The sequence below is a fragment of the Marinobacter shengliensis genome, from assembly GCF_030297115.1.
Lineage (GTDB): Bacteria > Pseudomonadota > Gammaproteobacteria > Pseudomonadales > Oleiphilaceae > Marinobacter > Marinobacter shengliensis.
The window spans coordinates 1,153,429-1,211,099 of sequence record NZ_AP028062.1 but is presented as its reverse complement, the minus strand read 5'-3'; the positions used below and the strand labels follow the sequence as shown (position 1 = coordinate 1,211,099).

49 protein-coding genes (2 of these 49 only partly in view) are annotated in these 57,671 nt (G+C 58.2%); 13 read left to right on the top strand and 36 right to left on the bottom strand.

Annotated features, from left to right (window positions below; translation table 11 throughout):
* The 3 genes from QUE75_RS05570 to QUE75_RS05560 all read right to left on the bottom strand — a co-directional run.
* Positions 1–285, bottom strand: partial view of a DUF1439 domain-containing protein gene (locus QUE75_RS05570; RefSeq protein ID WP_286254207.1) — the 5' portion only. It extends 288 nt beyond the left edge of the window; the window shows 285 of its 573 coding nt (coding positions 1–285); it begins with the start codon at positions 283–285; the stop codon falls past the left edge of the window.
* A gap of 85 nt (positions 286–370) precedes the next feature.
* Positions 371–562, bottom strand: coding sequence for a CPXCG motif-containing cysteine-rich protein (locus QUE75_RS05565; RefSeq protein WP_058090649.1), 192 nt, complete (start codon positions 560–562; stop codon positions 371–373).
* A 6-nt stretch (positions 563–568) separates the two neighbouring features.
* Positions 569–1,795 (bottom strand): pyridoxal phosphate-dependent aminotransferase, encoded by a 1,227-nt coding sequence (locus QUE75_RS05560; protein ID WP_058090650.1) that lies wholly within the window; start codon positions 1,793–1,795, stop codon positions 569–571.
* Positions 1,796–1,999: 204 nt separating this feature from the next.
* Here QUE75_RS05560 and QUE75_RS05555 point away from each other — a divergent pair, with 204 nt between their 5' ends.
* Positions 2,000–2,977 carry a D-2-hydroxyacid dehydrogenase gene (locus tag QUE75_RS05555; protein WP_286254204.1) on the top strand — a complete coding sequence of 326 codons (978 nt, stop codon included), beginning with the start codon at positions 2,000–2,002 and terminating at the stop codon, positions 2,975–2,977.
* A gap of 351 nt (positions 2,978–3,328) precedes the next feature.
* Here QUE75_RS05555 and QUE75_RS05550 read toward each other — a convergent pair whose 3' ends face one another.
* From QUE75_RS05550 to QUE75_RS05530, 5 genes are all read right to left on the bottom strand, one after another.
* Positions 3,329–4,417 (bottom strand): fatty acid desaturase family protein, encoded by a 1,089-nt coding sequence (locus QUE75_RS05550; RefSeq protein ID WP_286254203.1) that lies wholly within the window; start codon positions 4,415–4,417, stop codon positions 3,329–3,331.
* 356 nt (positions 4,418–4,773) lie between these two features.
* Positions 4,774–5,439 carry a LuxR C-terminal-related transcriptional regulator gene (locus tag QUE75_RS05545; RefSeq protein WP_058090659.1) on the bottom strand — a complete coding sequence of 222 codons (666 nt, stop codon included), beginning with the start codon at positions 5,437–5,439 and terminating at the stop codon, positions 4,774–4,776.
* A gap of 41 nt (positions 5,440–5,480) precedes the next feature.
* A complete protein-coding gene (gene acs, locus QUE75_RS05540) occupies positions 5,481–7,430 on the bottom strand; it encodes an acetate--CoA ligase (RefSeq protein WP_286254202.1) in 1,950 nt (649 codons plus the stop codon).
* A 301-nt stretch (positions 7,431–7,731) separates the two neighbouring features.
* On the bottom strand, positions 7,732–9,270 hold the full coding sequence (locus tag QUE75_RS05535; protein WP_286254201.1) for a fatty acyl-CoA reductase: 1,539 nt from the start codon (positions 9,268–9,270) through the stop codon (positions 7,732–7,734).
* A gap of 254 nt (positions 9,271–9,524) precedes the next feature.
* Positions 9,525–10,841 (bottom strand): MinD/ParA family ATP-binding protein, encoded by a 1,317-nt coding sequence (locus tag QUE75_RS05530; RefSeq protein ID WP_061332256.1) that lies wholly within the window; start codon positions 10,839–10,841, stop codon positions 9,525–9,527.
* Positions 10,842–11,068: 227 nt separating this feature from the next.
* On the opposite strand from QUE75_RS05530, the gene QUE75_RS05525 reads away from it, so the two are divergent.
* The 4 genes from QUE75_RS05525 to QUE75_RS05510 all read left to right on the top strand — a co-directional run bounded on the left by QUE75_RS05525 (position 11,069) and on the right by QUE75_RS05510 (position 17,185).
* Positions 11,069–13,045: an HDOD domain-containing protein gene (locus QUE75_RS05525; protein WP_286254198.1), complete on the top strand. Its 1,977-nt coding sequence runs from the start codon at positions 11,069–11,071 to the stop codon at positions 13,043–13,045.
* A gap of 21 nt (positions 13,046–13,066) precedes the next feature.
* Positions 13,067–15,244 carry an EAL domain-containing protein gene (locus tag QUE75_RS05520; protein ID WP_286254196.1) on the top strand — a complete coding sequence of 726 codons (2,178 nt, stop codon included), beginning with the start codon at positions 13,067–13,069 and terminating at the stop codon, positions 15,242–15,244.
* Between the two features lie 234 nt (positions 15,245–15,478).
* Entirely contained in the window at positions 15,479–16,132 is a 654-nt protein-coding gene (locus QUE75_RS05515) for a class I SAM-dependent methyltransferase (RefSeq protein WP_061332259.1), read from the top strand.
* A gap of 45 nt (positions 16,133–16,177) precedes the next feature.
* Entirely contained in the window at positions 16,178–17,185 is a 1,008-nt protein-coding gene (locus tag QUE75_RS05510; RefSeq protein ID WP_061332260.1) for a DUF2156 domain-containing protein, read from the top strand.
* On the opposite strand, the gene murI is transcribed toward QUE75_RS05510, so the two are convergent.
* Together murI and nudC are read right to left on the bottom strand one after the other, a co-directional pair.
* On the bottom strand, positions 17,163–18,008 hold the full coding sequence (gene murI, locus QUE75_RS05505) for a glutamate racemase (RefSeq protein ID WP_374787270.1): 846 nt from the start codon (positions 18,006–18,008) through the stop codon (positions 17,163–17,165). The two genes, QUE75_RS05510 and murI, sit on opposite strands and share 23 nt — an antisense overlap.
* A complete protein-coding gene (nudC, locus tag QUE75_RS05500) occupies positions 18,008–18,838 on the bottom strand; it encodes an NAD(+) diphosphatase (RefSeq protein WP_061332262.1) in 831 nt (276 codons plus the stop codon). The genes murI and nudC overlap by 1 nt, the downstream gene beginning before the upstream one ends.
* Before the next feature lie 140 nt (positions 18,839–18,978).
* Between nudC and plsB the strand changes: the two genes are divergently transcribed.
* Positions 18,979–21,450, top strand: a complete 2,472-nt coding sequence (plsB, locus tag QUE75_RS05495; RefSeq protein ID WP_286254191.1) for a glycerol-3-phosphate 1-O-acyltransferase PlsB — start codon at positions 18,979–18,981, stop codon at positions 21,448–21,450.
* A 29-nt stretch (positions 21,451–21,479) separates the two neighbouring features.
* Here the strand turns inward: plsB and QUE75_RS05490 are convergent, their stop codons facing one another.
* The 6 genes from QUE75_RS05490 to ppc form a co-directional block, all read right to left on the bottom strand.
* Positions 21,480–22,304 carry a class I SAM-dependent methyltransferase gene (locus QUE75_RS05490; protein WP_106693536.1) on the bottom strand — a complete coding sequence of 275 codons (825 nt, stop codon included), beginning with the start codon at positions 22,302–22,304 and terminating at the stop codon, positions 21,480–21,482.
* A complete protein-coding gene (locus tag QUE75_RS05485) occupies positions 22,304–22,678 on the bottom strand; it encodes a hypothetical protein (RefSeq protein ID WP_061332265.1) in 375 nt (124 codons plus the stop codon). Before QUE75_RS05485 ends, QUE75_RS05490 begins: the two co-directional genes overlap by 1 nt.
* Before the next feature lie 103 nt (positions 22,679–22,781).
* Entirely contained in the window at positions 22,782–23,486 is a 705-nt protein-coding gene (gene tsaB, locus QUE75_RS05480) for a tRNA (adenosine(37)-N6)-threonylcarbamoyltransferase complex dimerization subunit type 1 TsaB (protein WP_286254189.1), read from the bottom strand.
* A gap of 33 nt (positions 23,487–23,519) precedes the next feature.
* Positions 23,520–24,173: an adenylate kinase gene (gene adk / locus QUE75_RS05475; RefSeq protein ID WP_061332267.1), complete on the bottom strand. Its 654-nt coding sequence runs from the start codon at positions 24,171–24,173 to the stop codon at positions 23,520–23,522.
* A 228-nt stretch (positions 24,174–24,401) separates the two neighbouring features.
* A complete protein-coding gene (locus QUE75_RS05470) occupies positions 24,402–25,772 on the bottom strand; it encodes an HDOD domain-containing protein (protein WP_058091708.1) in 1,371 nt (456 codons plus the stop codon).
* 57 nt (positions 25,773–25,829) lie between these two features.
* Entirely contained in the window at positions 25,830–28,475 is a 2,646-nt protein-coding gene (gene ppc / locus QUE75_RS05465) for a phosphoenolpyruvate carboxylase (protein WP_286254186.1), read from the bottom strand.
* A 104-nt stretch (positions 28,476–28,579) separates the two neighbouring features.
* On the opposite strand from ppc, the gene QUE75_RS05460 reads away from it, so the two are divergent.
* Positions 28,580–28,813, top strand: a complete 234-nt coding sequence (locus tag QUE75_RS05460; protein WP_138437761.1) for a hypothetical protein — start codon at positions 28,580–28,582, stop codon at positions 28,811–28,813.
* Between the two features lie 80 nt (positions 28,814–28,893).
* Here QUE75_RS05460 and QUE75_RS05455 read toward each other — a convergent pair whose 3' ends face one another.
* The 5 genes from QUE75_RS05455 to cysM all read right to left on the bottom strand — a co-directional run bounded on the left by QUE75_RS05455 (position 28,894) and on the right by cysM (position 34,824).
* Positions 28,894–29,238, bottom strand: a complete 345-nt coding sequence (locus QUE75_RS05455) for a hypothetical protein (protein ID WP_061332269.1) — start codon at positions 29,236–29,238, stop codon at positions 28,894–28,896.
* Between the two features lie 148 nt (positions 29,239–29,386).
* Entirely contained in the window at positions 29,387–30,226 is an 840-nt protein-coding gene (gene mazG, locus QUE75_RS05450; protein WP_286254182.1) for a nucleoside triphosphate pyrophosphohydrolase, read from the bottom strand.
* Positions 30,223–32,460 (bottom strand): GTP diphosphokinase, encoded by a 2,238-nt coding sequence (gene relA, locus QUE75_RS05445; protein ID WP_286255609.1) that lies wholly within the window; start codon positions 32,458–32,460, stop codon positions 30,223–30,225. The genes mazG and relA overlap by 4 nt, the downstream gene beginning before the upstream one ends.
* 85 nt (positions 32,461–32,545) lie before the next feature.
* Entirely contained in the window at positions 32,546–33,889 is a 1,344-nt protein-coding gene (gene rlmD / locus QUE75_RS05440) for a 23S rRNA (uracil(1939)-C(5))-methyltransferase RlmD (RefSeq protein ID WP_106693528.1), read from the bottom strand.
* 41 nt (positions 33,890–33,930) lie between these two features.
* A complete protein-coding gene (gene cysM / locus QUE75_RS05435) occupies positions 33,931–34,824 on the bottom strand; it encodes a cysteine synthase CysM (protein WP_058091714.1) in 894 nt (297 codons plus the stop codon).
* A gap of 226 nt (positions 34,825–35,050) precedes the next feature.
* Here cysM and QUE75_RS05430 point away from each other — a divergent pair, with 226 nt between their 5' ends.
* Entirely contained in the window at positions 35,051–37,921 is a 2,871-nt protein-coding gene (locus QUE75_RS05430) for an ATP-binding protein (RefSeq protein WP_286254177.1), read from the top strand.
* A 7-nt stretch (positions 37,922–37,928) separates the two neighbouring features.
* On the opposite strand, the gene pdxJ is transcribed toward QUE75_RS05430, so the two are convergent.
* From pdxJ to rpoE, 13 genes are all read right to left on the bottom strand, one after another.
* The gene (gene pdxJ, locus QUE75_RS05425) at positions 37,929–38,663 is read right to left on the bottom strand and encodes a pyridoxine 5'-phosphate synthase (RefSeq protein WP_061332273.1); all 735 of its coding nucleotides are present in this window, start codon (positions 38,661–38,663) and stop codon (positions 37,929–37,931) included.
* Positions 38,660–39,400 carry a DNA repair protein RecO gene (recO, locus tag QUE75_RS05420; protein WP_286254175.1) on the bottom strand — a complete coding sequence of 247 codons (741 nt, stop codon included), beginning with the start codon at positions 39,398–39,400 and terminating at the stop codon, positions 38,660–38,662. The genes pdxJ and recO overlap by 4 nt, the downstream gene beginning before the upstream one ends.
* Before the next feature lie 7 nt (positions 39,401–39,407).
* A complete protein-coding gene (gene era / locus QUE75_RS05415) occupies positions 39,408–40,325 on the bottom strand; it encodes a GTPase Era (protein WP_106693523.1) in 918 nt (305 codons plus the stop codon).
* The gene (rnc, locus tag QUE75_RS05410) at positions 40,325–41,014 is read right to left on the bottom strand and encodes a ribonuclease III (protein ID WP_061332276.1); all 690 of its coding nucleotides are present in this window, start codon (positions 41,012–41,014) and stop codon (positions 40,325–40,327) included. Before rnc ends, era begins: the two co-directional genes overlap by 1 nt.
* Positions 41,011–41,397 carry a DUF4845 domain-containing protein gene (locus QUE75_RS05405; RefSeq protein ID WP_106693647.1) on the bottom strand — a complete coding sequence of 129 codons (387 nt, stop codon included), beginning with the start codon at positions 41,395–41,397 and terminating at the stop codon, positions 41,011–41,013. Before QUE75_RS05405 ends, rnc begins: the two co-directional genes overlap by 4 nt.
* 25 nt (positions 41,398–41,422) lie before the next feature.
* Positions 41,423–42,211, bottom strand: a complete 789-nt coding sequence (gene lepB / locus QUE75_RS05400; protein WP_061332277.1) for a signal peptidase I — start codon at positions 42,209–42,211, stop codon at positions 41,423–41,425.
* Between the two features lie 15 nt (positions 42,212–42,226).
* Positions 42,227–44,029, bottom strand: a complete 1,803-nt coding sequence (gene lepA / locus QUE75_RS05395; RefSeq protein WP_061332334.1) for a translation elongation factor 4 — start codon at positions 44,027–44,029, stop codon at positions 42,227–42,229.
* A gap of 103 nt (positions 44,030–44,132) precedes the next feature.
* Complete coding sequence (locus QUE75_RS05390) at positions 44,133–46,859, bottom strand: bifunctional diguanylate cyclase/phosphodiesterase (RefSeq protein ID WP_230713714.1); 2,727 nt, start codon at positions 46,857–46,859, stop codon at positions 44,133–44,135.
* A gap of 116 nt (positions 46,860–46,975) precedes the next feature.
* Positions 46,976–48,454: a DegQ family serine endoprotease gene (locus QUE75_RS05385; protein ID WP_396631691.1), complete on the bottom strand. Its 1,479-nt coding sequence runs from the start codon at positions 48,452–48,454 to the stop codon at positions 46,976–46,978.
* An 81-nt stretch (positions 48,455–48,535) separates the two neighbouring features.
* The gene (locus QUE75_RS05380; protein ID WP_286254170.1) at positions 48,536–48,985 is read right to left on the bottom strand and encodes a SoxR reducing system RseC family protein; all 450 of its coding nucleotides are present in this window, start codon (positions 48,983–48,985) and stop codon (positions 48,536–48,538) included.
* A complete protein-coding gene (locus QUE75_RS05375; protein ID WP_230713718.1) occupies positions 48,982–50,034 on the bottom strand; it encodes a MucB/RseB C-terminal domain-containing protein in 1,053 nt (350 codons plus the stop codon). The genes QUE75_RS05380 and QUE75_RS05375 overlap by 4 nt, the downstream gene beginning before the upstream one ends.
* Positions 50,035–50,050: 16 nt before the next feature.
* Positions 50,051–50,614, bottom strand: a complete 564-nt coding sequence (locus tag QUE75_RS05370; protein WP_061332281.1) for a sigma-E factor negative regulatory protein — start codon at positions 50,612–50,614, stop codon at positions 50,051–50,053.
* 15 nt (positions 50,615–50,629) lie between these two features.
* Positions 50,630–51,319, bottom strand: a complete 690-nt coding sequence (gene rpoE / locus QUE75_RS05365; protein ID WP_061332282.1) for an RNA polymerase sigma factor RpoE — start codon at positions 51,317–51,319, stop codon at positions 50,630–50,632.
* A gap of 139 nt (positions 51,320–51,458) precedes the next feature.
* On the opposite strand from rpoE, the gene nadB reads away from it, so the two are divergent.
* The 5 genes from nadB to QUE75_RS05340 all read left to right on the top strand — a co-directional run bounded on the left by nadB (position 51,459) and on the right by QUE75_RS05340 (position 55,775).
* On the top strand, positions 51,459–53,066 hold the full coding sequence (gene nadB / locus QUE75_RS05360; RefSeq protein ID WP_178338774.1) for an L-aspartate oxidase: 1,608 nt from the start codon (positions 51,459–51,461) through the stop codon (positions 53,064–53,066).
* Positions 53,067–53,109: 43 nt separating this feature from the next.
* Positions 53,110–53,382 carry an FAD assembly factor SdhE gene (locus QUE75_RS05355; RefSeq protein WP_061332284.1) on the top strand — a complete coding sequence of 91 codons (273 nt, stop codon included), beginning with the start codon at positions 53,110–53,112 and terminating at the stop codon, positions 53,380–53,382.
* Positions 53,366–53,827: a hypothetical protein gene (locus tag QUE75_RS05350; protein WP_106693515.1), complete on the top strand. Its 462-nt coding sequence runs from the start codon at positions 53,366–53,368 to the stop codon at positions 53,825–53,827. Before QUE75_RS05355 ends, QUE75_RS05350 begins: the two co-directional genes overlap by 17 nt.
* Before the next feature lie 28 nt (positions 53,828–53,855).
* Positions 53,856–54,839 (top strand): CAF17-like 4Fe-4S cluster assembly/insertion protein YgfZ, encoded by a 984-nt coding sequence (gene ygfZ / locus QUE75_RS05345; RefSeq protein ID WP_286254160.1) that lies wholly within the window; start codon positions 53,856–53,858, stop codon positions 54,837–54,839.
* A 102-nt stretch (positions 54,840–54,941) separates the two neighbouring features.
* The gene (locus QUE75_RS05340; protein WP_058091731.1) at positions 54,942–55,775 is read left to right on the top strand and encodes an HDOD domain-containing protein; all 834 of its coding nucleotides are present in this window, start codon (positions 54,942–54,944) and stop codon (positions 55,773–55,775) included.
* A 168-nt stretch (positions 55,776–55,943) separates the two neighbouring features.
* Here the strand turns inward: QUE75_RS05340 and ung are convergent, their stop codons facing one another.
* Together ung and lysS are read right to left on the bottom strand one after the other, a co-directional pair.
* Positions 55,944–56,678, bottom strand: a complete 735-nt coding sequence (gene ung, locus QUE75_RS05335; RefSeq protein ID WP_286254157.1) for a uracil-DNA glycosylase — start codon at positions 56,676–56,678, stop codon at positions 55,944–55,946.
* 4 nt (positions 56,679–56,682) lie between these two features.
* Positions 56,683–57,671, bottom strand: partial view of a lysine--tRNA ligase gene (gene lysS, locus QUE75_RS05330; RefSeq protein WP_286254154.1) — the 3' portion only. It continues 547 nt past the right edge of the window; only the last 989 of its 1,536 coding nucleotides appear in the window; the start codon falls outside the window, past its right edge; it ends in the stop codon at positions 56,683–56,685.

The window sequence follows — 57,671 nt, the reverse complement described above, 5'->3', positions numbered from 1 at the left end:
CGGCAGCTTGGCCATCAGTGCGTTCAAAGCCACCTGCCCCCGAAGATCAATCACCGCCACATCGCGACCATCCGGCCCCAGGGTAATATCTGCATCACTAAGACTCAGGCTGAGCGGCGATCCACTCTGCAAATGCTGCCGATCATAGTCGGCCACGGCCCGCTTGAGATGCCGCTCAATCTCGCCCTCGGAGATGGCATAAGGTGAAATGCTCGCACAACCACTGGCCAGTACCGCCAGCACCAGAACCGGGAACCAGGCCCGAACCTGCATGAATGTTTTCATTTTTCTTCCTCTGAAACCGAGCCCCCTATCCTGCGGCAGGCATGCCTTCCACGCAAGCCGTGTTGATTAACGATTGGTGAGGGAGTCAGTCGTTCTCAGCACGGGCCTGCACGGTTGGGGTCAGCCGTTCATCAAACGTTACGGTCAGCACGATGGGCTGACAGCACACCTGGCAATCCTCGACATACTCCTGTTCAGCCACCGAAGGGTCGACGCTGATTTCCAGCGTCTCCCAGCAGTAAGGGCATTGAACGAGAACTGAATCAAGCGCAGACATGCGAGCTCAGAACTGCTGCTTGGCCATCCAGGGGATGATCCGGTCGAACGCCTCTTCCATCCGCTCACAGGTCGTCGAGAAACTGAAGCGCAGGGCATTGGTGCAGTGCTCACCGAAGGCGTCACCCGGCACCACACATACCCCGGTTTCCTTCAACATCCGGAGCGCCAGATCAGAACCATCCACATGGGGCGGCAAATCCGGAAAAGCGAAGAACGCGCCGCCGGGCTTGTAGCCGGTCAGATAGGGAGTCTGGTCGATCAGCTCCACAATCTTGTCCCGACGCTCGCGATAAATATCCACCATGTCGCGCACGCACTGCTGGTCTGCCGTCAGGGCAGCCACACCGGCAAACTGCGACGGTGTATTGGCCACCGAGGTGGTAAACATATGGTAGCGCCTTAGCGACTTGATTGCCGCCTGGCTGGAGATGACCCAACCAACCCGCAAACCCGCCATGCTGTAGGTCTTGGAGAAGCTGCTGATGCACATGATGTTATCCAGATCCATAGAACAGTTCAGGACGCTGGCAAAATCATCATCATCAAAGATCAGGTGGTCATAGACCTCATCTGCGTAAACCTGAATCCCGCGATAGGCGCACTCCTCGAGAATCGTCTCGACCGTACTGCGGGGATACACCGCTCCGGTCGGATTGTTGGGGTTATTCAGGATAAGGGCGAATGTCCGTGCCCCCATGGCCCGGATCACATCATCCGGGTCCAGCTGGTGGTTGTTCTCAGCCCGGGTGGGCACAAACTTCACCTCACCGCCGGTCATCCGGATAAGGGGTGCATAGAGCAGGAACGACGGGTCCGTCACGATAAACTGCCGACCGGGCGCCGAAGTCGCCGAAATGGCCAGGTACATGGCCTCGGTGGCACCGCTTGTCACCAGAATATTGTCGCGGGTGAGCTTGCGATTGTAGCGCTTGCCATAGTAATCCCGCAGGGCCACCAGCAGTTCCGGCAGGCCGGCATCCATGGTGTAGCCGGTTTGGCCGGCGTTCAGCGCGTCAATGTAGGCATCAATAATATGCTTTGGTGTTGGCAGGTCTGGCTGCCCTATCGACAGGTGAATCACATCCTTCATGGTGGATGCCATATTCACCAGCCGGCGAATCCCCGAAACAGGAATGGCCTGCATGGCCGGGTTCCAGCTGGCCTTGGTCTTGCGGTACTTCACTTTCCGCGGCTTGGTCTCGCCGGTATCCTTGTTCGCGGATTCCGCCATACGCACCTCCCGATAACAGGGTAAATAAAGACCTACCCCTGCAGGTTAGTCAGTAAAAATCGGCGGTACAAGGCCCGTGGGACTAAAGACTGAACAAACCCGCCGAGGCAATGGATCCGTCAAGCCAGGTTGACCCACACCCACTCGCCTACCAGACTACAACGATGGACTAAAACTAATCGTTGCGATTCCTGCGGAGGTGAAATGACAGCGTCCAACAAACCGGTTGTCACTGTTCTGACAGCGCCTGGCGAGGCACCGCCTCCCGGCATCGAAGCCGTTCAGGCCAGGGCGGAAGTTCGCTTCGCCTGCGATGAACAGACACTCCGGGACACCCTGCCCGGTACCGATGTCATGATGGTGACCGATTTCCGGACTGAAGCTCTGGAAGCCGCCTGGCCAACCGCAGACCGGTTGAAATGGATTCACGCCACCAGTGCCGGTGTCGATGCACTCATGTTCCCGGCGCTGATCAAAGGCAACGTTACCGTGACCAATGCCCGGGGCATCTTCGACCGGACCATTGCGGAATATGTGCTGTGCAGCATTCTGATGTTCGCCAAGGATTTCCCCCGGTCCATCCGCTTACAACTGAAGCACGAGTGGAAGCATCGAGACACGGAGCGGGCCGAAGGCAAGCAGGTGCTGGTGGTGGGCGCCGGCTCCATCGGCCGCCAAATCGGCCGACTGGTTAACGCCGCAGGCATGCATGCCCATGGCATTGCCCGCACACCCCGACAGAAAGACCCGGACTTTGTAGCGGTGCACGGCAACGATGAATTGTATGACCAGCTGAGCCATGCGGACTTTGTGGTGATTGCCGCACCACTGACACCGCAAACCGAGGGACTGTTCGACAGCAAGGCGTTTGCGGCGATGAAGAAGTCGGCCAGGCTGATCAATATTGGCCGCGGGCCCATTGTGAAGACGGATGATCTGATCCAGGCGCTGGACGACGGCGAAATTGCCGGCGCGGCCCTGGATGTGTTCGAGGAGGAGCCGTTACCGGAGGATCATCCGCTCTGGGAGCGGGATAATGTGATCATGACGGCGCATATGGCGGGCGATTTCATCGGCTGGAAGCGGGCGCTGACGGACCAGTTCCTGGAGAACTTTGACCGCTGGCACAAGGGTGGCGAGCTGTTCAACCTTGTTAACAAGGAGCTTGGGTACGCTGGTTAACCTTTGTGATCGCCGCTCTGGTGCTTTGGCGTTTGGTTTAGAGCCCGGAGCGGCTAACCGGTAGGGCTTTCCAAAACACGCTCCTTCGGCACATCCATGTGACGCTTCGGCTCCGCCATCCCTGGCTCCGCAGAGTTTTGGAAAGCCCTACCGGTCATCCGCTCCTACGAGCTAGCCGTTCGGGGTGCCTCCAGCTCGCTTTGGTTCGAATCCACCGATGCCGTCAGATTGAGCGTGTTGGGGTGCGCCTTCCAAAACCTTGCAGAGCCAGGGATGGCGGAGCAGAGCGTACATGGACGTATTCACAGCGTGTTTTGGAAGGCGCACCCCAACACGCTCACACTCCCAAGCTTAAACCCGGTTGGCCGCAGAAAACTCCCGCTGCAACGGCAACAAATCAAAAACGCGAGTCTCGTCGTTGGGGTCCACCAGCTCTGTGGCGGACTTGTATACCCGAGGCGTGGTGTAGAGCATTTTCAGGGCCTTGCCATGAGGCATCGCCATATAGCGCTCAGGCTCATTCTCCTCCAACCACTTCCGGACCCGCGGTGCCATGTTGTGGGCCATCTTCGGAAAGAAATGGTGTTCGATGTGATGACTGAACCGGAAATGCAATCGATCAAGAACCGGGTTGCTGCGCAGGCTCATGGAGTTATCCAACGGATTGTTTGTGGGCGTCTGCGGCCGCAGGAAGTGATTGGTCAGGATATAGCCCTGCCCCAAGGCATTGGCCGTCATGAACGGAATCAGCACCGTGAACACCGCCAGCGGGCCTGAGACAACCGCCAAAGCAACCCACAACGCCAGACACAAGAACACCTGAGCAATGGCCAGATTGCGGTTAAAGCCCTTGAACTGCTTTCGATGTTTCGCCTGAATCCACAGCACCAGTTGGGCGTGAAAAGTGAACGAATAGGTCAGGAACAGATAGCTGTACCAGGTGCCTGAACCCGGCGCCAGCTTGTGGAACTTCTTCTGCCCGGGATTGGTTTTATAACGGCGCAGCGTGCCGAAGCTGTCCGGATCTGTATCTCCGGTGTTGGTGTTACCATGATGCACCACGTTGTGCCACTTACGCCAGAACTCCGGCGGCACCATCAACGGACCAAACCCCAGCCAGCCAAAAAAATTCTGCCAACGCCGGCTCATGCCCAATGCCCCGTGCAACACCTCATGAGCCAACAAAGCCTGGCAGCCAATGGTATGCCCCACCAGCAACGCCAGGCCAAGATTGGCATACCACGGCAACCCCGCCATCAGAATCGCCGCCAGCCCACCCCAGATAACGGCCTGCAGAGGCAAGAACCAGATAACCCGCCAGGTCTGGGTCTTGAACGTATCAGCGGGCAGCTCCTTCTTCATCCGGTCCCGAAGCTCCCGCTCGTCCGGCTTACCATACACCACGGCCTCCGCCGCTCCCGGTTTCACTGCTGCGTTCATTTTGCACCTTTGCTTAGTTGAATTCCGACAATAGTAAATTTACAGCGTACATGTGTGCGCCGAATTTATAACAAGAAAATCAACCAAACAATGGCTACAGCGGATTTTTGTTAATCATTCCAGACATAGGGGGTTACATATGTACTCTAAATTCACTGCCGGACTACGGGGGAGAAGGCTGGAGGGCTTTTCTGAAACCCTGCGGAGCCATGGATGGCGGAGCGGAGCGTACACGGACGTATTCACAGCGTGTTTCAGAAAAGCCCTCCAACCTTCTCCCCTCCACCAAAACTCGAGAACAAAAAAACGGGCGCCCGAAGGCGCCCGTTCTCAATACATCTGCTAAAAGCTGAATCTCAGCCCCCCGAGAGCGACTGCTCCGAAGGATCAAGCTCCATCTGCTGAATGGCAATCACCGCCTGAGTCCGGTTACGAACACCCAGCTTGCGGAACACCGCCGTGATGTGCGCCTTGATGGTAGCCTCAGACACATCCAGATCATAAGCAATCTGCTTGTTCAGAAGCCCCTCAGCCAACATACCCAACACCCGGAACTGCTGCGGCGTCAAAGACGCCAGGCGCTCCGAGAAATCGGTGGATTCAGACTGCATCCGCTCAATCTTGTCGGCTATGCCCTCAGGCAGCCAGACATCGCCTTCCAGAACCGCCTGAATGGCCAGGGTAATGGTTGGTAGCGGTGCACTCTTGGGAATAAACCCGGAGGCACCGTAGTCAATCGAGCGACGCATGGCCTGCAAGTCTTCGGAGCCAGACACAACCACCACCGGCAACCCCGGATACTGGCCTCGCATGAACACCAGCCCCGAGAAACCATGGGCACCCGGCATATTCAGATCCAGCAGGATCAGGTCTGCATCCGGGTGCGACTCTACCGCCGCCTGCAGTGACTTGATGCTGTCGACCTCTACAGTCTCGACATCCGGCACCGCCTGATTGACCGCTTGTTTCAATGCAGCCCGAAACAACGGGTGATCATCAGCGACGATAATTGTTTGTGTCATTCAACAGATTCCTCACAGGTTAGGGCTGTCAGCCGCCGGCGTTACTGGAACGCCCGGCTGCTGATCAGATCATCCACTACGCCCGGATCAGCCAGGGTAGACGTATCACCCAACTGATCGTGCTCGTTAGCAGCAATCTTACGCAAAATCCTGCGCATAATCTTGCCAGAACGAGTTTTCGGCAGTCCAGGCGCCCATTGAATCACATCCGGAGACGCAATCGGGCCAATTTCTTTACGAACCCACTGAACCAGCTCCTTCTTCAGCTCGTCCGATGGCTCCTCACCCTGTACCAGGGTCACGTACACGTAGATGCCCTGCCCCTTGATTTCATGGGGGTAGCCAACCACCGCAGCCTCGGCCACCTTGTCATGAGCCACCAGAGCACTCTCAACCTCGGCAGTACCCAGGCGGTGGCCGGACACATTCAGAACGTCATCCACACGGCCAGTGATCCAGTAGTAGCCGTCTTCATCGCGACGGGCACCGTCGCCGGTGAAGTACATGCCCTTGTAGGTGCTGAAGTAGGTCTGGATGAACCGCTCGTGATCACCGTAAATGGTGCGCATCTGACCCGGCCAGCTGTCCAGGATGACCAGGTTACCCTCGGTCTTACCTTCCAGGATGTTGCCTTCGTTATCCACCAATGCCGGCTGAACGCCGAAGAACGGCTTGGTGGCGGAACCCGGCTTCAGGTCGACCGCACCAGGCAGCGGAGAAATCAGAATGCCGCCGGTCTCGGTCTGCCACCAGGTGTCCACAATCGGGCACTTGCTGTTACCAATGACCCGGTGGTACCACTCCCACGCCTCCGGGTTGATCGGCTCACCCACCGAACCCAAGAGTTTGAGGCTTTCGCGGTTAGTGCCGTCCATACAGGACTCACCCTGGGCCATCAGCGCACGGATGGCGGTGGGCGCGGTGTACAGGATGTTGACCTTGTGCTTGTCGACAACCTGGCCCATGCGGGAGCTGTCCGGGTAGTTGGGCACACCTTCAAACAGCAGGGTGATGGCGCCATTGGCCAGCGGGCCGTACAGAATGTAGCTGTGGCCGGTTACCCAACCAAAGTCGGCGGTACACCAGTAAACGTCACCGTCGTGGTAGTCGAACACATACTGGTGGGTCATGGAGGCATAGACCATGTAACCGCCAGTGGTGTGCAGAACGCCCTTCGGCGCACCGGTGGAACCGGAGGTATAGAGCATGAACAGAGGGTCTTCCGCGTTCATCGGCTCCGGCTTACACTCGGCCGGCGCATCTTTGATCAGGTCTTCGTAACGAACGTCACGGCCTTCGGTCCAGGGGACTTCTTTGTTGCCGGTGTGGGTAACCACGATCACCTTGTCGACGTTGGCGTCCTCCTCGTGCTTGAGCGCGTGATCCACGTTCTTCTTCAACGGGATGGCACGGCCACCGCGCAAACCTTCATCAGCGGTAATCACAAAACGGGATTTGCCGTTAACCACCCGGGCCGCGAGTGCTTCCGGGGAGAAGCCACCGAACACCACCGAGTGAATCGCACCGATCCGGGCACAGGCCAGCATGGCAACCGCGGTCTGCACGATCATCGGCATGTAGATGGTGACCACATCACCTTTCTTAACGCCCTGGGCTTTGAGCGCATTGGCAAACTTGCAGGTCTCTTCGTAAAGCTCCCGGTAGGTAACGTTACGGGATACCGAAGGATCGTCACCTTCAAAGATGATGGCCGTCTGATCGCCGCGTTTCTCCAGGTGGCGGTCCAGACAGTTGGCGGAGGCGTTCAGTACACCATCTTCAAACCATTTGATGGACAGGTTGTTGTAATCGTAGGTGCTGTTCTTGACCTTGCTGTAGGGCTTGATCCAGTCAAGTCGCTTGCCGTGCTCACCCCAGAACGTATCCGGGTCTTCTACTGACTGGCGATACATTGCTTCATACTGCTCTTTGCTGACCAGTGCACGCTCGGCAACTTCCGGACTCACCGGATATACCTGTTTATCAGTCATTGTGCTCCCCCTTAATCAGAGTCTGTTGTCATTGTCGGTTTTTTTAAATTCAGGGTGGTCGGGCGATTTTTGCCCTTAAGACAGATGCATGTAGTTCAACATGTGTGCCACCGCACAATGAATTAGACTAACGTCCTAACCTACCGCCATTTTCGGGCTAACCTGTTCAGCAATGCGTCGATCAAGGCAGGGCTTAGCAGCTTTAACAGCGGCTTTATCAAGAATAGTTGCAGATCGGGGAATGGCAAAACATGACGTGGGGAGAGCAGGCCCGGCCGCTGGCCGGACCCAGGAAGGATGATCAGGCAGCTTTTTTGCGCTGCTTGGTAGCCCGAAGACTGTAGACCTTTCTTTCTTTCAGGGCATAGCGGTTCAAACCCGCCAGGTGGATCTTGCGCAGATAGACTTCCCAATCAATTTGGCGTGCATCCACCGGGAAAAGCCCCTTGTCGACCTCACCCATTCTGGCAGACAACGCCTGCAGTTCATCGTTGTGGAAGATGTAATCCGGGGCTGTGTAAAAACCAAAAATAGTGGCCAGTGACTGGGTGGTATCCAGATTCTTGAGCATTTTCAGGTCACGGGAATTACCCAACAACTTCAATACCTTGTCTGTCACACTCAGGGGCAGGCGCACACCGCTGACCACCAGGTCAAACAGGGTACGGTTAACCGCAATGAACGGCTTGCTGGGCTGCCGGTAGAACAGATGATCGTAGGCGGCGTAATTGGCTTTGGATTCCGCCATCAGGTGGTCGATGAACTGCCCCAGTGAGACCGGATTGGAGCTGCCACTGCAGCATTGGTAGATCCTGCGCCGACCAGGTTCTGCCAGGGCTTCGGAAAGCGACAAAACAATCGCATTGGCCACCAGGTCCACCGGAATGACATCAATCACACCCGAGCGCTTACCCGGGAACAGGGTCACCTTCTCCCGGGCATAGGCCAGGATAATGGCATCCGCTACCTTGACCCCCTCAATCCAGCCAGGGGCAGGCTCTTCCAGGGCACTTTCAATGATGGAGGGCCGAACAATGATCAGGCTGCGGCCGTTCAGCGCCTTCATCAACAGCTGTTCGCCCAACCACTTGGTAAAGGTATAAGTGTCGCTCCAGCCGTAGCGGTTTGCTTCCCGAATACCCAGATCCACCAATTTCTTTTCAAGGGTTTTACCAGAGTAGCGGGCGCGAACATCGGCAATCTTGTCTTGCAGTAACTGCACCAGCTCTTCAATCTCGTAATACCCCTCGCTTGAGCGGGGAACTGACTCACCTGCGGGCTTGATCACCGATTCGGTGACCGGCCCGGAATTCATGCCGTTAACATAGCAGGTAGACACCTGCAGAACTGCCAGCTCCGCATTCTCTCGGGCCAGCCCGGCGATATTCTCAAGACACAGGGTGTTGATCGTCAGGGCTTTGTCCAGCTCCTCCCGGAAGTTCACGCTGGCAGCAGAGTTGATCACGGCATCCAGTTCTCCGGCCAGTTTCTGCCAGGCGTCCTCACCCATACCGAAACAAGGTTCCGTCACTTCACCGGTAATGCAATGAACCCGCTCTTCGAGGAAGGTTTCAAACCAGTCCGCATCGACACTCCTCAAGCGATCAAATACCGATGACGTGGCAATCTCATTGTCAAAGCGGCTGCGGGCATCAGGATGACGTTTATTGCCCCGAATCAGCAAGTAAATGCCACCAATGTCCGGGACGGACCTGATCAGCTTCTCCAGAACCACCTTTCCCAGGAAGCCGGTGGTTCCGGTAATCAGCACCCGCTTGCCGCGGAGCTGCCCGAGCACCTTCGACGAAGACTCTTTTTGATTCACTTGCTGGTTTGCCATGGTAGAACTCCTTCTCTGAGATCGATGTCACCAGCGATCAACGCCGGTCAAAAGTCGCGGGGGGCCGGTTTCCTTTGCCCCGACATGTATGCATCCGTTTTGCATCCGCCTGTCAGAGCTGCCTGCATAATGCGGGCCACGATTTCGTTCAATTCTTGCACAATGATCGTTACAGGGCGGTGACAGACTGCAAAATTACGACACATAAATCCTTAAAAAAATGACCAGCAAGTGGGCACATACTCTTGGCTCGTTCACGATCGGGTAGGATCCCTGCCTGCCAGTGAACGCAAGAGGTCATCCAGGGAAACATCCGAAGGTTTCTCCCGCAGCACACGAAGTAATTGATCCTGCTCGCCAAAACTGACTCGATCGTACAGCGGTCCCTCCACCCCTTGGGGCAATGCAGCAGGCTCTGGCTGAGCCGAGGGTGACGCCAGATCCTCGGCCAGGTGCCGCAGGTGAGCCGCCAGCCTATCCCGGTCAACCTGGCGCAGATGCTCCCATTTCATTGATGCCAACCCGGTTTGTACGATCTCCACGGTATCGGCATCAGGGTTGCGCCCCAACAGTGCAAAAAGACGGGTAAATGCGTCATACCGGAGCATGGCATCGTCCGGCTTTGCCGCCAGCAATTTTTCCAACTGCCCGACCAGGGCCCGACATTGCTCGCCGACGGATTCACCACCGGGAATGGCGGCTTCAGCCTGACCGGCTTGCCGGCGCGCGGCCTGATGCCAGTAAGCCGCTATACCGGCTTTGCGCCGAGGCAGTGCCGCCAGGTGAACATTGAGCATTTCCGCCAGGGTGTGAAACTGCCGGCATGAGGGGTCAGAGGTGGGCAGCAGGGTCACAGGGTGTTGATTGAGCACGGACTGCCGAAGTGTTTCATCCCGCCAAAGTGCCCCCAGGTAATGCAATGTCCACTGCAGATGCCGCTGGCAGGCACCGTTCAGACGCTGGAACACCGATCTTGCCTGGCTGGCGCCTTGTGCCATGTTGACGATCACGGACGGCCTGCGCCTGTACCCTCGGCGCTTGAGAACTTTCATTAGGGAGAAAGCATCGGTGAGTGAGGCTGGGTCAGGGGTTACGACCACACAGGCCAACTCTGCCGCTGCGATCATATGAAGACCTACAGTCTGCAGTCCTGATGCCGTGTCAATAATCACATAATCGTAACAATGCTCCAGCTCATGCAGCGACTTCAGGAGCTTCAGGCTGTCTTCGCGGGTCATCTCCATACACGTCTGAACCCCGGAGGCACCTGGAACAATGTCCAGCCCATAGTGGGTTTGCAGTATGGCATCAGCCAGACCACACCGGCCGGCAATCACATCGGCAAGCGTGCGTTCCGGATAGAGCCCCACCAGAAGACTCACGTTGGCAAGGTCTGTGTCCGCGTCCAGCAACAGCACTTTCTGCCCGGCTTTGGCCAGGGCAAGCGCCAGATTGACGGCAACGGTGGTCTTTCCCACTCCACCTTTACCGCCTGTTACCGCGATGGTTCTTGGTTGGCGCAACTTTTGCCTTCCCTCGTAGCTTGAGCAACCGAAAACAGACGAATCCATAGGCTTGTCACTATAAGCGACATTTTAACCTGTAAAAAGGGTACACATATCACAGAGTTGAAATACCCTGCTTAAAAAATCAGCAATAAAGGTTTAACACAGGTGGATTATTGTCTAAGCTCACTGACTTATAAGAAGAATGAACACCCTGTCATAAAACTCTGATACAGAACAGGGAACCTTGCCCCGCAAACACAATGGCACGGAGCAAGGACAAAGGGCGCGCGATGACTAATGCGATGGATATTGCAGCTGATCTTCAACTACCGAGCCTGCCGGAGGTAACCCTGCGGGCGCTGAAAGCATGTCATGCCGGAGACAGTTACCGCGAGATCAGCCAGATTGTCGCCACGGACACCGCACTCGTCGCCCGACTTCTGTCATTGGCCAACTCCGCCCTGTACAGAAGTAATCCTCCCATCCGCTCCGTTGAGCAGGCACTGCTTCGCCTGGGCACCCGCCGCTTCCAGACCCTGCTGCTGACATCGGCATTGCGACAATTGCTATTTGAACTCGGCGGCGACGAGTGGCAGCAACTGAGGGATTTCTGGCGCCACTCTCTGACCACAGCCCTGACCACCCGGGCCCTGGCCACACTGACACGCTATCCGAGCCCTGAAGAAGCGTTCCTGCTTGGCATGGTTCACAACATTGGTGAACTGATCGCCATCAAGACCCAGCCCCAGGAACGCAAACAGGACATCCTCAACCACCAGAATGAGATTGCCGCCCATTTTGTAACCGTATGGGGGTTAGGACCGTTGGCGGCAGACGCCATGCGATATCAGCAGTCGCTACCAACCCAGCTCCGGGACGCCAGCCACCTGGTGAAACTGATCAGCCTGTCGACCCGGCTTGCCCTCTCAGATTCAGCGGGCATTGCTGCTGCAGGAACGATCTTTGGGTTGCAGGAAGACCTGACACGGGAAATCTGCGACAGAATCAACGAAGAAGTAGCCACCATGGCGGCCTCCTTCGGAATTCCTCTGGACACCGCCTACCAAAGTGAGGAAGGCGCCCGGCAGCTCAGGCAAACGCTGATACACCAGGCGATCGCCAGCAAAACCCTTGAGCTGCGAGCCACAGACAGCGCGACCCCGTGCGATCTGATCGCCAGTACCGTCAGCAGTCTAGGCGTCCTGACCGGACTGCCGGCCCTGTGCTTTGGCCCCGAGGCAGAAGAGCTCAGGCTGCTTTCCGGTACCGGCACCAACCTTCCGGACCTGCGCCTGTCGCCCCAGCCTGGCGGCAGCGTCCTGACCGATGCGTGGAACGGCGGCACCCTGGTCAGCCTGAACGAACGCGAGCCCAGCGTACTTGACCGACAACTGCTGGCCATTCTGAGAACGCCGTCTCTCCTGGCGATTCCTGTTCAACAGGGTGGGCAAAAACACGCGATCTTTGCCTTGGGCACGGACTCCGAATCAATGGAGGTCACTACCCAGCTGGTTCGGCTGTTCATCCACGAGCTTACCCAGCTGATTGAAAGTCAGACAACCGAAGGGCCAGGCGTCGACAGCCAGATCGCCCACGACCGGATACGTCGCCAGGTACATGAAGTCAGTAACCCCCTGACCATCATCAAACAGTACATTTTCCAGCTTCGTGCCCGGATGCATGACGAGACCGTTCAGGAAGACCTCGACATAATCCAGGAGGAACTGGATCGGGCAGGCTACCTTTTGCTGCAAATCAGCACCGGCGATGCACCCGGCACTGCCAGTGGTACAGACCTGAACCGGGAACTTGAAAGCCTTGCCCGCATCCTTCAGGACAGCCTGTTCAACAGCAACGACCGCACCCTCAAACTGAAGCCATGCCGTGAGGACACCCAAGTGCAGGGCAGCGCCTCTGCGGTCCGGCAGATCATCATCAATCTGATCCGCAACGCCGTTGAGAGCCTGAGGCCCGGCAATGGCGAGATTTCCCTGAGTACTGCGGCACCAATATTCCAGAACCAGCGCCGCTGGGTTGAATTACAGATTACCGACAATGGCCCCGGCATTCCCGAGGCCGTCAGGCGCAACCTGTATGCGCCGGCAGCCAGTTCGAAGGGTCAGGGCCACAGCGGCCTTGGCCTGAGCATTGTCAAGCAGCTGATTGATGACATGGAGGGCATCATCGCTTGTCACACGGGGCAGGAAGGCACTACCTTCCGGATTCTGCTCCCGGCGGCAGGCCACAACAAGCATGGTACCGACTGACGAATTAGCGGAAGCAGACCAATGGCATTAGAGCAGAGCAAGCAGCCCTTCCATGGGTCCGAACCGGCCAGGATTCTGATAGCCGATGACGAACCACGCCTCCTGGCCAGCCTGGCCAAGTTACTGAGAGGCCGAGGTTTCGAGGTAACCGAAGCCAATGGCGGAAAGCAGGCTTGTGAACAACTGGCCGGGAAGGCCTTTGACCTGGCACTGCTCGACCTCAACATGCCAGACACCGATGGTTTCGCAGTGATGGAGCGCATCGCCAGCCAGCAGCCAGATTGCGGTGTGGTTGTGGTCAGCGGCGAAGGATCTTTCGGTACCGTCAGTCGGGCATTGCGCCGGGGAGCCCTGGACTACATACGCAAGCCGTTTGATCCCGAGGAACTGCTGACCACGGTTGAGGGCGTACTGGGCAAACAGTCTCTGATCAAAGCCCACGAAATGATCCAGACCCGGTTGGAGAAATCCGAAGCCCTGCACCGCTACATCGTCAACAGTTCACCGGATATCGTATTCATGCTCGATAAAACCGGCCATATCTGTTTCATCAACAACAAGGTGGAAAGCCTGCTGGGCTATCAGCCTTCGGAGCTCTGCGGTCGTCATTTCGGGCACATTCTGGACGACCGGGACGTGGCCAGGGGCACCTATGCCCTGCAGGGGCCGGATATCTCGGTGGATAACCCCAGAACGCTGGAAGTGCGCCTGAAAACCCGAGGCAGTAGCAAGGCAACCCGGCATTTCGAAATCACCGCCTTCCCGGTAGACCCGCAAACCTGGCCCCAGACCGGCGACACCCGGGGTGGCTCGACCACCCAGCCGGCCCGTTATTACGGCATTGCCCGGGATGTAACAGAGCGCAAGGAGGCCGAAGCGTTCATCAATTTCCAGGCCTACCACGACCTGCTCACCAGACTGCCCAACCGCGCCCTGTTCAAGGACCGCCTGGAGCTGGCCATCACCCAGGCCCGGCGGGCCAAGCAAAAACTGGCGGTTATGTTCCTGGATCTGGATCGGTTCAAAGTGGTCAACGACACCCTGGGCCACGCCATGGGTGACCGCCTGCTACAGGCCGTCACCCACAGGCTCGAGAAATGCCTGCGGCGTGGCGACACCCTGTCGCGCTTCGGTGGCGACGAATTCACCCTGCTGCTGCCCTCGGTAAACAGCCCGGAAGACGCCCGGGGCATTGCCAGGAAACTGATACAGACCCTGAAAGATCCTTTCCAGCTGGGTAACCACGAAGTCTTTGTGGGGGTCAGTATTGGCATCGCAGTGTTCCCGGATGCTGGAAACTCCATGGACCAGCTGATCCAGAACGCGGATATTGCCATGTATCACGTCAAAGCCCGCGGTAAAGATGGCTATCGTTTCTATTCCGACAGCATGAGCATCAATACCGCCAACCGGCTCAGCCTTGAGCGGGATTTACGGCTGGCCCTGGAGCGAGACGAACTCAGGGTGTTCTACCAGCCTCAAGTCTGCTCCAAGTCCAACCAGGTGGTGGGGCTGGAGGCTCTGGTGCGCTGGCAACATCCGGAACGGGGGCTGATCTATCCGGGCGACTTCCTGCCACTGGCGGAAGAAACCCGGCTAATCGGCAAGCTCAGTGAGCGGGTGCTGGACCAGGCCTGCAGAGACGTAGGACACTGGATCAACAGCGGGCATCCGAACCTGCGCCTGGCAGTCAACCTGTCACCCAGCCAGGTAGAGCATCCGCGCTTTGTCGAGACATTGCTGGAGCAGGTCCAGTCCCATCGTTTTCCTGCCGGCAATCTGGAAATCGAGATCACCGAGAACGTGATCATGAACGATCTGGAACAGATCAGCCGGAAACTGAAAGAACTGGCGGATTGCGGTGTACGCATCGCCATTGACGACTTCGGCACCGGCTACTCCTCCCTCAACTATTTGCACCGGTTGCCCATCCACACCCTGAAAGTGGATCAATCCTTTGTCAGGGCCATTCGCAGCGGAGAGGACGGCGCCTGCATAGTGAACGCCATCGTTGCCATGGCCCACGGCCTGAAACTGGAGATCGTCGCAGAGGGCGTGGAAACAGACGACCAGCTCAACTACCTGACAAGCCTGGGCTGCCATCAGGTGCAGGGATTCTTCTACGGCCCCGCCCGACCAGCGGCCGATATTGACCGGCTGCTGAGCCGCGATGGCCTGGCCTTCGCCCACACCGGATAACCGGTTTTCGATTGTAGGGCACTCCTAACTAAAACATTGACCCGGTTTGCAAAGTGTTTCGATACGTTACTTTGTGTATCTGGAATTGCGCAGTACTGCACATCTTTGAACTCACCCCTTCTCTAAGCTCAGGTTATCAGTAACCGATCACCGGACTGTCCGACAGGCTGTCGGAATAACAATCACAATAACGGTGACGTTCAACCAGCGAACAAGAAGAAGGCAGCAGTCATCATGCGCGACAAGTACAAGTACATCGGCCCCGTCTATGACTTCCTGAGCAACCTGTACAGCGGCAAGAACATTCACCGCTGCAAAACCGCCATGCTCGACGTGGAGACCGTCAAACCCGGTGACCGCATCCTGTTTGCTGGCGTTGGGCACGGCCGGGACGCCATCCGCGCCGCCGAACTGGGCGCCGATGTGACCGTGGTCGACTTGTCTGAAACCATGCTCCGCAAGTTTGCCGATGCCCAGCAGAAAGAAGCGCCGAACCTGACCATCCGCCGCATTCACAGCGACATCATGAAGGTGAACGAGTTCGAGCAGTACGACATGGTAGTGGCGAACTTTTTCCTCAACGTGTTTGACGAAGACATGATGGTGAAAGTGCTGGAACACCTGATTCGCCTGGGCAAGGCAGACGCCAGCGTGGTGGTTGGTGACTTCTGCTACCCGACCGGCAACATCCTCTCCCGCATGTTCAAGAAGCTTTACTGGTACATGGCGGTGTTCATCTTCTGGCTGTTTGCCAACAACGCCTTCCACAAGATCTACAACTACCCGGAACACATGCAGCGCCTGGGCCTTCAGGTTACCGAGAAAAAGCATTTCAAACTTCTGAACATGGATTGCTACTGGTCGATTCTTGGCCGCAAGCAAGCCTGAATCTCTTCCGACTCAAAATAACAACAGGTTACCGGGAGCTTCATCATGTCAGATCAGATTCTTGCCCTCGACAACATCAGGGAACTGGCAGACGGCCAGTTCAGCTTCGCCGAGCGCGTCAACTACCTCAAGAAATACGGTCAGCACTCTCAGTCGTTCTCAACCCTGCAGCCGGGCATGCAGTATTTTGATGTGCCGGGTATGGGCTACATTGCCTATATGCGCAAATGGGGCGGTACCTTTGTCCTGTCCGATCCAGTGAGCGCACCCGAGCATTTCCCCGCCATGCTGGAGAAGTTCCAGCAGACCTTTCCCAACGCCTGCTACATCCAGGTTTCGAAATCGGTGGTGGATTTTCTACACCTTCGCTTCGGCCTGTATGGCACCCAGTTTGGCTGCGAATCCCGGATTGATCTCAAGTCCTGGTCTCTGACCGGCAAGAAAAAGCAGATTCTGCGCACTGCACTGAATCAGGCTGAGAAGAGTGGCATTACGGTCATGGAGCGGTTCAGTGACGACCACACCCGAGAAATCTCCGAGGCCTGGATACGCACCCGCAAATGCAAGAGCAACGAGATCCGCTTCCTGATTCGCCCCATGGAAATGGACTACCGGGAAAACGAGCGACACTTTTACGCCTACCAGGACGGCAAGGCGGTGGGCTTCATCTATTTTGATCCGATCTACCGCAACAACGAGATCATCAGTTACGTACCGAATATCTCCCGCGCCAACGCCGATTTTCGACAGGGCATTTTCTACACCCTGATGGCCCACGCCATGGACACCTTCAAGGCCGAAGGTGTGCCCTTCCTGGACCTGGGCCTGATTCCGCTATCGCTGGACCAGGCCACCGAACACCAGGAAAGCCGATTACTAAAACGTTTGATGCACGGCATCTACGAGAAAGGCAATTTCCTATACAACTTCAAAGGCCTGGAGTTCACCAAATCCCGCTTCCGGGGTGACAACTTCAAAACCTACTGCTGCCATAAACGCGCTATTCCGGCTCTGGAATTCCTCGCCATGTTCAAGCTGACCCGGCTGTTGTAGCGCCGGGCCAATGCTCACAGACCCGCGCCACTGAAATCCCCATTTCGGCCATGAACAGGGCAACATCCGGCGGGGCGTCCCCGGTAAAGCGGGCCTCTGACACCACGCCACCGGTATCCGCTCTGGGTGTTTCCGCTGCCGCCAAACGCCCGGATTCACCCAGCAAAAAGGCGACCCGGCGAGCGATGGCGTCACCGGAATCCACCCATGCAGTGACCCCCGGCAGGCTTTTCCGGAGCCAGGGTAACAACAGCGGATAGTGAGTACAGCCGAGCACTACGGTATCGACACCCGCCTCACGCAGTGGCGCCATAGCCGCATCCAGTTCTGCCTGGGGCGGTTCTGCGCCTTGCACCAGCTGCTCTGCCCAGCACACGAGCCCAGGGTGGCCAAGCCGCACCACGTCGCAGTCACTGGCAAACTCGGCAATGAGCTTGTCCAGATAGGGTCGCTGTACCGTTGCCGGCGTTGCCAGTAGCCCAACCCGACCATTTACGGTGCAGGCGGCGGCGGGCTTGATAGCTGGCACCACACCCACAACCGGCAGCTCCGTCATGGCCCGCAGGTGCGGAAGCACCACCGTGCTGGCGGTGTTGCAGGCCACCACGATGATGTCACAAGGCGACTGTTGCAGACTTTGCCGGATCAGAGAGCAGCAGCGCTCAATCACCACCTGTTCGCTCTGACCGCCGTAGGGAAAACCAGCGTTGTCCGCCAGATACACCAGGTCCGCACCGGGAAGCGACTGGTGAATTCGGGCAGCCACGCTGAGCCCGCCAACCCCGGAATCGAATACCAGCACCCGAGGAGACGCCCCGGCCATCATCCGGCATCGCTCCCATTCTCGGCAATTTCCTGTTTCATGGCACTGATCAGGCGGCCGGCAATGGTGGTATCGGGCGGAATGGGTGGATGATCGTCGGCACTGAACCAGCCGGCATCCGCCAGCTCATCTTCCTGCAGGCTGAGTTCGCCACCCTGAAAATCGGCAAAAAAGCCCACCATCATCTGATGGGGAAAAGGCCAGGGTTGGGAACTCCGGTAGCGGATGTTGCCAACGTCCAATCCGGTCTCTTCTTTTACTTCCCGGGCCACGGCCTGCTCAAGGCTTTCCCCAGGCTCGACAAAACCGGCAATCAGGCTGTAGAAATTCCGGGTCACCCTGGAAGACCTCGCTAGCAGGAACTGGCTGCCGCGCCGGATAACCACAATCACACAGGGTGCGATTCGGGGATACCAGGGAATATTGCAACGGCTGCACCAGCGAGCCCGCTCCCGGGGATGTGATTCGGTTCGCTCTCCACAGCGACCGCAAAAGCGGTGATCCTGCCACCACTGCAATACCTGGAAGCCGGTACTGAGCAAATCTGCAGGCGCGTCGGGTGACACCAGCAGGGCGTCCCTCAAGGTAACCAACTGGGCACCAGGTAGCCCGGAGTCTGGCAAGGTACAAACAAACAGACGCCGGCCATTCCAGGTACCCAGTGCAAGGGCCTCCGGGCGACTGTCGCCCATTTCCGGACCGCCCCAGGCCAACAACCAGCCGTTATCCGGCTTAAGGACATTGTTTCCGGAAAACGCCAGAAGCAGGTCCCCCTGCACTGGGGCGTCCTCATGCCAGCCCGGCAACCACTGCTCGCTTTTGCTCACCATGCTTTTGCCTTATCAGCAACCGTTTGTCTGAGCGGCAATGTAACACATCACATTCACTACCAAGAATCTGTATACCGCTTTCCGCACCCGCCTCAACCCGTTAAACTTGGCGCCTGTTTCCAGTACCGGAGTAACATCTTATGCGACTTTATCAGGGCATTCGCAGCCTGATCCTGTCTCTTTTCCGCAAGATCCTGTTTTTATGGGTCAGGACCGATGTCAGCGGCAATACCCTGGAGGCCCTGGGGCTCGATCCGGACAAACCGGTGTGCTATGTGCTCCAATACAGCTCGTTGTCCAGCCGCCTGGTGCTGGAGCAAGAGGTCATCCATGCCCGACTGCCCGGCGCAACCGACAGCCTGCCCGTAAAAAACGGGCCGGCCCACTCCTTTTTCTATCTGTACAAACGCATTGGCGGGCCGTTCAGCGGAGGTCGGCAAACCCCGGTTCCCACCAAAGAGTTCACCGGCCTCGTGCAGTTTGGCCTGGAGCATCCCGAACAGGACGTACAGATTGTTCCTGTCTCATTGTTTTGGGGCCGTTCTCCGGATAAAGAGAAATCCCTGGTCAAGCTGTTGTTGTCAGACACCTGGTCGGTTGCCGGGCGGCTGCAGAAGTTCCTGATCATTCTGGTGCATGGTCGCAACACCTATGTGCAGTTTAACCAGCCCCTGTCACTCAAGCAGGTGGTCGACGAATACCGGAACAACGAAGAAAAAGCCAAGCGGAAACTCGCACGTATTCTGCGTACCCATTTCCGCCGGGTTCGCCAGGCGGTGCTGGGGCCTGACCTGTCTCACCGCCGTACTCTGGTGGAAGGCCTGGTGCGCACCCAGGCTGTCAAGGAAGCGATAAGGGAAACCGCCGCCAAGGACGACATCCCGCCTGAAAAGGTTCGCGCCAAAGCCTACAAGTACGCGGACGAAATTGCCGCCAGCATGTCCATCGTGACCATCCGGTTCCTGGAACTGGCGCTGGCCTGGCTCTGGAACCGCATCTACAACGGCATCGCCGTCAACAACATCAAGGTGGCCAAGGAAGTCGCCCAGGACCATGCCGTGGTCTATGTTCCCTGCCATCGTTCGCACATCGATTACCTGTTGCTGTCCTACGTGTTGTACAAGAACGGCCTGATGCCACCCCACATTGCCGCCGGCATCAACCTGAACATGCCCATTGTTGGCCCTATCCTGCGCAGGGGCGGGGCTTTCTTCATGCGCCGCAGCTTCCGGGATAACCCGCTGTACGCCACGGTTTTCAACGAATACATGCACGTGATGTTCACCCGCGGCTACTCGGTGGAATACTTTGTCGAGGGCGGCCGCTCCCGTACCGGGCGCATGCTGCCACCACGTCCGGGCATGCTGTCGATGACCGTGCGCAGTTTCCTGCGGGATCACCGCAAACCCATCGTCTTCGTGCCGGTTTACATCGGTTATGAGAAAGTGATGGAGGGCCGCTCCTACCTGGGCGAGCTGCGCGGCAAGAAGAAACAAAAGGAGAGCGTCTTCGGCCTGGCCAAGACGGCCCGGAAACTGACCAACTCGTTCGGCCGGGTAGCAGTGAATTTTGGTGACGCCATACCACTGGCCGATGTTCTGGACGAAGTCCATGAAAGCTGGCGCAGCGAGGCTTACGACGCCGAGTACCGGCCCTCCTGGCTTACCGAAGCGGTGGATGGACTGTCCAAGCGGGTAGCCAGCAACATCAACGCTTCGGTGGCGGTCAACCCGATTGGCATGACCGCCACCGTTTTACTGGGCACCGAGCGCCTGGCCATGGATGAGGGGCAGTTGATCAGATTGATGGACCAGTATGCCCACTTGCTCAGGGCCTACCCGTACGCCAACACCGTCACCTTGCCAGAGGGTTCTGCGCGGGACTGGGTTGCTTACTGTGAGAACATGGGGCTGATCACCCGCCAACCCCAGAAACTGGGCGATATCATTGCCCTGGAAGGCGCCAACGCCATTCTGATGACTTACTACCGCAACAACATCCAGCACCTGTTTGCACTGCCGGCGCTGATTGTCAGCCTGTTCGAGAACAAAACCAGCCTGCGCAGAGACAAGGTTCTGTTCCTTACCAGTGTTGCCTACCCTTACCTGCAGTCCGAACTGTTCCTGAAATTCGGTCAGGATGAAGTGGAATCGGTTATTAACAAGTGGATCGACGTGCTGATTGATCAGGGCTTGGTTATCCAACTGGATGACGAGCGCCTGGGTCGCCCCGAAGAAGGCACCGAAGCCATGCTGCGGGCCCGCATCCTGTCCCGGTTTATTATCCAGACCCTGGAGCGCTACCACATTACCCTGGGCATTCTGCGCAAGTATGGTTCGGGCAAACTGACCGCGGCGGAACTGGAAGAGCAAAGCACGCTGCTGGCCGAGCGGATGTCTATCCTGTTTGGCCTTAATGCGCCGGAGTTCTTCGACAAAACCCTGTTCCGGAACTTCATCGCCAATATGCAGAAAACCGGCGTGCTGACCACCGATGACAACGGCCTGCTTTGTTACGGAGAAGGTCTGGATGAGGTGGCCGAAGATGCCCGGCTGGTATTGAGCGTTGAGAAAAGACAAGCCATTCAGCAGGTCACCATGCTGGATGCGTGAGTCTTTGAGGCGGGCCGGCCCGGGTTATCTCAGGCCGGCAGCGCCTTGATGGAATAGATATCGTATCGGCTGCTTTTACCTTCCAGCCGCGTAGTGGGCTCCGGCCCCGCCACCGCGGGCGCCTTCCGGGGGCGTTTCACAACCACCCGGTAACGGGCACAGGCCAGGGCTGCGGCAAGCAGCTGTTCAGAATCGTCATCGTCTCCCACAACCTGCCGGAACACCTGCATTTCCTTTTTGACCAGGGCGGCTTTGTCCCGGTGGGGGAACATCGGGTCCAGATACACCACATCCGCCGCATCCTTGCCGGCGCTCTCAAGCCAGTCAATGGAACTGCCGGCTTCAAGCTGCATGTGCGCCACCAGGGGCGCGCAATCGATATTCAGTGCGGCCCTTGCCAGGCCATCTGCCAGCAAGGCATGGATCACCGGGTTTCGCTCCAGCAGGGTTAACCGGCAACCCAAGCTGGCAAGCACGAAAGCGTCCTGGCCGAGGCCGGCAGTGGCATCCAGTACGTGCAGCTGGGCCCTGGTTTTCTGCAAACCAACCGCCCGGGCCACCAACTGGCCGGTACCGCCGCCATGCTCTCGACGGTAGCCCATTTTGCCGGTCACAAACTCCGCCCGCACCGGTCCTGGCGCCCCTTTGCCGGTCAACTGGAGGGCAAGCCCTTCGTCGTCCATGTACAGCAGCACCGGAAATTCCCGGACCTGTTTGGGTTTGACGATACCCAGCCAACGCAACTCCAGCTCTTCCGCCAACTGTCGTGCAGCCATCTGGTCACCCAGCGGGCTGCAACCAACGGCAACGGTCGCCGTCAGGGAGTGGCAAGTATCATGGGAAGGGTTTGGCATCAGACGAGAATGTCGATACCGGAAATAACCGAGCCACCCTCGAATTCCTGCCCGGCGGCGGCCACACCGGCAAAGGTCGAAAGCGCTCTTGAGGCTGGCAAAGGCAGCTCGTCGGCGCGGAATCGTTCAAGCCGGGCATCCTCAGCGGCCCTGCGGGCTTCAACGCGACGATCGGTCGCTTCACTAGCCGTCTGGTTACCGGGAGCAGTATCCCGGCTTTGCTGGGGCGCATTCAGGTCACGGCGAACCGACTCGGCGCCGGGGGCCTGGGGAGAAGCGGCCGGGGACCTGGCGACATCGGTACGCTCTCGTGCCGGGTTGTTGTTACCCGTTTGAATCAGGGAGGAATTGGCCGGATTAATACCACCGATCATAATGCGCAACCACAGAAACGGTTCAAGTGTGTTGCTGCATTATGGAAGAACCAGGGCCTCTTGGAAAGGCAGGCGGCAACATTTCTGATCAGAAAACGACCTTTCACGCACGACCGGGCAGTTTCTTCCAGGCCACTTCATCCCGGATATAGACCGGCTGCGCCAGCTCCGCCGGCACCGCGATACCATGGCGAAAATCCTGTTCTGCCAATCGTGCCACCATGGCGGCCCGGGGCACCAGGGTGTCATCCACCGCTCTGATCCGGCAGACCACCACTTCGGGCATATCGCCCTTTAATGTCCAGCCCTGGCCGGCACCAGTCCAGTTCGCTGATACGTCTGAGTCCGGCAGGCTCACCGCCCCGGGCGGGCAGACCCGCTCCTCGCCGATCAACACCGGCAACCCCTGCCGACACAGGAAGGTACCCCAGTACACTTCGCCCATACGGGCATCAAAGGCCACCGCAATGTGTTCACCATCGGCCAACTGGTGCTGTTCAATGGCGTCCAGGGCGACAGCCGACAGCGACGACACCGGCACAACCGGTAAGTTAAGCCCCCAGGCCAGCCCCTGGATAACCCCGGTCGCAATACGCAAACCGGTGAAGGAGCCCGGGCCACGGGCAAAAGCCAGGGCGTCAAGATCGTTCGGGGAAAGCCCCTGTTCGGCGAGCAGTTCGCGAACCATGGGCATTAGAAGGCGGGTGTGGCCCCGTGGGGCCAGTTCAAACCGCTCGCTGATCTGGCCATCCAGCCATAGAGCGGCGGAGCAGCCCTCAGAAGACGTATCCAGTGCTAAAAGCTTCACAGAATCAAGCCTCCCGGGCTACTCCGGTTTCGATTACTTAAGCTGGGACAGGATCTGGTCGCGGATGCTGTCCAGGCTACCAATGCCTTCCACGCGCACGTACTTGGGCGCGTCGGCAGGTGCCTTGCTGGCCCAGTCCTGGTAGAAGCCGATCAGCGGCGCTGTTTGCTCGTGGTAGATGTTCAGGCGCTTGCGTACGGTTTCTTCCTTGTCGTCTTCACGCTGTACCAACGGCTCGCCGGTCTCGTCGTCCTTGCCCTCTACTTTGGGTGGATCGTATTTCACGTGATAGATACGGCCACTGCCCTCGTGCACGCGACGGCCAGACAGACGGCTGACAATTTCTTCGTCTTCAACGGCGATTTCCACCACGTAATCGATGGCGATACCCTGGTTCTTCAGCGCTTCAGCCTGGGGAATGGTGCGTGGGAAGCCGTCCAGCAGGAAACCGTTCTTGCAATCCGGCTGCTGAATACGCTCATCGATCAGGGCGATGATGATATCGTCAGACACCAGACCACCGGAGGCCATCACTTCCTTGACCTGTTTGCCCAGCTCGGACTCGGCCTTGACGGCGGCACGGAGCATGTCGCCTGTAGAGATCTGGGGGATCTCGAAACGCTCGGTAATGAACTGAGCCTGAGTACCCTTTCCAGCGCCTGGCGCGCCTAACATGATGATTCTCATAACGTTGTGCTCCCGTTGTCTTATATTATCGTTTGAAAAGTTGCGGCAAAAACCGTCGCCTTTGCGACAACCTCTCAGGGCCTCCAGGCCCACTTGCTGGCGCGCCTGCCCAAAATTGAGGCAGCATTATACGAAGTCCGCCCCGACAGAGAAAGTCGACCTCCGTATCATGGTTGGAATTACCGGAACACAGGGGGCTTCAGGCACAGAAGCCTGACGCCGTTTTGCTCAGGATGCAAGCGACGACGCCAGCACATCCAGGTCGGTTGCAACGGCCTGGATTTCCTCCTGAACCAGCGCCAGTGTTGCTGGCTCCAGGCCAAGCGCTTCTGTCAGTGCGGGGATATCATCCGGGTTGAACTCGTCGCCAATACCCTGCTCTTTCAGCAGGGCATTCGCCAGTTGGACCATCAAAACATACTCTTCATGCTCACCATGGTAACCCGGGTGCTGGTGCATGCCTGCAGCCTTGATGACAGGTTCCGGCAGTTGCCAGAGCCGATGCAGAATACCGCCAATGGCGCCATGGCCAACCGCCAGGATATCCTGGCGCTCGCTATGGCCAAACACTTCCTGTTCCAGTGAATGCATGCTTGCTTCAGGGTTGATCTCCCGAAGAGCGTTCAGTTCCTGAAATTCAGAGGGAAACAGGTGCCCCACCAGCAACAGGCCAAAGTTGTGCAACAGCCCGCACAGATACGCCAGCCCCTTGTCCCTGCCCGAACGCGCCGCCAGGCTTTGGCACAGGAAGGCACAGTAAAGTGAGTGACGCCAGAAATTATCCATGCCCAGCATTCCACCCCTGGGCACATCAAAAGCCCTCACCGATGCAATACCCATGGCAATATGGGCGACCCGATCAAACCCCAGCACCCGGGTAACGGCCTCCTGAACCGAGTTGATCTGGCCAGGGTAATTGAACAGTGCCGACCGTGCGTAGCGCATGATCTGGGCCGTCATGCTCGGGTCAAACTCAATCAGTTCCGCCAGCTCTCTGGCGGTGGCTTCCGTATTGGCGGTCAGGCGCAGAATCCGCAACGCCAGCGCCGGCATGGGCGGAAGACGATAGAGTTTCTGCAGTTTGTCAGCCACTTCGTCGAGGCTCAGCGCGCCACGGGAACCATTACCCTGCCCCCGGATAACCAGGTGCCCTTCGCGGGCACCCGCCAGTGCCAACCGGAACGAGCGGCCATCCATCACAACCAGGGTATCGTTGGTGCCAGCTGAGAACACCACTTGGTCGGCGGTGGTGAGATCTTCGTCAATCAGCACCGGCAGATCCCAGGCATTCCCGACCGGTGGCACGAATCCTGGCTCGCAGTCGCCAAACAGCCTCGCCGTCTGGCGCGCGGTCAGCGGCTGCAGGCGACGCCCGGTAAACTGATGCAGGGTGTCCATATCCAACGTACTGTCGAAGCGATGCACCGCCATGACCACACCATTGATGTCGATCAGCAGCGTGGGCTGGATAAAATCATGCTGGGGCTTGCCAGAGGCAAGAACCGCCGCATCGAGATTGCTTACCGGTGCAATTTCGATCTGCTGATAGCTGATACCCTTACGGGCGAGGTAATGCGACAGTCGCTCTGACAGTGCCAACGGGGAAGACTCCTTTATCCGGTTCAGGGCTTTCCGGCCCCGGCGTTATTATGCACGTTAGCCCGTATTACGCATACCAGCGGCGATGCCTGCCATGGTGACTTTCAGCGCCCGCTCCACCATATCCGGCACCTCACCTTTGCCCTCACTTTCGCGGTCGCGTTTGAGCAACTCCGCCTGAAGGTAATGCAATGGGTCCGTGTAGGGGTTGCGCACTCTCATGGAATGGGCAAACACCGGTTCGCTCTCCAACAGGGCTTGCTGATCCTTGAGCTCCAGCACACGCTCGATACAGCCGTTCAGCCGTTCCCTGAGGCTACTCCCAAGGGCCCTGAGGCTTTCATCCTCCACCAGGGTCTGCTCGTAATAACTGGCAATGCGCAGGTCGGCTTTGGCCAGCACCATTTCCAGCATGTCGACATAGGTGCGGAAAAACGGCCAGCCCCGCATCATCTCGCGCAGCTCTGGCAGGCGCTGGTGCCGGGCGGCTTCCTCCAGGGCCACATCGCTGCCCAGCCAGCTGGGCAGCATCAGGCGCATTTGGGTCCAGGCAAAAATCCAGGGAATGGCTCGCAAACTCTCCACGCCACCGGTGGCTTTCCGGCGCGCCGGTCGACTGCCCAGGGCCAGCTTACCCAGCGCAGTTTCGGGTGTAACCTGCCGGAAATAAGGCACGAAATCCGAGTTCTCCCTTACCACTTCCCGGTAAGATTTGAGGGAACGCTCCGTCAGCCAGTCCATCATCTCGCGCCAGCTGTCCTCGGGTTGTGGCGGTGGCGCCAGGGTCGCTTCAATGACGGCAGTGGTGTACAGGGTAAGGCTTTGTACCGCCAGCCGGGGCAAACCGAACTTGAATCGGATCATTTCCCCCTGCTCGGTAATCCGGAAACTGCCGTTCACCGATCCCGGCGGTTGCGACAGAATCGCCCGGTTCGCCGGGCCGCCACCACGGCCCACCGTGCCGCCGCGACCGTGGAACAGGGTCAGGTGCACGCCATACTGGCGGGCCACCTGGGTGAGTTTTTCCTGGGCCTGGTACTGGGCCCAGGCTGCCATCAGCTGGCCGGCGTCCTTGGACGAGTCCGAATAGCCGATCATCACCTCCTGGCGGCCCTGACAGTATTCGCGGTACCAATCAACCTGATACAGGGCAGCCATGCTGTCTGGCGCGCCCTGAAGATCGCTGAGGGTTTCAAACAGCGGCACCACACGCATCGGGAACTTCATTCCCGCTTCCCGCAACAGCAGGATCACGCTCAATACATCCGAAGGCTTGCTGGCCATGGAGATAACGTAGGAGCCCAGCGCTTCCGGGGTCTGGCCCGCCACCACCTCGCAGGTAGCCAGCACTTCCTTGACGGACTCTGAGGGTTCCCAGTTGCGGGGCACCAGTGGCCGGCGGCCTTGCAGCTCGCGCAGCAGGAATGCCTGCCGGTCGTCTTCCGACCAGGACAGATAGTCTCCCAGCCCCAGATAATCCACCATCTCTGCCACTGCCTCCGCATGCCGGGAAGCCTCCTGCCGGATATCCAGGCGAATCAGCGGCAGTCCGAATGTGTGAGCACGGCGAATGGTGTCCAACAGCGGGCCGTTGGCAATTTGCGCCAGGCCGCAATCCATCAGCGATCGATAACACAGCTCCAGGGGGGCCGTCAGGTCTTCGTTCTCAAACAGGATACCGGTCTCGTCCGCCACCCGGCCTTTAACGCCGGCCTCGGCCCAGTTCCGGGTACGGACCAGGCGCTCCCTCAACTCGGCCAGTACCTGACGATAGGGTTCCCGGCAATCACCAACCCGCGCCCTCAGTTCATCACTGGCCTGCCACATGGATAACTCGGCCCTCAGAGCCTGAATATCCCGCAGGTAAAGATCGGCAGCCATCCAGCGGCCCAGCAGGAAGACCTGACGAGTCACATCGTGAGTCACGTTCGGGTTACCGTCTCGGTCCCCTCCCATCCAGGAGGCAATGCGAATCGGGGAATTCTGCAGGGGCAGGCCTTTGCCCGTTGCATCAGAAAGTGACTGGTCCAGGCTTCGAAGGAATCTGGGCAATGCCTGCCAGAGGCTGTTCTCGATGACCGCAAAGCCCCACTTGGCCTCGTCCACAGCCGTCGGCCGCTCATGGCGGATTTCGTCGGTGTGCCAGGCCTCAGTAATCAGCTGTGACAGGCGGGCCACAATCTCATCACGCTCCGCCGGCATCAGATCGTCGTGGTCGAGCCGGGCCAGGCAGTCGGACATTTCGTCGTATTTGAGAATCAGGGTACGGCGGGCAACTTCCGTAGGGTGGGCGGTCAGAACAAACTCGATCCGCAGGTCCGCCACCCGTTGATGCAATTCCTCAGGATCAACGCCCCCGGATTTCAATCGCTCGAAGACCTCGCCCAGGGACTCCACCATCAGGTCGGAAGGGTGGCCCTGCTTACGGCGAATGCCATGGTACTGCTCGGCCAGGTTCGCCAGGTTGAGAAACTGGTTGAAGGCGCGGGTGACCGGCAACAGTTCATCGTCGCTCAGTTGCCCCAGGAGTGTTACCAGGCGCTGCCCGGAGCCACTCTCCTGCCGACGGTCGGCTTTGGCCGCAGCCCGAATCTCCTCAATCCGCTCGTAGCAGTCCTGCCCGGGAAAACGCTGGATGCTCTGGCCCAGCAATTCGCCCAGCAGACGCACATTTTCTCGCAGATCGGGGTGCAGTTCGGTCACGTTGAGTTCCTTCTGAATTGACGGAGACGAAGTAAACTTACGATACTAAGGATCCGTTCGAAAAGTCTATTGGCGATTCAATCCCCTCGCCCCAAGGAGCCACCATGAAAGTGACCGATTTGCCCCAGCACTGGGAACAGGAAAAACAGGCGATGGAACGTACACACGAATACAATCTGCGTCTGCCCCTTGAAGACGCCGCCCGGGTAGCCGCGCTGGCGGAACTCTATCCAGATCGCAGTGAAAGCGAGATTCTCAATGACATGATTGCCGCTGCCCTGGACGACCTGATTACTCAGGGGCCACTGAAGGATCGCCTGGCAGACAAGGGAAAGTAATATAAATGAGCAGACATCAACCCAAGCGCACGGCGCCTGGGTTGATGGAAACCCGGTGGTGAGCCGAATCGGTGCTGGCGTCAGGCCACGGATTCAAGCTGGCGGGCTTTGATCCGCTTGATATGCTTCTGGCTAAGGGCTACAAACCGCGGAGTCAACCCCTGGTCTTCGTAGATCTCAAAACCATCCTCATCATAAGCGACCACTTTGTCGCCCTGAACGTAGGGAAAGCTGGTTTCCAGCTCATCAAGCGCAGCGGAGATCAGATCACGCATCAGGTCTTGAGAGGATTTCATCGGATACATCGCTGCCACTTTCTGCAACAGCTCGTGATGCTGGTCAGACAACGATAGGTACGCGGCATCACGAGTGAGCCGACCACGACCGTGCTTGTCCCAATGCTTGACCAGATCTTTGATTTTCATGGTGCCTTCACCCCTGCATCTTATCTGACGGTACAGCGCACCGATATGGTGCAAGCCGTACTAGAAGTGTAGACGAAGAATGACATTTCAGTGACTGAAAATTGGTAACGGATTGTACTTATCGGCGACGGTTCCGAGGCACTGACCGTTAACGGTTTTCAACCCCCTTGACCTTCTGCCATATGGCATCCAGCGCTTCAAGGGACTCCTCATCCAGATCACGCCCCTCACTTTCCAGCACCGCTTCGATCGCCCGAAAACGTGCGTCGAATTTGCGGTTCGTTCGGTTCAGGGCCTGCTCAGGATCCACTTTCATGAATCGTGCCAAATTCACGCACACGAACAACAGATCACCCAGTTCATCCTCGACCGCATCCTGGTCGCCACTACCATTCTGGGCGGCCTGCCATGCGTCTTTCAGCTCATCGATCTCCTCGTGAAGCTTGTCGAAGACCGGGCCAATCTCAGGCCAGTCAAAGCCATGGCGCGAAGCCCGGCGCTGCAATTTCTCGGCACGGGCCATGGCCGGCAGGGTTCGTGCAATGCCATCCAGCCGGCTGACCGACGACTCAACAACAGGTTTCTCGGCCCGCTCCTCCGCCTTGATACGCTCCCAGCTCTCTTTGATCCAGGCTTCGCTGGGACGGTTGCTCGGGTCAATGCGGCTTTCCAGAGTGCCTTCCGGGAAGACATGGGGATGCCGGCGAATCAGTTTGCGGACCAGGTGATCAACGATGCTATCGAAATCGAAATGCCCTTCCTCACGCCCCATCTGAGCGTAGAAGATCACCTGGAACAGCAGGTCTCCCAGCTCATCCTTCAGATGCGGGTAATCCGCCTGTTCAATGGCGTCGGCCACTTCGTAGGCTTCTTCTATCGTGTGGGGCACGATGCTGGCGAACGTCTGCCGGGTGTCCCAGGGGCAGCCCGTGTCCGGCTCCCGGAGCCGGGCCATCAGGGTTTTCAGGTCATCAATGGAATAGCTCATCCGCGCTTTCGCCTTACGTCGATGATGTTCGGCAGGTTGCGAATCTGGGCCAGCAACCGCGCCAACTGTTCCAGGCTGGAGATTTCCACCGTCACCCTCATGGTAGCGATGTTCTCATCCTTGTTGGTCAAGGTATTCAGGGCCAGCACGTCACTGCGGGACGACGACAACACATGGGTTATGTCCCGCAACAGCCCCGAGCGATCGTAAGCTTCGATTTCGATATCGACAGGGTAAACAGAGGCCGGCTTGCCACCCCAGTTCACCTCGATGATCCGGTTGGGCTCGAATTCTCTCAGGCTGAGGAAGGTCAGGCAGTCCTGACGGTGCACGGTGACGCCACGCCCAACCGTGATGTATCCGCCAATCGCATCACCCGGTAACGGTTTGCAGCACTTGGCCACCTGGGTCTTGAGTTTGCCCACACCCAGAATCTGGATGTCTGACTCGGTGTCATAATCCTTCTTGCGGGCCGTGGTCAGCTTCAGGTCGAGCTGTTCAGACTTCGGCTCCAGCATCTGCTGCGCCACGTTCGCCACGTGCGCAGGCCGCAAATCGCCGGCCCCAATGGCGGCGAACATATCGTCTGGCGAGTGGTAATTCACCTTTTTGGCCAAATCCCCCAGATCAACATCATACAGCGACAAACGCTTGAATTCGTCTTCCAGGATAGCGTGGCCGTCAGTGATATTACGGTCACGATTCTGTTGCTTGAACCAGTGGGTAACCTTGGCCCTGGCCCGGGATGTCTGGATATAGCCCAGGCTTGGGTTCAGCCAGTCCCGGCTGGGCGCCGGGTTGTTGGAGGTTAAGATAAATACTTGGTCGCCGGTTTTCAGCGGATAGGTCAGAGGAACTATTCGGCTGTTCACCCGGGCACCCCGGCAGGCGTGACCGATTTCGGTGTGTACCCGATAAGCGAAATCCACCGGTGTGGCACCCTGGGGCAGGTCAACCACGTGGCCTTCGGGGGTGAAGACATAAACCCGGTCCGAGGCGACGTCTGACTTCAGGTGATCAGCCAAACCAGACAAGTCGCCCAACTCTTCCTGCCACTCCAGCACCTGCCGCAGCCAGTTGATCTTGGCGTCGTAACCGGTGGACTTGTTGTTCTTGTCGGTGCCCTTGTACAGCCAATGGGCACAAACACCTAACTCAGCTTCCTCGTGCATGGCATGGGTGCGGATCTGCACTTCCATCACCTTGCCTTCGGGGCCGATCACCGCGGTATGGAGCGACTGGTAGCCGTTCTCCTTGGGGTTGGCGATGTAGTCGTCAAACTCGTTGGGAATATGCCGCCACAAGGTATGAACAATGCCCAGAGCGGCATAGCAGTCCCGGACTTCCGGCACCAGGATACGCACTGCACGGACATCATAGACTTGGGAAAAGTCGATACCCTTACGGCGCATTTTGCGCCAGATACTGTAGATATGCTTGGCCCGGCCAGAGAGTTCACCCTTGATACCGGAGGCCTGAAGTTCAGTTTGCAGGGTCTCGATGACTCGCCGGATATAGCCTTCACGGTCCAGCCGCTTCTCATCCAGCAGCTTGGCGATCTTCTTGTACGCTGAGCTGTGCAGGTACCGGAAAGACAGGTCTTCGAGTTCCCACTTGATGTGACCAATACCTAACCGGTGTGCCAGGGGCGCGTAGATATCGAAGACTTCCCTGGCCACCCGCATGCGCTTCTCTTCCGGCGCGTCCTTGACGGCCCGAATCGCACAGGTCCGCTCGGCCAGTTTGATCAACGCCACCCGGACGTCGTCAATCATGGTAACCAGCATTTTCCGGACATTGTCGAGTTGCCCTTCACTCTGGCCCAGCACATTGCCCTTGAGCGGGTGGTGCACCGACGAAATGGCTGCCATCTGCTGCACACCATTGATCAGCCCGGCGACTTCGTCACCGAATTCTTTGCGGATCTCTTCCAGGGGTACCCGCTCTTCACGCACTGCCCGGTACAACACCGCAGCCACCAGACTGGCCTGGTCCAGATGCAGTTCGGCCAGCACCTGTGCCATTTCCAGACCCGTACGGAAACTACTGGAGCCGGGCGCCCAGAGGCGATCCTCTCTGAATGCCTGCACGGCAATCCTGGCCGCTTTTTCAGAGGCCTGCCGGAGCTGCTCCGGATTATCCAGGTGCGTCTGTTCAGCGATGTGGCGAACACAACGATCAATGTCGATCTCGCCATCACCAGTGACCGAATAATCTTCCCGAACTTTTACCATAGCAGAGGCATACCCGCTGATTTTCCGGTTACCCGGGTCGCGATCCTGGCGCCCCGGCATCTGACTGTCGACTGATCAGTCAGAGTCATTCACGCTCAAAAAGAGCAATTGATTCGACATGGGTGGTGTGGGGGAACATATCCATCACACCTGCGCGCACCAGGCGATAACCGTTGCGCACCATAACGCCGGCATCTCTTGCCAGAGTGGCCGGATTACACGAAACATAGACAATCCTGCTGGCCCCGAACGCCGTGAGGTACTTGCAGATGTCTTCCGCGCCAGACCGGGGCGGGTCGATCAGAATCTTGTCGAAACCCTCTTTGGCCCAGCTTTGCCCGGTAAAGTCACCGTGCAGATCGGCCCCAAAGAATTCCACATTATCCAGACCATTGAGCTGTGCGTTCTCGCGGCCACGCACCACCATGGCATCATCGCCTTCGACGCCAACCACCCGGCCACCTTTGCGAGCCAATGGCAGGGTAAAGTTACCCAGGCCACAGAACAGATCCAGCACCCGCTCACCGGGCTGAACATCCAGCCACTCCACTGCACGATGAACCATATTCTGATTGATACCGGCATTGACCTGAGTGAAGTCCATCGGATGGTACTTCATGGTCAGATCAAACTCATCCAGGCTGTAGCTCAGGCGCTCACCATCACGACCAGACGATTCCGGCCAGATGCGGTGCACCGTATCCGGGCCCTTGGGCTGCAGATAGATATGCAAGTCATGGGCCTGGCCAAAGGCAATCAGTTTTTCCCGGTCTTCGGGAACCAGTTCGTCCATGTTACGGAACACCATGGCCGCCACATCATCACCACAGGCCACTTCTACCTGGGCAATCCGGTCGAAGGCCACCATACCATGCAGCAGTTCCCGCAGGGGCTTGATGCGATCACCAATACGCGGGTCCAGCACCACACAACGGTCAATATCCGTTAGAAAGCTGTTACGCTTTTCCCGGAATCCTACCAGCACCGACTCCCGGGCTTTCACATAGCGCACGCCCAGGCGGGCTTTGCGACGATAGCCAAGGGTAGCGGGTGAGCGCATGGGTTCAACCCACTCCTGGGGTTCGATGCCCCCAAAATGGGCAAAATGCTCCCTCAGCGTGTCTTCCTTGAACCGGATCTGCGCATCGGCACTCATGTGCTGAAGGCTGCAGCCACCACAAAGGTCGGCAAAGTCACAGGGCGGTTGCTGGCGGTCTGGAGCCGCTTCCAGAACCTCCAGGGTACGCAGCTCATCAAACTTGCTTCGGGTGCTGACCATCTTTGCCATCACCGTTTCACCCGGCAGAGCACCGTCCACAAACTGGACTTTACCTTCGGCCCGGGCAATGCCCCGGCCGTCGTGGCCAAGGGTTTCAATTTCACAACGCACCGGTTCCTGAGGCAGAACCTTGCGGCGACGCTTACTCATAGGGGTTAATCTCTCTTGTGTAGCCGGCTTGGATGACCGGTTCAGGCGCCGGGAAAAACACCGGTAGACAGGTATCGGTCGCCGCGGTCACAGATAATGGCCACGATCACCGCGTTTTCAACCTCACGGGACAATTTGAGGGCAGCGGCAATGGAGCCACCGGACGACACGCCACAGAAAATTCCTTCTTTGGCGGCCAGCGCCCTCATGGTGTCTTCTGCTTCTTTCTGGCCAATGTCCAGAACCTGGTCTACCCGGGCAGCGTCGTAGATCGACGGCAAATAGGCCTCGGGCCAGCGGCGGATACCGGGGATGGATGCACCATCTTCCGGCTGCAACCCAATAATCTGAATATCAGGATTTCGCTCTTTCAGATAACGGGACACGCCCATAATGGTCCCGGTGGTCCCCATGGAGCTGACAAAGTGAGTCACCTTGCCCTGGGTCTGCTCCCAGATTTCCGGGCCGGTGGTGCGGTAATGGGCCAGAGGGTTATCCGGATTGCTGAACTGGTCCAGCACCTTGCCCTTGCCTTCAGATTCCATCCGCGCAGCGAGGTCCCGCGCCCCTTCCATGCCTTCCTCCTTGCTGACGGTAACGATCTCCGCTCCGTATGCCCGCATGGAAGCGCGGCGCTCCTCACTCATGTGAGCCGGCATGATCAGAACCATCCGGTAACCTTTGATTGCCGCAGCCATTGCCAGGGCGATGCCAGTGTTACCGGACGTCGCTTCAATCAGGGTATCGCCTGGCTTGATTTCACCACGGCGTTCGGCCTCCTGAATCATGCTGATGGCAGGCCGGTCCTTCACCGACCCGGCCGGGTTATTGCCTTCCAGCTTGGCCAGAATGACATTGGAGGTTTCCCCCGGCAGACGCTGCAAACGAACCAGAGGGGTATGCCCTACATAATCTTCAATGGTCGGGAAAATCATAGCGAAACCCTGTGATACACTTTTGGGTTCGAATCATACGCTTTATGGCCGCATTGTCCCAATACAGCTTGTCGCTATATCCATGACCCGCGGCTATAACTGTTTGTTCCCGGAACCTTTACCACAGTTTTCGGGAATCAGATCAACTATGCTCATAACACAGGGAAGTGCCGGTTCCGGGAAAGATCGGCCCGGTCAGGCTCAGGAAACTTGCAGGAACATATCTATGCGGCGCTGGGGCATTCGCAAAAAAGTACTGGTGGTAACGCTGGTTCCCACCTTGTTGACCACTTTGTTGCTGGGGCTGTTTTTCACCTACAGCTGGGTTAACAACATCGAGAACCTGCTGAGGGATCGGGGCGAATCCCTGTCCCGCCAGCTTGCTGCCGGCTCCGAGTATGGCCTGTTCACCGCCAACCGCAGCCTGCTGAGCAGCCTGTCCAACGCCCTGCTGGAAGAGCAGGACGTTCGCTCGATCACCTTCTTCTCGCCAGATGGCCGCCGCTTGCTCCACACCGGTCCCGGTGGCGCCGATGCCATTGACGAATCCTCCCTGAAGCCGGACCTGGCGGTAAAGATTACCCGGGACAGCAGCACCCGGTTTGTCACCCCGGTTTACCTGCAGGACCTGATGATCGAAACCATGCTCGACCCGGATGTCCGGCAGTCGGCCACCCGGCTACAGGAACCCCTGGGCTGGGTTGCGGTGGAGATGTCCCATGTCCGCACCGAAAAGGAAACCTACAAGGCTCTACTGATTTCCCTGCTCCTGGTGATTGGCGGGGTACTGCTCAGCATGGCCATAGCCCTGCGCCTGAGCCGGGCCTTCACCGATCCTGTGTTCCAGCTCAATGAAGCCGTAGCCAGGCTCAAGGAAGGCAAGCTGGACACCCGCGTGTACACCAGTGCTGGCCCGGAGTTCGAACAACTGGAGTCGGGCCTGAATGACATGGCCTCAGAGCTCAGCAAAGCCCAGGCTGAAATGCAGCAGAACATCGACCAGGCCACGGAAGACCTCCGGGAAACGCTGGAAACCATTGAAATCCAGAATATCGAACTGGATTTCGCCCGCAAGGAAGCCCTGGAAGCCAGCCGGATCAAGTCCGAATTCCTGGCCAATATGTCCCACGAAATCCGCACGCCCCTGAATGGCATCATCGGCTTTACCGAATTGCTGCTGAAAAGTCCCCTGCCCCGCCAGCAACGGGACCACCTGAACACCATCCGGAAATCGTCCGAGATTCTGCTGACGATCATTAACGACATCCTGGATTTTTCCAAGATCGAGGCCGGCAAGCTGATTCTTGACCGGGTACCGTTCCAGCTAAGGGATATTGTGGAAGAGGTGATGGTGATGCTGGCACCGGCAGCCCACGCCAAGAACCTGGACCTGGTGCCGCTGGTCTATAACGATGTACCGGACAACATTATGGGTGACCCGCTGCGGGTGAAGCAGGTCATCACCAATCTGGTCAATAACGCCATCAAATTCACCCAGACCGGTGAAGTGGTGCTGCGGGCCAGCCTGGAAGACGAAACACCCGACAGCAATCGGGTAACCCTGCGTCTGAGCATCACGGACTCCGGCGTGGGCCTGTCCCGGGCCCAGCAACAATCGTTGTTTAACGCTTTCAGCCAGGCTGATGCCTCAACCGCCAGGCAGTATGGCGGCACCGGTCTGGGGTTGGCCATTTCCAAGCGGCTGGTGGAAGAGATGGGCGGCAAGATTGGCCTGGAAAGCGAACTCGGCAAAGGCTCTACCTTCTGGTTTACCCTCACGCCGGAACTGTCTGCCGCTGCCGATACCAGCGCGCCAAAAGACGCCCTGCGCGGCGAGCGGATAATCTACCTCGAACAGCAGAAAACCACCGGGCTCGCGGTCGAACACCTGTTACGGGACTGGGGCGTGGCGGTACAACGGGTGTCCTCGCCAGCCGCCCTGGTGGAACACGTGGAGGAAGCCCAACGGAAGCAGGAAGGCTACGCCGCCGCCATTATCGGCATTACCCGCCACCTGCTGAACTCCAGCCAGTACTGCAACATGGTGCGTTCGCTGGAAGTGGAGCGGGACTGCCGAACACTGCTGCTGACCCCCACCCTGGAAACCCACGACACGCCGCTGTCCGGACTGTCCAGCGGACACCTTACCAAACCGGTGTGCCGGGACGCCTTCTACGACGAGCTATTGCTGTTGATCCACGGCATCCAGGCCAGCAACCGGGGAGCAGGAGAAGTGTCCCTGCCACTGAGAAGCAGCGGCCCTTCGAGAGTCCCTCGTGTACTGGCCGTGGACGACAATGACGCCAACCTGAAACTGGTGATGACCCTGCTGCAGGACTGCCGGCTTGAAGCAGAGGGGGCCTCAAGCGGCTTCGAGGCGCTGACCAAGGCCCGGCAGAAACCCTTTGACCTGGTGTTCATGGACCTGCAAATGCCGGGCATGGATGGTGTGGAAACCACGGCCCGAATCCGGGATCTGGATACCGGCTCTCATCATACCCCGATCATCGCCCTGACCGCCCATGCCCTGGCCGATGAACAGGAAAGGCTGACCCAGCAGGGCTTCGACGGTTACATGCCAAAACCGATCAGCAGCACCCAACTGGTCCAGTTGATTCGTGAATACACGGGTTACGACTGCAAGAGCAGCAACGACAGTTTCAAAATCTCGGAAGTCCGGGACACCCGCCGCACCCTGCGGCCATCAAACCGTCGCATGCAGCAGGATTGCGTCAGTGTTGATGAAAGTATTCAGCTGGCCGCTGGCAAGGCCGACCTGGCAGAGGAACTGTTCAGCATGTTGCTGGAACAGCTGCACACCGACATCGAGCGGGTAGCCGATCTGTGGAACAACAATGACACCGACGAGCTGCTTGAATGCGTACACAAGCTCCACGGCGCAACCCGCTACTGCGGCGTACCGGAGCTGAGAACCGCCGCCAACCGTTTTGAAACCGCACTGAAGTGCCAGGCGCCGGATATGGAACTACAGAAAGACCAGCTATTGGCAGCCATGGACCGACTGCAGATCTGGAGTGAACAAACCGACTGGCAGCAACTGTTCAGGGAACAGCAACGCCAGCCGGAGACCACCTGAGGTCGGATCAGGGCCGGGCGCGCTCTAGAATGGCGCGCATCTCCCTGACCGCCTCTTTCAGTCCGGTGAACACTGCCCTGGCAACAATGGCGTGGCCGATGTTCAACTCGTTAATACCCGGAATCGCCGCCACCCGCTCGGTGTTGTGATAATGCAGGCCGTGGCCAGCGTTCACAATCAACCCTTTCTTTCGGGCATAGGCGACGGCATCGGCCAGCTGTTTGAACGCTTTTTCCCGAACAGCCGGGTCCTGCGCTTCGGCGTATTCGCCAGTGTGCAGCTCGACAACCGGCGCACCACAGCGCACAGCGGCGTCTATCTGCACCGGGTCCGGGTCAATGAACAGTGACACTTCGGCCCCGATCTTTGCCAGCCGGTCGCAGGCCTTGGCCACACGCTCCTCCTGACCGTCTACATCCAGCCCACCCTCGGTGGTTAATTCTTCGCGCTTCTCCGGCACCAGGCAGACACACTCCGGACGCACCTGTTCGGCAAAGGCCAGCATGGCATCGGTTACCGCCATTTCCAGGTTCATCTTGGTTTGCAGGACTTCGCGCAGCAACAGTACGTCACGATCCTGAATGTGCCGGCGGTCTTCCCGGGGGTGAATGGTAATGCCATCGGCGCCCGCTTCCTCGGCCACCAATGCCGCCTGAACCGGGTCTGGATAGCGGGTGCCGCGGGCCTGGCGTAATGTGGCCACATGGTCAATATTCACACCGAGCAACACTCTGGAATTCATGGGGTTCTCCCTGATGATGAAACGGAATGGCTGAACAGATTGCGGCTGTGTAACGGCTTACCCTGCAACAGGTAGTCCACCAGAACACGCATGATCCGCTTGGCCGTCCTGCGCGGTAACTCACCGGTAAAGTCGCCTTCGGCCAGGGCCAGCAGAGCCTCGCCCGGAATCTGCTGCAAGCGAACCCCGGTGGCGGCGGCAGACACAATGCCCTGCACCGGATCATAACCGTAGTAACCACCGGCCACCACTGGCAAGCCGGTATCAGTGGCTTCATCCCAGGCAAAGTCATACCCGAGGGCCCCGGCAAACGCCCGTTCAAAGTGCCGCAATATTGGCTCTACATCGGTTTTGGCCGCCAGTGCCGCGAGAGCCTGCAGGCTTTCTATGTAACTGGCAAAAAGGGTGGGATGAGGGTCTGCCGCTGGCAGAACGCGCTGAAGCAGTTCATTGATGTAGAGGCCGCTGTACAAGGCACGGGTTTGCGAAAGCAGCGGCGCCGACCGAACCTCAAGCTGCACCAGTGTCTTCAGATCGCTTTTTCCGGTCCAGTCCACCATTATCGGCTGAAACGGCTGCAACTGAGCCTTGAGGGGGCTTTTGGCACTGTTGGCGCCGCGCGCCACCAGACTCATTCGACCATGATTCAGTGTAAACAGATCCACCAGCAAGGCGGTTTCCCGCCAGGGGCGCCGGTGAATCACATAAGCGGGCTCCTGCTGCACCGCTCCCTTCATAGCGACCTCAGAAATCGCTCATACCAAGGCTTTTCAATGCCCGGTCGCTGTCTGCCCAGCCGCGTTTTACCTTGACCCACAAACGTAACATGACCTTGGAGCCGAACATGCGCTCCATATCCACCCGGGCTTCCTGGCCAATGCGGCGCAGGCGCTCGCCCTTGTCACCGATAATGATTTTCTTCTGGCCTTCCCGTTCCACCAGAATCAGGGCCGAGATATGCAGGGTTTTCCCCTCGTGCTTGAACTCTTCGATCTCTACTGCCACGGAATAAGGCAATTCAGCACCGAGTTGGCGGGTAATTTTCTCCCGCACCATCTCTGACGCCATAAAGCGCTCGCTGCGATCCGTAATCTGATCGTCCGGGTAGAAGTGCACACTCTGGGGCAGGAAACGTCCCACAGCTTCCTCCAGTGGCTGGAGGTTGGTTTCTTTCAGGGCAGACAAAGGGATAATTTCGGCAAATTCCCGTTTTTTGGACAGTGCCTCAAGGTGTGGCAGCAGTTTGTCACGGTTCTCAACCTTGTCCACCTTGTTAACTGCAAGGATAACCGGGCATTTCAACCGCGACAATTTCTCCAGCACCATGTCATCGGCAGTGGTCCACGCCAGTTGGTCCACCACGAACACCACCACGTCCACGTCAATCAGGGCAGACGACGCCGCTTTGTTCATATAACGGTTCAGCGCACGGGGCTCGTCTTCGTGCATGCCGGGGGTATCCACATAGATGGCCTGCACAGGTCCGTCTGTCTTGATACCCAGCACCTGATGTCGGGTGGTCTGGGGTTTGCGGGAGGTAATACTCAGTTTCTGGCCCAGGATATGGTTCAGAAGCGTGGATTTTCCCACGTTCGGCCGGCCAACAATGGCGACAAAACCACAACGGCTGTCCGGATCTTCCGGGCGAGTAATATCATTCATCAGGAGTTCTCCACGCCCAGTTGCTTGAGGGCATTGCGGGCAGCCTGCTGTTCAGCAATTCGCCGACTGCTACCGGTGCCGCTGGTCTTTCGATCCAGTGACGGTAGTGCACAGGAGACATGGAACGTCTGCTCATGGGCTTCACCGTCGACGGATATCACTTCGTAACGAGGCAGCGGGAACTGCCGGGATTGCAGGTATTCCTGCAACCGGGTTTTGGGATCTTTCTGGGTGTCCTGAATGTCCAGATTGGCCAGGCGATGCTCGAACCAGCGCAGTACCTGCTCACGGCAGGTATGAAAATCGCTGTCCAAGTATATAGCACCGATGATGGACTCCACCGCATCCGCCAGAATCGACTCGCGCCGGTAGCCACCACTCTTGAGCTCACCGGAGCCCAGCCGGAGATACTGGCCCAACTGGAATTCGCGACCAATCTCGGCGAGGGTCACGCCTTTGACCATCCGCGCCCGGAGCCGGCTCAACTGGCCTTCCCGGGCTTTCTCGAAGTGCAGGTACAAGTGCTCTGCAATCACCATATTAACGATGGAATCCCCAAGGAACTCCAGGCGTTCATTATTCTGGTTCCCGTAACTTCTGTGGGTCAGGGCCAGCAGCAACCGCTCGGGCTCCTTGAAGGTGTATCCGATACGACGCTGCAACTGATCCAGATCTGGTTGTGAACTCACTGTCCCTTTAACTCATACTCGTGCTGGAAATGAACGATGGTGTCCACGTTTCCGAATAGATGATTGCGAACCTCGTAGTCCACCTTGATGACCACGAACTCGCCACTTTTCTCAACGCTGATCTGCTTGGCGTCGAAGCCCCTGACGTTATTGACGCTCAGGCGCCGGTTAATCAGGCTACGCACCTCAGCCGGCCCCATGCGCGACAAACCCTCGGTGCCATCAAGACCTTCCAGTGCCTCCTGAATGGTGAAATCGTCCAGGTAGGCAGGGCCGATTTTCAGCCCCAGGGCCAGCAGGCTGCCAAAAAACATCGCCACAATCAGCATGGTTAGAGCGCTGCCGCCCTGCTGCTGCAATCCGACGGGATTATTCTTTTTCATCATGTTTGTCTCCGGCACAACGGGGTTAGTCAATGCTACCCACTCGATCAAAAGATGGCAGACTTGTCAGCGATTTCCAGTGCATCCAGATGGCGAAGGCCTTCCCGACCACAAGCTCATCAGGCACAGTGCCCCAGAACCGGCTGTCGTTACTGTTGTCCCGGTTGTCCCCCATGACAAAGTAATGGCCATCAGGCACCAGCCATTCACCTTCCCCGTTGCCTGCAACCCGGCCCAGGGTCAGATACACATCGTGCTCAACGCCGCCCACTTCCTCACGCCAGCGCTCCATTGGCGGAAGACGGGCCACAAACTCCCTGGCCACTGGTTCATCATTGATAAACAGCTGTTTATCGCGATAGCGCACCCGGTCACCCGGCAAACCAATCACTCGTTTGATGTAATTGGTGGCGCCATCCTCCGGATAACGGAACACCATGACATCACCACGCTCGGGATCACCCATCGACACCACCTTGGTGCCGGCCACTGGCAACCGAAGCCCGTAGGCGTACTTGTTTACCAGGATAAAATCACCAACTTCGAGGGTCGGCAGCATCGAACCGGAGGGAATCTGAAAGGGTTCTACCAGAAACGAACGAAGCACCAGAACGATGGCCAGTACCGGGAAGAATGATCGGCTCAGGTCGACCAACCAGGGTTCACTGGTCTCGGCAGTTTCATCGGACGCGGCACCGCCAACGTCCGGGCCAGCTGCCTGCCGCCGTTTGCTGAAAAACACTTTATCCGCCAGCCAGATCAATCCAGTCGCGAAGGTCAGAACCACCAGTACCAGCGGAAAATCAATATCCATCCGGGAGCCTTAGTTTTAGTTATCCACTTTCAATACAGCAAGAAACGCTTCCTGAGGCACCTCGACATTGCCCAGCTGCTTCATACGTTTTTTACCTTCTTTCTGCTTCTGAAGCAGTTTCTTCTTCCGGCTGACATCACCACCGTAACACTTGGCGGTAACGTTCTTGCGCAATGCCTTGACCGTAACCCGTGACACCACCTGGGTTCCGATTGCCGCCTGGATGGCGATATCAAACATCTGCCTGGGAATCAGCTCTTTCATCTTCTCGATCAGCTGGCGCCCCTTCCGGTGCGCCAGATCCCGATGAACGATCAATGCCAGGGCGTCGACCCGTTCACCGTTAATCAACACGTCCAGGCGAACCAGATTGGCCTGCTGGAACCGCACGAAGTGGTAATCCAGCGAGGCAAAACCTCGGCTGGCAGACTTGATCCGATCGAAGAAATCCATCACCACTTCCGCCATCGGCAACTCGTAGGTGAGCTGAACCTGGGTCGACATGAAGTGCATGTTCTTCTGAACACCCCGCTTCTCTTCACACAGGGCAATAACGTTACCCAGGTGTTCCTGGGGCACCAGGATATTCGCCTCCACGATGGGCTCACGCATTTCCTCGATAGAGCCAATATCCGGAAGCCGCGAGGGGTTGTCCACCGACAAGGTCTCACCCTGTTTGGTAATGACTTCATAGATTACCGTGGGTGCCGTGGTAATCAGATCGATATCGTACTCACGCTCCAGCCGCTCCTGGATAATTTCCATGTGCAGCATGCCCAGGAAACCACAGCGGAACCCGAAACCGAGGGCGTCAGAATTCTCAGGCTCAAAAAACAGGGAGGCGTCGTTCAGCGTCAGCTTTTCGAGGGCATCCCGGAAGTCGTCATAATCGTCAGCGCTGACCGGGAACAGGCCTGCGTAAACCTGCGGCTGAACCTTCTTGAAGCCCGGCAGCATCGGAGTTTCGTCGGCGAACTTCTGATGCACGATGGTGTCGCCCACCGGTGCACCGTGAATATCCTTGATACCCGCCACCACAAAGCCTACGTCACCGGCTTCCAGAACATCAGTGTCGGTGGGCTTCGGATTAAAGATCCCTACCTTATCGGCATTCCACGCTTTCTTGGTGGATTTGATGACAATCTTGTCGCCTTTGCGCAGAACGCCCTCGGTCACCCGAACCAGGGATACCACGCCCAGATAGTTATCGAACCAGGAATCGATGATCAGCGCCTGCAGAGGTGCACTGCGGTCACCCTTCGGCGGCGGAATCTTCCTGATCAGATCCTCAAGTACATCTTCCACGCCCAGACCGCTTTTGGCACTGCAGCGCACTGCATCGGCGGCTTCGATGCCGATGATATCCTCAATTTCCGCCGCCACCCGCTCCGGCTCCGCTTGGGGCAGGTCCATCTTGTTCAGTACCGGCACCACTTCAAGCCCCTGCTCAATGGCGGTATAGCAATTGGCTACCGACTGGGCTTCCACACCCTGACCTGCATCTACCACCAGAAGCGCACCCTCACAGGCGTAGAGGGAACGGGATACCTCATAGGAAAAATCCACGTGACCAGGGGTGTCGATGAAATTCAGCTTGTAGGTTTCACCATCTTTGGCGGTGTAGTTGAGCGTTACGCTCTGGGCCTTGATGGTAATGCCCCGTTCCCGCTCCAGATCCATGGAGTCAAGCACCTGTTCGGCCATTTCGCGGTCGGTCAGGCCACCGCATATCTGGATAAAACGATCCGCCAGTGTGGATTTACCATGGTCAATGTGGGCAATAATGGAAAAGTTACGGATTCGGCTCAGTTCAGTCACAGACAATGATTACTCATATAAGACGTAGGGTTGAGCCCGGAATGGCCGCTACCGGGTCCGGGAACGGCGTGATTTTACCGGTTACCGGCCGCTATTGCCATGATCAGGAAATAAGCGGCTTCTCGTACTGCCGGATCAGGAACCCGATCAACGCGTCTTCGTCCAGCGGGTAGCTGAACAGATTACCCTGACACTGGGCGCAACCGGCGGATTTCAGGAAACTCAGCTGCTGCAGGGTTTCCACGCCCTCGGCTACCACGGTCAGGTGCAGTTTCTTCGCCAGCGCGATCACCGCAGACGCCACATCGGTAGCACTGACGTTATAGGGAATGTCCCGGATGAACCGATGATCAATCTTGATAACGTCCAGCGGGAGCTGCTGTAACGCGACCAGCGAGCATGAACCGGTCCCGAAGTCATCCAGGATCAGGCAAACCCCGAGATCATTCAGCGACACCAGCAGTTCACGCAGCATGCGAGGGTCTTCGTTCAACAACTCTGCCGGCATTTCCAGTTCCAGGCGCTCCGGGGACACGCCGGTTTCCGTAATGACCTGACGAATCATGTCCAGGAAACCGGAATCGGTCAGCTGTCGCACGGACAGGTTCACCGCCATCTTCAGGGATTCGAAGCCGGCCCGTTCCAGGGCCTGCACCTGAATACAGGCTTGCCGCAGGGCCAGCTCGCCCAGCCGGACAATCAGGCCGGTCTCTTCCGCCAGGTTGATGAACTGCTGCGCCGAAACCAGTCCCTTTTCCGGGTGGTGCCAACGCAGGAAAGCTTCCACGCCAATCACCCGCTGGCTGACGAGGTCGATCTTTGGCTGGTAATGCAGAACAAACCGGTCGCCATCCAGGGCCGTGGCCAACTCTTCCTGCTGCAACAGGCGCCGGGCGGCCTTGATATTCATGGCAGGGGTGAAGAACTGATAGGTATTGCGACCCAGCTCCTTGGCCCGGTACATGGCCAGATCGGCGTATTTCATCAGGGTGCCGGCATCCTCGCTATCATGGGGAATCATGGTGATGCCGATACTCACGGTAATGCCCACTTCGTGGTCGTTCAGGCGTATTCGCTGACACAGGCGGCGGAGTATGGACTCTGCCACCTTGCCGGCGGCATCCGGCCCGCTGATCTGGGACAACAGCACCACAAATTCGTCGCCCCCCAGGCGGGCCACCGAGTCTTCCTCACGCACACAGCCTTCCAGCCACAGCGCCACCTGTTTCAGCAGCTCATCCCCGGCGTCGTGCCCCAGGGTGTCGTTAATGCGCTTGAAACCATCGAGATCCAGAAACATCAGGGCCGCGGGTTCACCACTGCGGCGACTCCGGCGTACCACGTGGTTGAGGCGGTCCCGGAACAACTGACGGTTTGCCAGCCCGGTGAGCGGGTCGTAGAACGCCAGTCGATGCAACTCGGATTGGGCAGCCTTGAGCTGGGTCAGGTCCCGCAGGCTCAGAACCACGCCATTAACACCAGGCACAGACAACATGGCGGTATAGGTGCCTTCCATGTCACGCCACTGGCCCTCAGCATCCCGGATACGAGCCCGCACGACCGGCATCTGCTTGCCCGGCGCACGCATGGATTCCTCAAAGCCGCGCTGCAGCAGGGGCAGGTCGTCCGGATGCACCTGGGCTTCCAGCTGCATGGAATGAACCTTGTCGGGGTCGAAGCCCAGGATGTCACGACTGGACGGGCTGGCATAAAGCGGCTCACCACGACGATCCATCACCAGCGTGACATTGGCAGCTCCTTCGGTAATGGCCCGGTAACGGCCAGCGCTGATCTGGGCGATCAGTCGGGAACGAATCAGCGCCAACACAAACAGGCACAACAAAGCACTGATGGCCAACCCGGACCCCAGCACAATCGGTGGGCGAGGGTCTGCCGCCAGAAAGTCGAAGGCAGGTGTTGAACGGGTTTGCAACAGCCAGTCCCGCCCCCCGTGGGAAATAGTCTGGCTCATCTCAAAGCTGAATTCATTATCCAGCGACCCCAGGTTGGAGCCATACATCAGGGTGTCCCGGGCCACCACACCGCTGTCGTAGATCCGCACGTCAAGAAAGGGAGAGATAAGGCCGACAATGCCATCAATCAGGTTATTCATCCGGAAGGCACTGAACACATACCCAGACAGCATCATTCGCCGTTCTGCGCGAATGTCCGGGATTTCTCCGCCCTGATATACCGGGTAGTACATCAGGAAGCCGGCCTGGTCTTCCGCCAGCGATTCCTGAACCAGAACCACCTTACCGGTCACGGTTGGTACAGCATCGTCCCGGGCCTTTTCCATTGCTACCCGGTGTATCGGATCACTGAAGGCATCGTAACCCAGCGCCCTGCGGTTGCGATCTGTGCCCGGTTCCAGGTACACCATGGGGTAATAGAACGGGCCTGTGCCGAGTGGCTTGACCAGATAGTTATAGACACCTTCGGCCCGCACCGAAGCGATGTGATCGGCCATATCCCGAACACCAATCCGTTGCACATACCCGATACCCTGAATACCCGGGTAGTAACGGTCGATATCGACTTTCTCGACATACTCCCGCCACTGCTCCCTGGTGACTTCCCCGGCTACCGAGAACAAACCGGAACTGCCTGCCAGCACCTGCTCATAATTGAGCAACCGCTCTTCAATGGCGCTTTTCAGCTGCAGGGACTGGGTTCGAAAGTGGGCCTCGGTGCGGTCTTCCACAAGGCGGATTGATACCTGCCATAGAAGCACGGTGGCGGCTACGGCAACAAAGAACACAAGCCAGGCAATCCAGGCATGGCGTAATTGCAGAAGCTGTCTGAGGGGAAGTTCCTTGCTGGTCATCATTGTTTACGGTCCGTTCCATGACCCCATTTATTATCAGTTCGGGCGATTATAGCAAAAGCCCCCGGGCCTGTCGTCAAAGACACCGGGGGCTTGCGAAACGCCTGCCGTCTATGGTGTCAGGGCTTCATCACCAGATAGATGGCACGACCCTGGCGGACGATTCTGACCGAAACCGCCCGGTTAGACGGCAGCTTGCGGGTGGCGTTCCGGAAATCCTCCACTGAGCGCACCTGTTCGCGATTAATCTCGGTGATGATGTCCCGGGAACGAATCCCGGCTTCCGCTGCCGGCCCCTGGCCTACCCGGGTCACCAGCACGCCGCCCTGAACACCGGCAGCACTGGCCTGCTCCGGCGTCAGGGATTCAACCGCCAGGCCCAGCGGGTCCTGTGACGGCCCATTGTTTTCACCAACCACGGGGTCTGAGCTGTCATCGCCATCTTCCGGCAAGCGGCCAATGGTCACATCCAACTCAATTTCCCGGCCACCCCGCAGTACCGTCAGCCGGGCCGATTCGCCCACCGGCGTCCGGCCCACCAGCGGCGGCAGGTCTGATGACAACTGAACCGGCTCACTGTTGTATTCCAGCACGATATCTCCGGATTCCAGGCCTCCCTTCTCAGCCGGCGACCCCTGCATGACTTCCGCAATCAGCGCGCCCCTCGGGCGTTTCAGGCCAAAAGATTCCGCCAGGTCCCGGTTTACTTCCTGAATCAACACACCAAGCCAGCCCCGCGCAACGCTGCCCTTGTCCCGGATCTGGTTGAATACGTTCATCGCATCGTCAATGGGAATGGCGAAAGAAACCCCCATAAAACCGCCAGAGCGGGTATAGATCTGGGAGTTGATACCCACTACCTCACCATCAAGATTGAACAGTGGCCCACCGGAGTTGCCGGGGTTGATTGCCACGTCTGTCTGAATGAATGGCACGTAGTTTTCGGAGGGCAATGAACGGCCAAGGGCACTGACAATGCCTGCCGTAACCGTGTAGTCAAAACCGAACGGAGAGCCGATAGCAAACACCCATTCGCCAACCTTGAGGTCACGTGAACGCCCCACCTTGACCACGGGCAGATCCTCACCGTTCTCGATCTTCAGCACGGCCATGTCTGAACGGGGGTCGGTGCCAACAATCGTGGCCTGAAACTCACGGCGGTCGTTCAACCGCACTATGACCTCGTCAGCACCTTCCACTACATGGTTGTTGGTGAGTACATAACCGTCTGTTGACACAATGAAGCCAGAGCCCATGGAACGCTGGGGCTGCTGCGAACGGGGCGAGCCGCCGAACGGTGATTGCGGGCCACGAAAAAATTCCTGAAGGAACGGCGGCAACTGCTCAAGCTGCCTTTCATCGAACGGCGATCCCTGGAAACGGGAGCCCTGATTACGCGGCTCACTTGTGGTGCTGATATTCACTACCGCGCTGGAGTTCTCTTCAACCAGTTCGGTAAAGTCCGGCAAGCCGCGCGCGGCGAGGGACTGGCTCCAGAAAACTGAAACCATGACGGAAAGCATCAGTAGGGTCGCCCAGTAGTGTCCTGCGCTCCGGACTGGAGCAAGACGGGCAACCTCTGTGTTTGATCTCGGCATGTGGACCCCCGTGTTCTGCTTGTAATCACGTCGTAATTCTGGGGCCGGAAACCCGTTTTTCAACTTACAAAACGGTAGGGTTCACAGACATGTCACGGAATGAGTGCTGTTCACCCTGATCAGCCGCGGCTGGTATTTATCACCACTCCGACGCTGCCATCGACGTACCCACCAGAATCCTGCCCCCAGCCCTGCAAGAGCGCCCAAGATGGCCGCAGCGTCAGTACCACCCAACCATCGATAACCGGCGATACTGGCCAGCACCATCATCAGCAGCGGAGCACCGTACACAGCCAGGGATGCCGCGAGGAGTGACTGTTCATCGATACCGATCACCACCTCATCCCCAACCCTGGCACCCACGGTATTCGCCACCAGAACCTGATTTGCTCGCCCTCCGGATACCTTGGCCAACGCCCTCTGGCCGCAACCGACCCTGGCGGAACAGCTCTGACAGGCACTGACACGGATGGTTTGCACCCAGACGCTGTCGCCACTCAGGGCCACCACTTTGCCAGTCTCGGTGATCACAGGCCTGATAACTCCAGGGCCAGGGCATCATCTATTTCAACGGCATCTGCCACTTTCCGGGCCGTACGCGGGGGAATCTCGCCCACAACGGCAACCAGGAACGGTCTGTCGGCGACCAGGATCTCGCGCATGTATATGGTGGTTGCCCCCACCCGCGAGGCCCCTGTCGGCATTTTCAACTGGCCAACCGGTTCGACAAACACCGAAAAGGCCGCCAGCCCGTCAGAGAACGCGACCGCTTTGCCCTTGCCAGACCGCGGCGCGGCCGCTGGCGCGAAGCCCTCCGGCCGCCAGTTGAGAGTCCAGCCGCTCATGCGGCCGACCACCGACTGCTGAGGATCCCTGGACGCCAGCGTGCGGGTTATTTCGCGCCCTTGGGTCTGTATTTCCAGCTCCTCGTCGGCGATCTCATCGGTAATTTCGAGACTGGTAAATTGAAAGTGCTCCAGCACTTCCCCGTCACCGTCGCGCACCTGGCTTTTGACCAGCAAGCCGGTGTCTTTTTCCATCCACAGCCGATGGCTGTATCGCTCGTCATCACGGGCGGTTAACGCAATGGTCACCACGTCATAACCGGCGATGCGATCTTCACCCGCAAGCTCTGAGCGATACCATTGCCCAAACGGCATCAGCTGACTGGTGAACGCCTCGGCAAACGGGCCAGAAGGAATCACTTCGTTAAGGCTCACCCGACCACGGTCAGGGAGCACACAAACCACATTCATGCCTTTACGGACAATCTCGCCACTGCCGCCATCCTGCATGACCAGTCGCTCTTCCACCTGGCCATCCCGAAAACGATGGGCAATCTTCATGGAATGGACCTGATCCCCACGGGCATAGACGAAGACACCCCGGTAAGAGGTCATGTTCAAAGCCGGTCCCAGGCGCTCCAGCCACGACATCGCATCAGCGGGATCCGCAGAAGCAGGTTCGTTGCTCGTCTCAGCATTGGCTCCGTGAACAGGCAGCATGATCAACATTCCGGCAAGCACACCGGCGAACACGCTTCGGCCCAGGGACACCAGGCTGCTCACCACCCACGTCATCGGCCGTTCCCCAACGTCAGTAGCCACTGCTGGCACTCACCAGCCGGGCATAACCAACAGAACCCCGGCCTGCGCCAACGCTGTTATGCTGCGCGTGTTCGAGCATAAACTGGCGCATCTGTTTAAGCTGTTCTTCGTCCAGGCGCTGCAAGGCAACTTCCTCTACCCTGGCAGACAAAGCCAGTGCATCCTCATCAGACAGCTCAGTCACTGCCACCGCAGCCACCGGCTCCTGGGTTTGCCCATCCCATCCGGCGCCGGCGCCAAATCCGATGACCAGAGCCATAACGACCATCGCCGCCACCGGCCATCGCCAGTAGGAGCCTGCGGCAACCTGAGTCTTGAGCCTTGAAGGTTCAGGGCGTACATGACCATCGAGGGCCTCACGTACAGCCACCGCTACATCGACGCTCTCTTCAGGGCCATGACTTTCATGCATGAGGTCACGAACCTGTTGCCAGCGTTGCCACTGGTTTCTGACCTCATCCTGATTACCATGAGACAACAGGCGACGAACCGATAGTTCATCTGCTTCGTCGTCCATCATCGCGGACAGGGTTTCTCTGAGACGCTCATCCATCGGATGCAACCTCATTTACGTCACTGAATGATTGAGCAAGGGACCCAAGTGCCGGTCCACTGCATCCCGGGCCCTGAATATCCGCGACCGAACGGTTCCGATCGGGCATTCCAGAATCCGGGCGATATCCTCATAACTCAGGCCATCATATTCCCTGAGCAGAAAAGCGGAACGAAGTTCCTCAGGCAGGCCTGCTATTGCTTCCGACAGTGCTTTTTGCAGCTGCTCCCGCTGCAACAGCCGCTCTGGAGAAGCGACATCCCGCAGCCGACCACCATCGTCAAAGTTCTCTGCATCCGCTGAGTCCGCCGAGCCCTGCGGCCGGCGACCACGGGCTTCCAGGTAGTTCTTGGCGGTGTTAACGGCAATCCGGTACAGCCAGGTGTAGAACGCGCTGTCGCCACGAAACCGCTCGACCGCCCGGAACGCTTTGACAAAGGTTTCCTGGGTCAGGTCCATTACTTCCTGGCTGTCGTAGACGTATCGACTGATGATGGAGGCCACCCGCGACTGATACTTGACCACAAGCAGATCAAAGGCCGCACGATCGCCATTGCGAACCTTGCGCACCAACTGCAGATCCGTCTGACTGTCGGTCTGCTCACCCGGTTTCCAGTCGTTATCAGGAGTCATGGACGACGTAACAGAATGTCCTGTCTTGGTGGCCAACGGAGTGGCCTTGATAAGATTTGCTGCTTGTGTCATTCGGCTCTTCCGGCGTTCGATCATGAACCCATGGTCCTGGACAGCAACCGGCGGGCGGCTTATCCATCAGGCCAAATAGACAGCAAGCGTAAAGTTTAGTTCAATACACGTCCACATTATGGCCCGCGATAACGACTCAATGCCACAGTCCTTCGAATACGACGTTCTCATTATCGGCAGCGGCGCTGCCGGCCTGACCGTAGCGCTCAATCTGCCGGAGCACCTCAGCGTGTGCGTGGTCAGCAAGGCAGACATCAGTTCCGGCGCCACACTCTGGGCCCAGGGCGGCATTGCTGCGGTGATTGATGATGCCGACTCCGTTGAAAACCATATCCTGGATACCCTCAACGCCGGCGGCGGCCTGTGCCATGAAGATGCCGTGCGCTTTACCGTGGAGCACAGCAAAGAGAGCATCCAGTGGCTGATTGATTCGGGCGTAAAGTTTACCCGCCAGGACGACAGCGAAGACTACCACCTGACCCGGGAAGGTGGCCACAGCCACCGGCGCATCATCCATGCCGCCGACGCCACCGGCCATGCGGTGTCGACCACACTCGCCAGCCAGGCCCAGGCTCGCCCCAATATTGATCTTAAAGCGGGCCGGGTAGCAGTAGACCTGATCACCAACCGCAAACTCGCCCTGCCAGGCAACCGATGCGTAGGCGCTTACATACTGAACCTGGAAGACAACCACGTAGAACTGTTCCGCGCCCGGTTTACCGTGATTGCCACCGGGGGCGCCTCCAAGGCCTACCGCTACACCACCAATCCGGACGGTGCATCCGGCGACGGCATCGCCATGGCCTGGCGGGCCGGGTGCCGGGTGGCCAACATGGAATTCAACCAGTTTCACCCCACCTGCCTGTACCATCCACATGCCAAATCGTTTCTGATTACCGAAGCGGTTCGTGGCGAAGGCGGCGTGCTGAAACTGCCAGACGGTAGCCGATTCATGGACCGGTTCGACAAACGTGCCGAACTGGCGCCCCGGGATATCGTCGCCCGGGCCATCGACCATGAAATGAAACGCCTGGGGGCGGACCATCTGTACCTGGACATCAGCCACAAACCGGCGGATTTCATCAAGCACCACTTCCCCACCATTTACGAAAAGTGTCGGGAGTTTGGCATCGACATCACCAGGGAGCCCATTCCGGTGGTGCCGGCCGCCCATTACACCTGCGGCGGTATTGTCAGCGACGAACGGGCTCGCACCGACATCAACCAGCTGTATGTGGTGGGCGAAGCGGCCTTCACCGGCCTGCATGGTGCCAACCGCATGGCCAGCAACTCCCTGCTGGAATGCCTGGTGTACGGACGCGCCGCTGCCGCCGACATTGCCCGGCGGGAATCCGACATACCGGAGCCGCCCGTCGCACCGGACTGGGATGAAAGCCAGGTACGGGACTCCGATGAAGACGTTGTGATTTCCCACAACTGGGACGAATTACGTCATTTCATGTGGGACTACGTGGGCATTGTGCGCACCACCAAACGTCTGCAGCGGGCCAAGCACCGGGTGGATCTGCTGTCCAGGGAAATCGGCGAGTTCTACAGCAATTACCGGGTTACCAATGACCTGATCGAGCTGCGTAACCTGGTGACGGTTTCCGATCTGATCATCTGCTCGGCCCTGCAGCGAAAGGAAAGCCGCGGCCTGCATTACACACTGGACTACCCGGGCCTGCTGAACGATCCGCAAGACACGGTTCTGGTACCCACCACTTATCGCACGCTGTCTCCCTGACGGGCTGACAGGGAGACTCCACTCTTTTTCAAGGCAACCGACTATGTCAGACACCAATGCGTCCAACGACCATACCGAATTTCACCGCCTGTGGTGGCACAGCCGCCGGGGCATGCTGGAACTGGATGTTCTGCTGCTGCCCTTCCTGGAGGAAGCGTACCGGGATCTCGAGCCGGACGACCAGGCCCGATACAAGAAACTGCTGAGCTGCGAAGACACCGATATGTTCGAATGGTTCATGCAACGCAGCCGGCCGGAAGACCCGGATCTTCAGCGCATCGTTGACATCATCCTGAACCGTGTCCAGCCAGATTGATCTGACTCTATCCCCCTCCGGCATCACGGGCCTGCTGGCCAGTGCACCCTGGATACTGCTCAGCGCTTTTGCCATTGGTGCGGCACTGGAAACCAGCCTCTGGTTACTGATGGTAGGGCCGGTCACTATCGCTTTCGCCTGGCGAAACTTCCGGCGCTATGGCCTGTTACGCAGCCCCAGGGCCGTTAAGGCCCTGCGCACCGACAGCGGCGGCATAACCTGCCAGTTCGGCGATGGCCACGAGACACCCGTTCGGGTCTGCGCCTCAAGTACCCTGGGTGCGTCCTGCCTGATCTTGAAACTCCACCCCCAAGACTCCAGATCAGGTAGCATCATGGTAATGATTACCGGCAAGATGGGGCCATTCCAAGCCAATGCTCCCGAGCCTGAGTTCCGACGCCTGCGGGTATGGCTGAGAATCGGCCATACGCGTAACGCACACTGAACTCCGCTGACCCAACATGGAGATCACGATGAACCCCACGGAAAACCCTCGGCCACACTATTCGTCTGACGCCGGGTACACCCAGCTCACCAACAGACGGGTGGTACGCATCAGCGGCCCCGGTGCCGACAAGTTTGTCCAGGGCCAGTTTTCCCAGCATGTGGATGAGGTGACACAGACCCAGTCTTTGCGGGCAACCGCCTGCACACCCAAGGGACGAGCTTACTGCGTGACCCGCATGGTACGGCATGGCCAGGACCTGTTGATGGATCTGGATGCCGAGCTGGCGGATGACACCCTGAGCCACCTCCGCAAGTACCTGATGCTGTTTCGTGGGACCAGCATGGACGTGCTGCCTTCCGCCCGAATCCTTGGCCTGACCGGTAAACCAGCCGCCATCACTGCCTGCGGCGACGCAGCCGAATCGCTTTCCCGGCCGGGGCAGACGCTGGCCACCGGTTCCGGAATCCTGATTCGAATCGAGGATACCAGTGACCAGACGGCCCGCTACGAATGGTGGCAGCTCGAGGGAGATCAACCGCTGCCGGAGGAACTGCCCGAGTTGCCCATGGCACACTGGAACGCTGCCAGCATTTCCGCCGGCGTGCCCTGGCTAACGGCCCAGACCCGGGAGGCCTATGTTCCGCAGATGCTCAACCTGCAACACCTGCAAGGCGTTCATTTCAAGAAGGGCTGCTACACCGGCCAGGAAGTCATCGCCAGAATGCACTTTCTGGGGCAGCTCAAGAAGAGCTTGTTCCGCTTGCGTTTTGAGGGTTCCGACACTGCGCCGGAACCCGGCACCAGGCTGGTGTGCGAGGGCAAGAGCGTTGGCGAGGTAGTTAACGCAGAGCTCACGTCTGAACAGGCGGGTGAGATGCTGGCGGTTATCCGGCACGACGCTCAGCAAGGCACCCTGGCCCTGGAAGGCATGAACACGGTGACCGTGACTATGCAACCGCTGCCTTACCCGGTGCCCGAGCAACAGCCCGCAACGCAGGCAGATACATAAGTTGACAGGAAAAACCGGAAAAATTTGCTATAAATTAAACCACATACCGGTTTACCCCGTGCGCGCGAGCAGCGCACCCAGACAAGCGGAACGTTACTGACCATGGCCAACATTGTAGATACCATCAAGGCTGACCTGACCGACGCCATTGAGAATGACAAACTGGTGCTGCCAACCCTGCCGGAGGTGGCGCTTCAGGTTCGGGACATCGCCGAGTCCGAAGACTCGGCAATCGCTGACCTGGTCAAGGTCATCAGTAACGACACAGCCCTCTCTGCCCGGATTATCCGCGTGTGCAACAGCCCGCTGTTCCGGGGTAGCCGCGCGATTGAAAACCTGAACATGGCGGTCAGCCGCCTTGGCATGGCCTACACCAGCAACCTGGCCATGGGTCTGGCCATGGAGCAGATGTTCCAGGCCACCTCAGACATGGTCGACAAGCGCCTGCGCGCCACCTGGCAAACCAGCACTGAAGTGGCCGGCGTGTGCCACGTTCTGGCCCAGCATTACACCAAGCTCAAACCGGATCAGGCCACGCTGGCAGGGCTTGTTCACCTGATTGGGGTGCTGCCGATTCTGCGCTATGTGGAGGACCGGGACATTCAGATCAGCAGTATCATGCTGGATAATGTGATTGATCAGCTGCACCCGCGCATTGGTGCGCTGATTCTGAAGAAGTGGGATTTCCCGAGTGATCTTCAGAATGTGCCGCTGGAGTATGCCAATTTCCAGCGTGAGGTGCCGGCGGCGGATTATGCCGATTTGGTGATGGTGGCGAATTTGCAACTGGTGGCGGGTACGGATCACCCGTGGACGGAGATGGACTGGAATACCATTCCTGCCTTTGGGCGTTTGGGGTTGGATCCGAATATCGACATGAGCGAGGAGGAGGATCTCAACGCTCAGATGGAAGCGGCGATGGCGCTGCTTCAGTAAGCTTCACATCACCCATAGAATCAAGGAGCTTGACGCCCGTCTTTACGGCGGGGTTGAGCTCCCAAAACACGCTGTGAATACTTCCCTGTACGCTCTGCTCCGCCATCCCTGGCTCCGCAAGGTTTTGTGAGCTCAACCCCGCCGCAAAGACTACTTCCAAGAGAGCCTTCAGCTCTTCGCATATCTCTGGATAAGCTGCACTTTATCTGGCAGAGCCCAATCAACTTGAGCTATTCCCTGTTTCTGCAGCCAGTCATTAGCTTGCGAGAAGTGCTGACAACCGAAAAACCCTCGATAAGCACTCAGCGGTGACGGGTGCGGTCCTTCCAGAACCAGATGACGATTGCGGTCAATGTGCCGGCCTTTCTTCCTGGCGTAGCTGCCCCAGAGCAGAAACACCACACCCTCCCGCTCCCGGTTGACGGTTTCGATTACTTTGTCGGTAAAGGTTTCCCATCCCTTGTTCTGGTGCGCACCGGCGTTGCCCTGTTCGACGGTGAGCACCGCGTTCAGGAGCAATACGCCCTGTTCTGCCCAGGGTTGCAGGCAGCCGTGGTCTGGCGGGGTGATGGCCAGGTCGGTTTCGATTTCTTTGAAGATGTTCACCAGCGACGGCGGTGTAGGCACGCCCGGTCGGACGGAGAAGCAGAGGCCGTGGGCCTGGCCGGGGCCGTGGTAGGGGTCCTGGCCGAGGATGACGACTTTGACCTGGTTCAGCGGTGTGCTGTTCAGGGCGTTGAAGCAGTGTCTCTGCTCCGGGAACAGTACTTTGCCCGCCTGTTCCTGGGCGGCCAGGAATTCGGCCAGTTGCAGCATGTAGGGCTGACGGAACTCGTCCGCCAGCCAATCATCCCAGCCGCGGCCGGGCTTCAGTTGTTGAGCCAGTGCCTCGGCAGGGTGCATGGGCTTACTCGCTTTCCGGTTTCTGTTCGGCTTTGTGCTCCGGGCGCATGGCCGGGAACAGGATCACGTCGCGGATGGACGGCGAGTTGGTCAGCAGCATGGCCAGGCGGTCGATACCGATGCCCTCACCGGCGGTCGGCGGCAGGCCGTATTCCAGCGCCATCACGTAGTCGTCGTCGTAAAACATGGCTTCGTCGTCGCCGGCGTCTTTCTCGGCCACCTGGGCCTGGAAGCGTTCGGCCTGGTCTTCGGCGTCGTTGAGCTCGGAGAAGCCGTTGGCGATTTCGCGGCCGCCGACGAAGAACTCGAAGCGTTCGGTGACGAACGGGTCGCTGTCTTTGCAACGGGCCAGCGGAGAGATCTCTTTCGGGTACTCGGTGATAAAGGTGGGCTGCATCAGGCGATGTTCGGCCGTGGCCTCGAAGATCTCGATCTGCACCTTGCCCAGGCCCCAGATGTCCTTCACGTGGATACCCAGGTTCTTCGCCACGGCACGGGCCTGTGCGTCGTCTGCCAGTTGCTCGCGGGTGATGTCTGGGTTGTAGCGCAGGATGGCGTCCACCACGGTCAGGCGCTCGAACGGCTTGCCGAAATCGTATTCGATGGTTTCTTCGCTACCGTCTTTCAGCACCCGGGTGTTGATCACCGTGGTGGTACCCAGCACCTTCTGGGCGATGGTGCGCAGCATGTCTTCGGTCAGGTCCATCAGGTCGTGGTAGTCGGCGTAGGCCTGGTAGAACTCGACCATAGTGAACTCGGGGTTGTGCCGGGTCGACAGCCCTTCGTTGCGGAAGTTGCGGTTTATCTCGAACACCCGCTCAAAGCCGCCAACCACCAGGCGCTTGAGGAACAGCTCCGGGGCAATGCGCAGGTACATGTCGATGCCCAGGGCGTTGTGATGGGTCACGAACGGACGGGCGGTGGCGCCGCCGGGGATCACCTGCAGCATGGGGGTTTCCACCTCCATGAAGTCACGCTCGGTGAAGTACTGGC

What these genes read in the sequence shown, in the direction of transcription:
- QUE75_RS05565 (WP_058090649.1), bottom strand. Translation starts at nt 562, where the DNA reads ATGTCTGCGCTTGATTCAGTTCTCGTTCAATGCCCTTACTGCTGGGAG.
- QUE75_RS05560 (WP_058090650.1), bottom strand. Translation starts at nt 1,795, where the DNA reads ATGGCGGAATCCGCGAACAAGGATACCGGCGAGACCAAGCCGCGGAAA.
- QUE75_RS05555 (WP_286254204.1), top strand. Translation starts at nt 2,000, where the DNA reads ATGACAGCGTCCAACAAACCGGTTGTCACTGTTCTGACAGCGCCTGGC.
- QUE75_RS05550 (WP_286254203.1), bottom strand. Translation starts at nt 4,417, where the DNA reads ATGAACGCAGCAGTGAAACCGGGAGCGGCGGAGGCCGTGGTGTATGGT.
- QUE75_RS05545 (WP_058090659.1), bottom strand. Translation starts at nt 5,439, where the DNA reads ATGACACAAACAATTATCGTCGCTGATGATCACCCGTTGTTTCGGGCT.
- acs (WP_286254202.1), bottom strand. Translation starts at nt 7,430, where the DNA reads ATGACTGATAAACAGGTATATCCGGTGAGTCCGGAAGTTGCCGAGCGT.
- QUE75_RS05535 (WP_286254201.1), bottom strand. Translation starts at nt 9,270, where the DNA reads ATGGCAAACCAGCAAGTGAATCAAAAAGAGTCTTCGTCGAAGGTGCTC.
- QUE75_RS05530 (WP_061332256.1), bottom strand. Translation starts at nt 10,841, where the DNA reads ATGGATTCGTCTGTTTTCGGTTGCTCAAGCTACGAGGGAAGGCAAAAG.
- QUE75_RS05525 (WP_286254198.1), top strand. Translation starts at nt 11,069, where the DNA reads ATGACTAATGCGATGGATATTGCAGCTGATCTTCAACTACCGAGCCTG.
- QUE75_RS05520 (WP_286254196.1), top strand. Translation starts at nt 13,067, where the DNA reads ATGGCATTAGAGCAGAGCAAGCAGCCCTTCCATGGGTCCGAACCGGCC.
- QUE75_RS05515 (WP_061332259.1), top strand. Translation starts at nt 15,479, where the DNA reads ATGCGCGACAAGTACAAGTACATCGGCCCCGTCTATGACTTCCTGAGC.
- QUE75_RS05510 (WP_061332260.1), top strand. Translation starts at nt 16,178, where the DNA reads ATGTCAGATCAGATTCTTGCCCTCGACAACATCAGGGAACTGGCAGAC.
- murI (WP_374787270.1), bottom strand. Translation starts at nt 18,008, where the DNA reads ATGGCCGGGGCGTCTCCTCGGGTGCTGGTATTCGATTCCGGGGTTGGC.
- nudC (WP_061332262.1), bottom strand. Translation starts at nt 18,838, where the DNA reads ATGGTGAGCAAAAGCGAGCAGTGGTTGCCGGGCTGGCATGAGGACGCC.
- plsB (WP_286254191.1), top strand. Translation starts at nt 18,979, where the DNA reads ATGCGACTTTATCAGGGCATTCGCAGCCTGATCCTGTCTCTTTTCCGC.
- QUE75_RS05490 (WP_106693536.1), bottom strand. Translation starts at nt 22,304, where the DNA reads ATGCCAAACCCTTCCCATGATACTTGCCACTCCCTGACGGCGACCGTT.
- QUE75_RS05485 (WP_061332265.1), bottom strand. Translation starts at nt 22,678, where the DNA reads ATGATCGGTGGTATTAATCCGGCCAATTCCTCCCTGATTCAAACGGGT.
- adk (WP_061332267.1), bottom strand. Translation starts at nt 24,173, where the DNA reads ATGAGAATCATCATGTTAGGCGCGCCAGGCGCTGGAAAGGGTACTCAG.
- QUE75_RS05460 (WP_138437761.1), top strand. Translation starts at nt 28,580, where the DNA reads ATGAAAGTGACCGATTTGCCCCAGCACTGGGAACAGGAAAAACAGGCG.
- QUE75_RS05455 (WP_061332269.1), bottom strand. Translation starts at nt 29,238, where the DNA reads ATGAAAATCAAAGATCTGGTCAAGCATTGGGACAAGCACGGTCGTGGT.
- mazG (WP_286254182.1), bottom strand. Translation starts at nt 30,226, where the DNA reads ATGAGCTATTCCATTGATGACCTGAAAACCCTGATGGCCCGGCTCCGG.
- relA (WP_286255609.1), bottom strand. Translation starts at nt 32,460, where the DNA reads ATGGTAAAAGTTCGGGAAGATTATTCGGTCACTGGTGATGGCGAGATC.
- rlmD (WP_106693528.1), bottom strand. Translation starts at nt 33,889, where the DNA reads ATGAGTAAGCGTCGCCGCAAGGTTCTGCCTCAGGAACCGGTGCGTTGT.
- cysM (WP_058091714.1), bottom strand. Translation starts at nt 34,824, where the DNA reads ATGATTTTCCCGACCATTGAAGATTATGTAGGGCATACCCCTCTGGTT.
- QUE75_RS05430 (WP_286254177.1), top strand. Translation starts at nt 35,051, where the DNA reads ATGCGGCGCTGGGGCATTCGCAAAAAAGTACTGGTGGTAACGCTGGTT.
- pdxJ (WP_061332273.1), bottom strand. Translation starts at nt 38,663, where the DNA reads ATGAATTCCAGAGTGTTGCTCGGTGTGAATATTGACCATGTGGCCACA.
- recO (WP_286254175.1), bottom strand. Translation starts at nt 39,400, where the DNA reads ATGAAGGGAGCGGTGCAGCAGGAGCCCGCTTATGTGATTCACCGGCGC.
- era (WP_106693523.1), bottom strand. Translation starts at nt 40,325, where the DNA reads ATGAATGATATTACTCGCCCGGAAGATCCGGACAGCCGTTGTGGTTTT.
- QUE75_RS05405 (WP_106693647.1), bottom strand. Translation starts at nt 41,397, where the DNA reads ATGAAAAAGAATAATCCCGTCGGATTGCAGCAGCAGGGCGGCAGCGCT.
- lepB (WP_061332277.1), bottom strand. Translation starts at nt 42,211, where the DNA reads ATGGATATTGATTTTCCGCTGGTACTGGTGGTTCTGACCTTCGCGACT.
- QUE75_RS05390 (WP_230713714.1), bottom strand. Translation starts at nt 46,859, where the DNA reads ATGATGACCAGCAAGGAACTTCCCCTCAGACAGCTTCTGCAATTACGC.
- QUE75_RS05385 (WP_396631691.1), bottom strand. Translation starts at nt 48,454, where the DNA reads ATGCCGAGATCAAACACAGAGGTTGCCCGTCTTGCTCCAGTCCGGAGC.
- QUE75_RS05375 (WP_230713718.1), bottom strand. Translation starts at nt 50,034, where the DNA reads ATGACGTGGGTGGTGAGCAGCCTGGTGTCCCTGGGCCGAAGCGTGTTC.
- QUE75_RS05370 (WP_061332281.1), bottom strand. Translation starts at nt 50,614, where the DNA reads ATGGATGAGCGTCTCAGAGAAACCCTGTCCGCGATGATGGACGACGAA.
- rpoE (WP_061332282.1), bottom strand. Translation starts at nt 51,319, where the DNA reads ATGACACAAGCAGCAAATCTTATCAAGGCCACTCCGTTGGCCACCAAG.
- nadB (WP_178338774.1), top strand. Translation starts at nt 51,459, where the DNA reads ATGCCACAGTCCTTCGAATACGACGTTCTCATTATCGGCAGCGGCGCT.
- QUE75_RS05355 (WP_061332284.1), top strand. Translation starts at nt 53,110, where the DNA reads ATGTCAGACACCAATGCGTCCAACGACCATACCGAATTTCACCGCCTG.
- ygfZ (WP_286254160.1), top strand. Translation starts at nt 53,856, where the DNA reads ATGAACCCCACGGAAAACCCTCGGCCACACTATTCGTCTGACGCCGGG.
- QUE75_RS05340 (WP_058091731.1), top strand. Translation starts at nt 54,942, where the DNA reads ATGGCCAACATTGTAGATACCATCAAGGCTGACCTGACCGACGCCATT.
- ung (WP_286254157.1), bottom strand. Translation starts at nt 56,678, where the DNA reads ATGCACCCTGCCGAGGCACTGGCTCAACAACTGAAGCCCGGCCGCGGC.